A 57,466-nucleotide genomic window follows, 5' to 3' on the forward strand; every position below is an offset into this window, starting at 1 on the left:
TGGGTTTGCTCATATAATTACAGGGCGCGGACTTTCTTTTCGTATGTGAACAATATACCTATTTCCTCCTTGCGGCCTCTGCTTTGTCCAACTTTTCGTCCGCACCCCCGAGTCCTAACAGCAGCGAATAAAACTTGGCAGTTTCACCTAAATTTTCGGCAGCACTACCAAGTTTTGCTTTGTGATTTCAGTGATACTGCCAGATGCTCTGTGCTTGACATTAACCAATCCGTTGCGTTATAATTTTTATGCAAAGTTTATTAGCCGAATCGGGGGCGTAGCTCAGCTGGGAGAGCGTTTGACTGGCAGTCAAGAGGTCATGGGTTCGATCCCCACCGTCTCCACCATATTAGACAAAACCCGTGTATAACTTAAGTTATACACGGGTTTTGTCATTTTTGACACCAAAGAAGACCAATTAACCTTGCTGACTGTGCAGAATGACAGTACGAAAGAAAACAATATCTTCTATATTCCTATGTTTTGCCTCTCGGGTGAGGCGGCAGCATAGTAATTCTTATTTTTTAGGAGGGGCAAAACATGAGAATACCATATGGTTTTACTTTGACCAGTAGCGGGACACTTGAAATCAATAGGAGTGAAGCAAATGTTGTGCGTCTGATTTTTGATTTCTATATGGCAGGAGCAAGTTTGGGAAAGGTCGTGGATATGCTTCATGCAAAACAAATATCTTCTCCGATCGGAAAAGCAAAATGGACTCAGCTGCGGTAGATCATCTTCTTTCTAATGGTAAATACATAGCTGTTATTGGCATGGAGAAGTTCATGGATGCACAGTTTGAGAAGTCTGCCCGCTGCAATGTTGATTACGATAAGGAAGGAACACCAAGGAAAGGCACACGCTATGTTTCCCCTGCCGTGATTCAGATTTGATTTATCTTTCATATTTCTACAAGTTATGCTACAATAGCCTCAAGAGGTGAGGCGTGTGGCAAGGAAAATCAGCATGATAGATTTAGCTGGCATTGGAAATTTGTTGGAATACCTTGTGGGAGCGGATAATATCACCTGCGAGGAACGAGATCGAATTATACTGCGAATCACAAAGGAAAATGATATTGCTGAATATACGCTCTCCGCTCTCGCTGGCTATGGCAAGAGTAAGAGTGAGGTATTGGAAAGTGTTGCACGGAGAAAGAACTCGGTATCACAGGACAAGAAGCAAGATGAGAGTTATATTTCTCTTACCGAGATTGCTCGAGCACATAGTGAGGATGCTCCAGGATATGTGATTCAGAGTTGGTTGCGAAGTGGAAACACCTTAGCCTTCCTCAACCTGTGGGAACAGGAAAATAATCCTGATTACAGCGAAGCCGGTTATGAGGAGCTTTTAGAAAAGAAGAAAGCCGCTTCTTTTACATTGATACCAAAGCTGTGGATCGACCGAACAAAGGCAATCGGCATTGTTTCTAAGCAAGGTAAAGCCAGAGGAACATTTGCTCATCCGATGATTGCTTGCGAGTTTGCTTCATGGATTGCACCAGAGTTTAAGATGCTATTGATTAAGTTATCTTTGGGGAGGACGCACCTAAAGTAACAATTTGAATCATGTATAGAAATTGACGGATGATGCGCATAAGCCATTCAATTCATCAATAAAATATTCCTTAAAATTATAGAGAGGAAACTTGAATTATGAGTAACTCTATTCTTTATTATCCGACAATTGAGTTTCGCCACGAAGATTATCAATGGCTCTGGAATGCAGCTCTTTTTGCGGATAAAATATATAGAATTGTGCCCCCTGGATATGAATTGAATGAACCGCAAAATATTAGAGAGTTGTGTTCTACCGGCGAAATTGGAATCCCACTATCTCCTGTTCCGTATTCAAAAGAAGCGAGTGAAGAATTTTCGAAGTTTATGGATGAGAATCATAGAAAAGCAGCTGCGCTTTCGCTGATTGAGGATGATGAAACAGAATATATCCGAATTCATTCTTCAAAAATGGATGTCAAACTCTTGCAGGATATTTTCTTCAAGCTAAAACATATTGACGAGGATGAAAACTGGCTGTATGCAAGCCCCCACACTGTGAACTTCTATATGACCTTTTTAGCAAATCACATTGCAAAAAAGAATTCACTATCTTTGTGGACCAGAAATCAAGAGTTGTGGACAACATCAACCTACTTTTTATACGGAGGAGCTCTTCAGGATGATTATCGACCGGGGAAAGAATACATTGAACCGAGCACCGAAGCATTAGTATCGATTATGATTCCAGATATTTTTCCACAAGATCTTTTGCATGTTCCTCCCACAGATATTCTTCGTTTTCGTGAAAAGCGAAAAGATGAGCGCAATCAATTTTTGAATGCCATTAAAACTCTTCGCAATGAGCTGGCTCAAGCAGATGCTCCTGAAGTGATAGAGGCAATTATTAATGATGAAAAGAAAAAAATTGATTCTGCAGCGAATGAATATAGAAAAAGTATGGATATTTTAAGGGTTGCTAAGTTTGGTGGTATATTGACAACTGTAATTACTGTAGCTGCGGATGTATTGGGGTATTGTAGTAATTTCCATGATTTATATAAAGGCGCAATTGAGTCTTCCGGCTTGTGGGCCGGAATCTTGACTGGGATTTTTGAGAAAAGAGTAGGGAACATTAATAATCCATATACTTACTTAGCACAAATCAAGTCTATTTTTTCGTATTATCCAGGAGCCTCCAAACTCTTTGGAGGGCAACCGCAAATTGCAAAGTATAACTATACTTTATACCGCGGATTTGAGGAATTTATAAACGATTAGTTAATATGTCTGGAGTAACATAGAAATTCACATAAAGCTTGCTGTATGATATTTAAAACAGAACTTTTTTCTTCTTTTTAGCCAAGAGAAAACTCCGCACTATCTAAAGGTAGTGACCAGATGGAATTCATTGTTCGAGAATGTCCCAACAATGGTATACTTGGTGGACCGTTCGAGAAAACGATTACAGCCTATATAGGCCAACAACATAGTTTAGCAGAGATTTCCATAGAGCAATTTGGTGAACGTATCATTACGGTTCATACTGTAGAGGATGCCTCCATATACGACCTTCATCATTTATACTTTGATTTGAAGCGTCTAATAATGCTAATGGATGGGCAGTTTTATCCAATCACATCGGTTACTCGGGATGGAGTCGAAATCACCACAAGCATTCAGAAAAAGTTGCTTCCTAATTATTTTTCTGCTGATTTTATGATTGGAGAAAATAACCGTTTGATTAATTTTGATGAGGTGCTTTCCGAAACACTTTTTTCAAATTGGTGTCTGATTCAAGAGGAATTAGATATTGTTCACAATACGGCTTTATATTGCCTTTCCAGAGTTGAAATGCCTGTGGACATGAAATGTGCTTTCCTAATTGAAGCCTTTATTGGTGTGGGCGAGATTATTCAGAGCAAAAAGAGCGAATTTGTTTTGCCAAAAAGGAAGAGTCGTGAGGAGTCCCAATTAGGTTTGGATCTTAAATATATAATAAGCCATTATGGGCAAGAAATTTTTCGGGGTGAGTACCAAAAAGACTTGGAAGGTTTTGTGCAAATATTAGTAAATAGTAGGAATCGAATTGCTCACATTAAAAGTAAGCAGAATAGAAAATTCTTGAATGGTGATGAGAGTGTGCTTTACCTACACAAGCTTTCACTCATGTATAGAATTATTTTATTAGATTTGCTCGATATTCCACTAAACCGATACAAGGAGAGATTGTCTAATCGTATTGAAACTATAAATTGCTGGTGGGCAGATAGATGCGACCAATGATTTTCTCTGCAAATTGAGGTTTGGACCGATATCTATAGTGTTTCGCTATTACACGTCGGAGCAAGCTTTATATCGCTTGCTCCGACTTTTTTATCAAAAAAGTCAGAGCGCACTCATTCCGCTGCTCCTCCTTTTCAAGCCGCAAACGCTCCGCTGGTTTGCGGCTTGATGAGATGGGGCTTTGGATTGGTGCATCTTTTTCGTCAACATAGTTCATACAAAACAGGGACAAGAGATAAAACCTCTTGTCCCTGTTTTGCTTTATCTTACCCGGAAATACCAAACAGCTGTCTGCCGTTTTCGGTTGTAATCCGTTCAACCTCTGCGGCACTCATGCCCTTGATTTCCGCGATAGTCTCAGCCATGCGATGCACATACAGCGAGGAATTACGGCGGCCGCGAAACGGCTCGGGTGCCATGTAGGGCGAATCGGTCTCGATCATCAATCGCTCAATCGGCACTTCACGAATGACTTCCTTCGCTTTTTTAGCATTTTTGAACGTGATAACACCGGTGAATGACAGATAATACCCGAGTTTCAGCAGTTCGCGTGCCATTTCGACGTGACCGGCATAGCAATGGTACACGCCGATCACATCCGGATACCGACGAGTGATCTCCATGCTGTCGGCGTGCGCATCGCGGTCATGCACGATGACAGGGAGGTGCAGTGCACGCGCCAGCTCCATTTGGCGGGCAAATACAACCTGCTGCCGCGCACGCGCACGCTCGTCTTTTTCCCAGTAATAGTCAAGACCAATTTCACCGATGGCGCGGATCTTGCTTTCATTCTGTGCCAGTGCGCGGATGGTCTCCAGGTCAGCCTCCCAGCCGTCCTCGATGTTTTCCGGGTGAATACCGACCGCCGCATATACAAATGGATATTTATTCGCGTAGCTGACCGCTTTGCGCGAGCTTTCCACATCACAGCCGGGATTGAGAATCAGGCCGACATTGTTCTCGGGCATGGAAGCCAGCAGCGTATCGCGGTCCTCGTCGAACCGTTCATCGTCATAGTGTGCATGTGTATCAAAAAGCATAGTAAACCTTCCTCAAATCCAGCCGAAATGCCTGCAGGCGTTCCAAAGTCCGTCCTTATCTACGTCTGTCGTGATGTAATCCGCCTTCTCCTTGAGCGCGGCGCGGGCATTGCCCATCGCAATCGATAACCATCCCTGACCGAACATGCAGATGTCGTTCATGCCGTCGCCAAACACCACAATATCATCATCTGGAATGGATAAAAGCTGCTGAAAATAGCGAATACCTCGCTGCTTTTCCTTCGGCTCAACGAAAATCACATGGGGATTGTACCGCACAAGCGGCAGACCGCCTGCGTCAATATGATTCTCCTCATCAGGCGTGCAGACGTAGTAAACCTTGTACAGATGCTCCAGCCTGTGATAATCAAAATGCGGGTCCCACAGAACAGGGAAGTAGTTCTCCGGTGCATACGGAAGATAATTTTTATCCGTTGTTACGCATAGTTTCTCATTCTCCGGCGACACCGCCCACGGAATACCGGCCTGCTCGAGCCGCTCGATCAGCGCAATGCAGTCGGCCGCCGGCAGCGACTCCATCTCGACAATTTCGCCGTTGTGCGTTACGCTCCAGCCGCCGTCCGCTACAATGTCCGTGAAGCCGTAGCGCGCGGCAACGGCTGCTGCAGATGCCTGCAGCCGTCCGGTCGCAATGGCGGTAAAGTGGCCGTTCGCACGAAGCTGCGCCAGTGCCTTTACTGCGCTTTCCGGCATCATGGTGGTGAGACCGGTGGAAAGCGTGCCGTCAATATCAAAAAAGAAGTATTTTTTGTGCATGTAAAACCCTCAATAACAGAGTGAAGAGTGGAGGGTGCAGAGAACATAAATCTCCACTCTTCACTCTCCACTCTGTTCTTAAGGCAACACCGCACAATTAAAGCGGCGGCTCCTTGTGCAGGCTCCGATCGCACTGCCGCGGTGCTTTGCGGAAATTTTGTGTCCTGACTTTGGCTTCGGTTCCTTGCGCGAGTTCCGTCCGCGCTGCCGAAGTTTCACGGTAATACATCAAGTATTACCGCAAAACTGTGCCTCGTCAGTACGCAAAATTTACTCGCAAATCACTCTTGTTCAATTATGCGGTATTGCCTTAACTCTTTTGCTTAAAATATATCACAGAATCATAAACAGCGTGCCTGCCGCAATCAGAATGCCGCCGATCACACCCTTGACCGTCACGGTCTCGTGCAGGACAACAAACGCCAGAATCATCGTGATAACAACGCTCAGCTTGTCGATCGGAGCCACACGGCTGGCCTCGCCCATCTGCAGGGCCTTGTAGTAAAACAGCCACGAACCACCGGTCGCCAGTCCGGACAGGGTAAGAAATACCCAGCTTTTGGCGCCGATTGCGCTTACGCCGCCCTGTTTTCCCAGCAGGAAGACCATGCCCCATGCCATCACGAGCACCACAGCGGTTCGGATAGCAGTAGCAAGCGTGCTGTCCACGTTTTCCACGCCGATTTTGGCTAAAATCGTTGTCAGTGCGGCAAATACCGCAGAGAGCAACGCATAAATGATCCACATTGCATTTCGCCCTCTTGTCATAATTTTCGCTTCCTAAATTGTTGATTGTAGTGTGTGCGAAATTATACATGGGATAACACATCTGTTAACCCATTCGTAGGGCGGGCTGCCCTCAGCCCGCCGTTGCAACCGAGTGTTCCCGTTTATGTGCGGCGGGGTGAGGGCACCCCCCTGCGGAATCCGTTGTAAAGTGTGTTTATTTTAGCACAGCTTGGCGCCAGCCGGAATGCTGTCGTCCAGCATGAGCAGGTTGAGCTTTTCGTCCTTTTCGGCGGAGAGCAGCATGCCGTTGGACTCCTGACCCATCATCTTGCGCGGCGGCAGGTTGGTAACGGCAACGACCGTCTTGCCGACCAGCTCCTCCGGCTTGTAATACTTGGCAATACCGGACAGAATCTGACGCGGCGTGCCCGAGCCGTCATCCAGCTGGAACTTGAGCAGCTTATTGCTCTTCTTGACGTTCTCGCATGCGAGCACCTTGCAGACCGTCATATCGACCTTGCAGAAATCGTCAAACGGGATATCCGGCAGGAACTCAACTGCAGGCTTCTGCTCTGCCTCGGCAGCCTTCTTTTCCTCCTCGATCTCAGCGAGCTTCTTCGGAATGTCGATGCGCTCGAACAGGATGGAGGCTTCGCCGACCGGCTGACCCGGCTGCATGCCGTCAAACGAAGTCAGGCTCTCAACGCCCTTGTTTTCAACACCCAGCTGTGCGAAAATCTTGTCGGCGGTGTCCGGCAGATACGGCTTCAGCTCAACAGCGGCAAAGCGGATCGCTTCGAGCAGGTTGTACAGCACCGTGCCCAGACGCGCCTGCTTGCTCTCGTCCTTGGCGAGCGCCCACGGCATGGTCTCGTCGATATACTTGTTGGAGCGACGCAGCAGTGCAAATACCTCGTCGATGGCATCTGCAACGTGCAGGGTGTCCATCTTCTTCTCAACAGCCGCCGGCAGACCGAGTGCGACTGCCTTCAGCTCGTCATCAAGTGCTTCCGGTGCGGTCGGCGCCGGAACAATGCCGCCGAAATACTTCTTGGTCATGGCAATCGTGCGGTTGACCAGATTGCCGAGCACATTTGCCAGATCAGAGTTAATGCGCTCGCAGATCAGCTCGTAGGAGAGCACACCGTCATTTGCGAACGGCATCTCGTGCAGAACGTAGTAGCGGATGGCATCCACACCGAACAGGCGAACCAGATCGTCCGCATAGATAACGTTGCCGAGCGACTTGGACATCTTGCCGTCGCCGACCAGCAGCCACGGATGACCGAATACCTGCTTCGGCAGCGGCTCGCCGAGCGCCATCAGGAAGATCGGCCAGTAGATGGTGTGGAAGCGGATGATATCCTTGCCGATCAGGTGCACATCAGCCGGCCAGAACTTCTTGTAGTGCTCATCGTGGTTGCCGTCCGGATCGTAGCCGCAGAAGGTGATATAGTTGGTAAGTGCATCCAGCCAAACATAAACAACATGGCCCGGGTCAAAGTCTACCGGAATGCCCCAGCTGAACGAGGTGCGGGAAACGCACAGGTCCTGCAGACCCGGCTTGAGGAAGTTGTTTACCATCTCGTTCTTACGGCTCTCCGGCTGGATGAACTCGGGGTGCTCCTCGATGTGCTTCATCAGGCGGTCGGCGTACTTGCTCATGCGGAAGAAGTATGCTTCCTCCTCGGCGTCTACGCACGGGCGGCCGCAGTCCGGGCAGCAGCCGTCCTTCAGCTGGCTCTCGGTCCAGAAGGACTCACACGGCTTGCAGTATTTGCCCTTGTACGCGCCCTTGTAAATATCGCCCTGATCATACAGCTTTTTGAAGATCTTCTGCACCTTTTTCTCGTGCATCGGGTCGGTGGTGCGGATGAACTTGTCATAGGTGGTGTTCATCAGATCCCAGATGGTCTTAACCTCACCGGCAATCTTGTCAACGTGCTGCTGCGGCGTGATGCCGGCTGCCTCGGCCTTCTCCTGAATCTTCTGACCATGCTCGTCCGTGCCGGTCTGGAAATAAACGTCGTAACCGGTCATGCGCTTGTAGCGTGCGATAGCGTCGGCCAGCACGATCTCGTAGGTGTTGCCGATGTGCGGCTTCGCCGAGGTATAGGCAATCGCCGTTGAGATATAATAGGGTTTCTTGTCCATTCGTGTATTCTCTCCTTACATATATAAATATGTTTTATGCGTGACAGCAGGAAACAGGGAACAAAAAATCCTCCGTTCCTGCAATGGCCTGTATTTTGCCACTGCAAGGACGGAGGACAAACCTTCCGTGTTACCACCTTGCTTTACGCCTTCCTCGCGGAAAGGCGCCTCAGCGGGTAGGATGCTACCCATCGTCCTCGATAACGGCAGGACTTTGCCGCCGCAGCCTTGCATACTATTACAAAGTAAGCTCAGTGCGAAGCTCCAAGACCATGTTCGGCAGTGCCCTCCGCGTTCCGCTTTCACCGCCCGGAACTCGCTTTGACGTACTTCACTGCGTACTCTTCTCTTCACAGCTTTTAACAGATGTGCTCAGGAAAACAGCGTTTTCCTGTATACAGTGTTATTTTACTATATTGGAGAAGGTTTGTCAAATCTGTTTGCGGTGCAGTATGCCCGGCGCTGCCTTAAAAAAAGTCTTGACAACAGCGGCTCAGAGGTCTAATATAAAAACATATTGATAAAGGTGATGAACGGGTAAAGTAATTGTCACCCCTGTCCGCAGAGAGCTGCCGGTTGGTGTAAGGCAGCGTCAGGAAGCAGTGAAACTCGCCCGGGAGCTGTCCGCTGAAAGTCCTTCGGACCGGTAGGAGGGAACGGATACCCACCGTTACAGGGGAGCGCATTGTCAGATGTGCATAGAGGGGTCGCACCATACTGCGGCAACAAGAGTGGTACCGCGGAGCTTTCGCTTCGTCTCTTAATGATTGGATTAAGGGACGGAGCTTTTTTTGTCCCTGTAAACCCGGTAAAATTCTGAATAGGAGAGGACAAGATACCATGGGAAGAACAGTTAAGATTTTTGATACGACGCTGCGTGACGGTGAGCAGTCTCCCGGCTGCAGCATGAACCTGAATGAGAAGATCGAGGTTGCAAAGCAGCTCGAAGCCCTCAAGGTTGATATCATTGAAGCAGGCTTTGCGGCTGCTTCTCCCGGCGATGCTGCTGCCATCGCAGCAATCGCTGATACCGTGCGCGGCGCTACCATCTGCTCGCTGGCACGCTGCCGTGAGCAGGACATCGAGGCGGCATGGAACTCCATCCGCCGTGCAGAGTCTGCCCGCATTCACACCTTCCTGGCAACCAGCCCGGTACACATGGAGTACAAGCTGAAGATGACGCCGGATGAGGTGCTGGAATCCGTAGCGCACAACGTTGCGTTCGCCAAGAAGTTCTGTTCGGACATCGAGTTCTCCGCCGAGGACGCAACCCGCTCCGACCTCGACTTCCTGTGCCGCGTCGTTGAAACCGCCATCAAGGCCGGTGCTACTACCATCAACATTCCGGATACCGTCGGCTACATGATCCCGCAGGAGTACGCATCCCGCATCAAGTACCTGCGTGAGCACACCGAGGGTATCGAGAACGTAATCCTGTCCTGCCACATGCACAACGACCTCGGCATGGCAGTTGCAAACTCTCTGGCAGGCGTTGAAGCCGGTATTGACCAGATCGAGTGCACCATCAATGGCATCGGCGAGCGTGCCGGCAACGCCTCCATGGAGGAGTGCGTTATGGCGCTCAAGACCCGTGCCGATCACTTCGGTATCGGCTGCAACATCGAGACCACCCAGATCTACCGCGCAAGCCGCATGATCCAGACCATTACCGGCGTTGCTGTTGCACCGACCAAGCCGATCATCGGTGCAAATGCGTTCGCACACGAGGCGGGCATCCACCAGCACGGCGTAATGGCCAACAAGGAAACCTACGAGATCATGACTCCGGAATCCGTCGGTATCCCGAAGAACGCGATTGTGCTTGGCAAGCACTCCGGCCGTCACGCCTTCGAGGAGCGTCTGCATGAGCTGGGTTACACGCTCGACCATGAGAAGCTCGAAAAGGCATTCGAGAAGTTCAAGGTTCTGGCCGACAAAAAGAAGGTCATCAAGGACCGCGACCTCGAGGGTCTGATCGGTGCTGTTCCGGTTTCCGGTGAGGAGCGCTACACGCTCGACCGCTTTGTCATCAACTCTGGCAACACCATTACCTCTACCGCTGTTATCCGTGTCAAGAAGGGCGACGAGATGTTCGAGCGCGCTGCCGCTTCCGACGGCCCGATCAACGCATCGTTCCATGCGATCGACAAGATCATCGGCAAGAGCATCGAACTGGAAGATTACTCGCTGCGCGCACTGACCGACGGCGAGGATGCACAGAGCGAGGCTATCGTCAAGATCCGCGTAGACGGCAGCAACGAGGTTGTTACCGGCCGCGGCGTATCGGTTGACGTTATGGAAGCGTCCATCAAGGCGTACATCAACGGCATTAACAAGTATTTTAACGACTAATTCAGCAGGAGGAACGCTGTTATGGGTATGACAATGACGCAGAAGATCCTCGCAAAGCATGCGGGTCTGGAAAGCGTAACGGCAGGTCAGCTGATCGAGGCAAACGTAGATCTCACGCTGGCAAACGATATCACCGGTCCGGTTGCCATCCGAGAGATGGAGAAGGCGGGCTTCGATAAGGTGTTCGACAACACCAAGATCGCGCTCGTAATGGACCACTTTGCACCGAACAAGGATATTAAGTCCGCAGAGCAGTGCCTCGAATGCCGCGAGTTCTCCAAGAAGTACAACATCGTCAACTTCTTCGACGTTGGCGCAATGGGTATCGAGCACGCGCTGCTGCCGGAAAAAGGTCTGACCGCTCCCGGTGAGCTTATCATCGGCGCGGACAGCCACACCTGCACCTACGGTGCACTGGGCGCATTCTCGACCGGCGTCGGTTCTACCGATCTCGCCGCAGGCATGGCGACCGGCAAGGCGTGGTTCAAGGTGCCGAGCGCAATCAAGTTTGTGCTCACCGGCAAGCTGAACCCGTGGGTATCCGGCAAGGACGTCATCCTGCACATCATCGGCAAGATCGGCGTGGACGGCGCTCTGTACAAGTCGATGGAGTTCGTTGGCGAGGGCGCACACGCGCTGTCCATGGACGACCGCTTCACCATCTGCAACATGGCGATCGAGGCCGGTGCGAAGAACGGCATCTTCCCGGTAGACGACAAGACGATGGACTACATCAAGAGCCGCGTAAACCGCGAGGTTACCGCATTCGAGGCCGACGCTGACGCCGAGTACGAGCAGACCATCGAAATCGACCTGTCTGCACTTCGTCCGACCATTGCGTGCCCGCATCTGCCGGAGAACACCAAGACCATTGACGACCTCGGTCATATTGAGGTTCAGCAGTCGGTCATCGGTTCATGCACCAACGGCCGCATCGACGATATGCGCGTTGCAGCCGAAATTCTCAAGGGCCGCAAGGTAAATCCGAATGTGCGCACCATCATCATCCCCGCAACACAGGAAGTTTACCTGCAGTGCATCGAGGAGGGTCTGACCAAGATCTTCATTCAGGCTGGCGCTATCGTTTCCACACCGACCTGCGGCCCGTGCCTCGGCGGTCATATGGGTATCCTGGCGCACGGTGAGAAGGCGGTTTCCACCACCAACCGCAACTTTGTAGGCCGTATGGGTCATATCACCTCGGAAATTTATCTGGCAAGCCCGGCCGTCGCTGCCGCAAGTGCGGTAGCAGGCTATATCTGTGCACCGGACGACCTGAAGTAAGGGAGGAAACACATACCATGAACGCAAAAGGCAAGGTTTTCAAGTACGGCGATAATGTCGATACCGATGTTATCATCCCCGCACGTTATCTGAATATCGCAGACCCGAAGGAGCTGTCCACCCACGCAATGGAGGACATCGACGCGGATTTCGTCAAGAATATGCACCCGGGCGATATCGTTGTTGCGACCCGCAACTTCGGCTGCGGTTCTTCCCGTGAGCACGCGCCACTTGTTCTCCGCGAGAACGGCGTTTCCTGCGTGATCGCGTCCTCGTTCGCGCGTATCTTCTACCGCAACGCCATCAACATCGGCCTGCCCATCCTCGAGTGCGAGGCAGCGGCGAACGGCATCGACGCGGGCGACGAGGTAGAGGTAAACTTCGACACCGGCGTGATCACCGACGTTACCAAGGGCGAGAGCTGGCAGGCAGCTGCATTCCCACCGTTTATCCAGAACATCATCAAGGCAGGCGGCCTGCTCAAGTCGCTCAAGGAGAGAGAGGCATAATCCCATGGAATACAATATTGCTGTTGTCAAGGGCGATGGCATCGGTCCGGAAATCGTATCCGAGGCTATGCTCGTGCTCGATAAGGTCGGCGAGAAGTTCGGCCACAAGTTTGGTTTTCAGGAGGTCCTCGCGGGTGGCTGCTCGATCGACAAGAACGGCATCCCGCTGACCGATGAGACCATCGAGATCTGCAAGAACGCGGATTCCGTTCTGCTCGGTGCAGTCGGCGGCCCGAAGTGGGACGATGTGCCGAGTGCCAAGCGTCCGGAGAAGGCGCTGCTCGGTCTGCGCGCCGCACTGGGCCTGTTCGTCAACCTGCGCCCGGCGCAGATGCACAAGGCACTTGCGGATGCGTGCCCGATCAAGCCTGAGATTATTGGTGACGGCTTCGACATTCTCGTTTGCCGTGAGCTGACCGGCGACGTTTACTTCGGCAAGCACTATCGCCGCGAGAGCGACAAGGGCTGGGGCGAGACCGGCGCGGACGACATGAACTACTCGGTTTATGAAGTAGAGCGCATCGGCCGCCGTGCTTTTGAGATGGCGATGAAGCGCAATAAGAAGGTCTGCTCGGTAGACAAGGCAAACGTGCTCGAAACCAGCCGCGTATGGCGCGAAACCATGCACCGCATCAAGGACGAGTACCCGGAGGTCGAGTACACGGATATGTACGTTGACAACTGCGCGATGCAGCTTGTCCGCAATCCGGGTCAGTTCGATGTTATCGTAACCGGCAACCTGTTCGGCGATATTCTGTCCGATGAGGCTTCCATGATCACCGGCTCCATCGGTATGCTGCCGTCCGCCTCCATGAACGAGAGCGGCAAGGGTATGTACGAGCCTATCCACGGCTCCGCGCCGGACATCGCGGGCAAGGGCATTGCGAACCCGATCGCGACCATCCTGTCGTGCGCGATGATGCTGCGCTACTCGTTCGGCCTCAAGGACGAGGCAGACGCCATCGAAACCGCTGTTGAGAATGTCCTCAACGCAGGTCACCGCACCGCGGACATCGCCGCAAAGGGTGAGAAGGTACTGTCCACCTCCGAGATGGGTGCACTGATCCGCGAGCAGCTTTAATTGTGCGGTGTTGCCTTAAGAATAATCAGGAATGAGTAATCCGTAATTACTCCGTGAATTTTTCCTATCAAGAAACCCGGTTGCGATTAGGCTGCAACCGGGTTTTTCGATAGTCTCGCGGCTTCGGTTTTTCGAAGCCGTTTTTGTTATATGGAGAATCGGCTTTACGCGTTCTCACTGTTTCTCTCGCTCTTGGCATAGCTCTTGAACGAGTGGATAACGATCGTCAGACCGAGTACGATCAGCAGTACCGCAAGGATAAGCTGCAGACCGTTTGCGATGAATACCGCGCCCCAGGTGGTCTCACCGGCCGGAATAGCCGTTGAGGCGGCAGCAGAGATCGCCTTTACCATAGCGAGGAAACGCTGCACCAGCGCGGTGAAGGTAACACACAGCATGATGACCAGCGGCGGGAAGATCATCTTGTTGCTGCGGCCGGTAACCTTGAGGAATACGCAGAGCGTGATGAGCACCAGAGCGCTCAGCAGCTGGTTGGCCGAACCGAACAGCTGCCAGATATTGGCATAGCCAATCTTGGTGAGCAGGAAACCAAATGCCAGCGTGATAACCGTGGAGAAATATACGTTGCAGAACAGCTTGCGCCAGCCCTCGGCATGCTCCATGTCATCGACGGAGAACAGCTCCTGAAAGCTCATGCGGCCGATACGCGCAACTGCGTCCAGACTGGTCAGCGCCAGTGCGGAAACACACATGGTCATAAATGCAGTAGCAACATAAACCGGAACGCCGAACATCTCGAAGAAGCCTGCGACACCGCTGCTGAATACCTGAAACGGCGTGCCAGCTGCCGGCGTACCGTCAGCTGCTGCAGCAGCACCGGCAACGCACAGTGCCAGAACAGCCAGTAGGCTTTCCAGCACCATCGCGCCGTAGCCAACCTTGGGCATGTCCTTTTCGTTCGCAATGGTCTTGGAGGACGTACCCGAGGAAACCAGACTGTGGAAACCGGAAACCGCACCGCATGCAACGGTTACAAACAGGATCGGGAACATCGTGCCGAGCTTCTCATTGGTAAAACCGGTGAATACCGGCAGGTTCATAGTCGGATGTGCAACAACCAGACCGACGACTGCGCCTGCGATCATGCAGATGAACATGAAGGTGGTCATGTAGTCGCGCGGCTGCTTGAGCAGCCACATCGGAAGGACAGCGGCGAAGAAAATATAGATGAAGGTGATATAGCTCCATGCTGTCTTGCCGAAGATAAGCGGGCAGTTCATGCCGATTGCAAAGGAGGCAACGATGCACACAATGCCGACAACGGCTTCCTTCCAGCCGGTCAGGTTAAACTTTTTCTGGATAAGGCCGAGCACAACCGCGAATACCATAAACATGATGGAGATCATGCCTGCCGCACCGTTGGTGGTTGCGGCAGCAGCCAGCTCGGTAACGCCTGCGTCAGTGACAGTGTAGGCGTTGAATGTGCCCGCAACCATATCTGCGAATGCCGCAACAACGATGCAGCAGAAGATCCACGAGAAAATCAGGAACAGCTTGCGGCCGGTTTTGCCGATGTACTTCTCAATCAGCATACCCATCGACTTGCCCTTGTTCTTAACCGAAGCGTACAGCGCGCCGAAGTCGGCTACCGCGCCGAAGAATACGCCGCCGATCAGCACCCACAGCAGTACCGGCAGCCAGCCGAACGCCGCAGCTTGAATTGCACCGGTTACAGGGCCTGCGCCCGCGATGGAGGAGAACTGATGACTGAATACCGTCCAGCCGTTGGTCGGCACAAAGTCCTTGCCGTCATTAAATTCAACGGCAGGCGTCTTGGCTTTCGGGTCGATACCCCATTTGTTCGCCAGCCAGCGTCCGTAGAAAACGTACGCGCCGAACAGAACAACAGCCGCGATCAGCACAATTACAAGTGTGTTCATGTTTTTTCGTCTCTTTCTGGAAATGATTTGCGATTCCGCAGCCAAAGGTACGCAAAAAAGCCTTCGTCCATGCAGGAGGATCACGAAGATGATCCTGCAAAGACGAAGGCATATACTACATTGCTGTATTTACTTCCGCGTTACCACTTTGCTTGCCGACAGTACGCTGCCGACCTCTCATTGCCGCCCGGTACCGCATTCTTCCGGAGGGCTTTTCCTATTAACGGTGGATATCCGGCCTCGACTACTCGGCATTGCCTTTGATCGAAGCTGCTCGCAGGGGATAGCGAACCCGTGCCTTGCTGCCGTCTTGCACGACCGACGGCTTTCTGTGAGCGGTGATACGGATACGTCATGTCCTGTTCAAAGCATTTGGCTACTGAACGATTCGTATAATAGACCTCTTTTTGCCGTTTGTCAACCGGACAGGAGACGAAAAATGCAATTTTGGCAACACCTGCAAATCCGGCAGTATTGATAAATAAAAATTTGTTTATTTTTTAACGGCGTATCATATACAGCAAGATTCTATACTTGACAAATGTATTTTACACGGCTTATACTGATATTATGTAAAAGACAAGCAAGGGTGCTGTGATGAGCGGCTGAGAGGGCGAGAAACCCAACCTTTTGAACCTGTTGGTTAATGCCATTGTAGGGAAGCTGTCGCATTGCTGGGATTGAGTGCTTCGGTTTTGCCGCAGGGTGAAAACGAGGCGTTTTTTATTTTCCCGGCAGCGATGATAAAATTGGAGGGAACAGGAATGAAAACAGTGCTTACCATTGCCGGTTCGGACTGCTCCGGCGGTGCAGGTGTACAGGCCGATCTGAAAACCATGGCGGCACACGGCGTGTTCGGCATGAGCGTTATCGTATCAGTCGTAGCGGAAAACACCGCACGCGTGATCGACATTCAGGACATCAGTCCCCGGATGATCGAGGAGCAGATTGACGCGGTGTTTGAAGACATCGTGCCGGATGCGGTTAAAATCGGCATGCTGTCCTCGCCGGAGTGCATGAAGGCGGTAGCTGGCAAGCTGGCACAGTACAAGCCGGCGCACATCGTGATTGATCCGGTGATGTTCGCCAAAAACGGTGATCCGCTGATGGATCCGGCGTCTGTCGGCACACTTATTGAGACCGTGCTGCCGTTTGCTGAGGTGCTGACTCCGAACGTACCGGAGGCGCAGTATCTGGCAGATATGGAGATCCGCACGCCAGAGGACATGGAGGAGGCGGCACGCCGCATCTATGCCAAGGGCTGCAGGAACGTGCTCGTCAAGGGCGGCAAGAACATCGCAGGTGCGGTGGATGTACTGTTTGACGGCGAGACCTGTCACCGCATTGAGATTGAGCAGATCAACACCACCAGCACGCACGGCACGGGCTGCACGCTGTCCTCTGCGATCGCATCCAATCTGGCGCTTGGCCACAGCGTGCCCGAGGCGGTGAAGCTGGCTAAGGAGTATGTCACCGATGCCATCCGTCATGCACCCGGTCTGGGGCATGGCTGCGGTCCGCTGGGCCATTTTTGCCGTATTTTTTCGGAGGAGTGAAAGACAATGAAAAAGAATTCTATCCGTAAACTGACCATTGCAGGCGTTCTCGTCGCAGTTGCGGTCGTTGGCAGCCTGTTTTCCATACCGGTGCTCGGCGCGAAGTGCTCGCCGGTGCAGCATATGGTAAATGTGCTCGGCGCCGTTCTGCTGGGCCCGTGGTACGCGCTCGGCATGGGCTTTGCAGCAGCACTGATTCGCAATGTGCTCGGCTTGGGAAGTCTGCTGGCGTTCCCTGGCTCGATGATCGGTGCGCTGCTGTGCGGTCTGGCCTACAAGGCCTGCCCGAAGCTGCCGGTCGCTTACGTTGGTGAGGTATTCGGCACCGGCATTCTCGGCGGTCTGGCTTCCTACCCGATTGCCGCATTCGTGATGGGCAATACCAAGGCAGCTCTGTTCACCTTTGTGCCGTCCTTTCTCGTGTCCACTGCGGTAGGTGCGGCGATTTCGGTTCTGGTGCTGAGCGCCCTCAAGCGCACGCATGTTCTCAGCGCACTGGAAGGTGCTAAGCATTGATCGACACTATTAAAGCCGTTCTCGAAAACACGCAGAACCGCACACCGATGGTGCATTCCATCACCAATAATGTTACCATCAACGACTGCGCGAATATCATCCTTGCGGCAGGCGGCACGGCCATTATGGCGCAGGATGAGCGTGAGGTCGAGGAGATTACCTCGCACGCGCAGGCACTTGTAATCAACATGGGCGCTGTCCGCGCACAGGAGGCCATGCTGCGTGCAGCCAAGATTGCAAAGCGCAACGGCAATCCGGTCGTACTCGATCCGGTAGCCGCCGGTGCCAGCACGCTCCGGCGTGAAATGTGTTCCCGCCTGTTGAGCGAAAATCTTGTGTCGGTCATCCGCGGCAATGCATCCGAGGTGCGGGCGCTCGCCGCAGGAGCCGAGCAGGAGACCGGCGTGGAAGCCAGTGCGCTCGACAGCGTGACCGAGGACAATTTACAGGAATCCGCAGCGTGGCTGCGGTCGTTCAGCCGCCGGACCGGAGCTGTCGTCATGCTCACCGGCGCGATGGATGTAATTACCGATGGAACCCGTACCGCAGTGGTACGCGGCGGCAGTGCGTATTTGCGGCGGATCACCGGCGCAGGCTGTATGCTCACTTCACTGACCGGCGTGTACTGCGGTGCGAATCCAGATATATTGTTAGAAGCCGCAGTCACGGCATCGGAGGTGATGAAGCATTGCGGAGAAACAGCCGAGGCGCGTGTGCGTAAAGAGATGGAGGGCACCGCTTCCTTTCGTACGCGCCTGATCGACGCAGTAAGTCTGCTGAACGCGGACGAGCTGACGCCGAACCTCTGTTTGCAGATTCTGTAAGCAGAAAAATGCTGTCGGCAGAATTTTGCCGTCAGTCTTAGGAAAATCATCAACATACTTTCATTGGGGGTACCACCTTGAACAACAAAACCACCGAAAGACTGCTTGCCGCAACGCAGGACATCTGGGAAGGCTATCTGAACCATCCGTTTGTCCACGGTATTGCCGACGGCAGCCTCGACATTCAAAAATTTCGTTTTTATCTTCTGCAGGATTATGTTTACCTGTTTGATTACGCAAAGGTGTTCGCGCAGGGCGTTGTCAAGTCACGCGATCCCGAGATCATGCGCGTATTTGCTGGTTATGTGGCAAGCATCCTCGGCGGCGAGATGAATATTCACCGCAGCTACATGAGCCGTCTCGGCATCACCGAGGAGGACGCAGAGCGCGTCAAGCCGTCGCTGAATAACGAGTCTTACACATCCTACATGCGCGCTGTTGCAGCCGAGGAAGGTCCGGCGGAGATTATGGCGGCTGTGCTTTCGTGTGCACTCAGCTATGAATACATCGCCAAGTGGATCGTCGCCAACTACCCGAACGCCGATCAGCATGAGTTCTACGGTGAGTGGGTACAGGGCTACGCATCCGAGGACTATGCGGCAGAAAACCGCAAGCTGGTCGCTTATATGGAGCGCCTGAGTGAGGACTATACCGAGCCGCAGCTTGCGCGTCTGACCGATATTTTCGTCGCATGCTCGCGCTACGAGGGCATGTTCTGGGACATGGCCTGGAACGAGGCGATGTAAGCCATGCTGGAGTTTCGCAACGTCGTTTTTCAGTACGACAGTGAGGATTTTAATATCATAGACGGTCTATCCTTCCATCTCGAGAAGGGAGAATTCGTGTCGGTCATCGGGCCGTCCGGCTGCGGCAAATCCACGATTTTCCGCCTGACCAACCAGCTTCTGCCGCGCAGGAGCGGTGAAATTCTGGTGGACGGCAAGAGCATCGACGGACGGCGCGGCTACTGCGGTTACATGCCGCAGCGCGACCTGCTGTTTCCGTGGCGCACGGTGAACGAAAACCTGCGTCTGCCGATGGAGATTCGCGGCGGCTTTTCCCGCGCGGAGATGGACAAGCGTGTGGCGGAAACGCTTGAGCACGTTGGTCTGGCTGGCTGGGGCGACAAGCGCCCGGAGGAGCTTTCCGGCGGTATGCGTCAGCGTGCGGCATTCGCGCGTACGCTGCTGACCGGCTCGGAACTGCTGCTGCTCGATGAGCCGTTTTCCGCGCTCGACTTTCTCACGCGCATCACTATGCAGGAGTGGCTGCTCGACCAGTGGGAGCAGGACAGCAAGACCGTCCTGTTCATCACTCACGATGTAGAGGAGGCTATTTTCCTGTCCGGCCGTGTTCTGGTCGTGGAGGATACGCCGATCCGCAAGCTGCACTCGTTTGAAGTGCCTGCGCCGTATCCGCGCACGCGTGCGTGCCTGACCGACCCGAAGATGCTCGAGCTGAGAGAAAATCTGATTTCGCTGCTCAGAAAAGAGGTGCAGGCATGAAAAAGAATGCAAATCTGCCCGCACTGATCTTTATGTTCGCGCTGCTCATCGTCTGGCAGTGCATAGCCATGGGCATGGATGCGGCCTACATTCTGCCGTCGCCGACACAGGTGCTTGTGCGCCTGTGGGAGCTGCGCAAACCGCTGTTCACCGCACATCTGCCGGCTACCATGCTGTGTACCGGAGTCGGCCTTGCGATCTCGATCGCGCTCGGTCTGCTGCTCGCCATCGTAATGGACGCGAGTCCGTCGGCGGAGAAAATGCTGTACCCGCTCATCGTCGCTTCACAGACCATTCCGACAACCGCACTTGCGCCGCTGTTTGTGCTCTGGTTCGGCTACACGATCTGGAGCAAGGTGCTCGTCACCGTGCTCATCACGTTCTTCCCGATCGCGATGACTGTGTTTGACGGCTTCCGCTCGGCGAAGACCGATATGGTCGATATGCTCAAGACCTTCGGCGCAGGCAAGAAGGAAATTTTCCTCAAGCTGAAGATTCCGGCAGCGCTGCCGTACTTTTTCTCGGCGCTCAAAATGGCGATCCCGATGTCGATCATCGGCGCTGCGATCGGCGAGTGGCTGGGCGCACAGGCCGGTCTCGGCTATTTCAGCCGCCGCATGATGACGCAGCTGGACGGCGCTGGCGTGTTTGCACCGATCGTACTGCTGAGCGTGGTTGCGATGATCGCAGTAGGCATTGTAAGCTGGTTGGAAAAGAAAATTATCACCTGGCGCAGCAGCTTATAAACTTGATAACACAATTTTAAGAAAAAACGAAATTTTTGTTCTAACATAAGGAGAAAAACATATATGAAAAAGCGTATTCTTGCACTTCTGGCAGCAGGCACCATGCTGCTGACCGGCTGCGGCGCACAGAACGCCGCACAGTCTGATGCGGCAAACAGCGGCAGCGATGATCTGCAGCACCTGACCGTTGTGCTCGACTGGTATCCGAATGCTCTGCACGCATTCCTGTACGAAGCGCAGGAGAAAGGCTACTTCGCCGAGGAAGGTCTGGATGTGGATATCCAGTCCCCGGCAGGCGTAAACGATGCAATGAGCATGGTTGCCGCCGGCAAGGCAGACATTGGTCTGTATTATCAGCAGGATGTCATTCAGGCTCGTGCTGAGCAGGATGTGCCGATCAAGTCCATCGGTGCAGTGGTTCAGGGTCCGCTGAACATCATCCTGTCGCTCAAGGACAAGAACATCACCAAGCCGCAGGATCTCGAGGGCAAAACAGTCGGCTACGCGGGCACCGAGCTTTCCGAGGCACTGGTCCGCAGCATCATGCAGTCCAACGGTGCCGATCCGAACAGCGTGAACATGGTTGACGTTGGCTTCGACCTGATGAGCTCGATGACCACCGGCAATGTTGATGCAACCATCGGCTGTCTGGTCAACCACGAGGTACCGCAGATGGAGAAGGAAGGCTTCGAGGTCAATTACTTCTTCCCGGATGATTACGGTGTGCCGAAGTATTACGAAGGTATTTTCCTCGCAAGCGATGATATGATTGCGAACAATTCCGATACGCTGAAGGGCTTCCTGCGCGCTTGCAGCAAGGGCTTTGAGGACTTCAAGAGCAATACCGACGATGTTCTGCAGGTTCTGCTCGACAATCAGGACGAGGCAAACTTTGCACTCGACCCGGATGTAGAGAAGAAGTCCTGTGAGACGCTGCTGCCGCTCATGGAGACCGAGGATGCCAAGTTCCTCTCTCAGACCGAGCAGTGCTGGCAGGAGAACATTGACTGGATGTATGATCAGGGCCTGATCGCAGAGAAGCCGGATGTTTCCGACGTTATGGTAAACCTTGACTTCTAAAAATACGCATATAGAACAGGGGACAGAGCATTGGCTCTGTCCCTTTTGTGTTATCCGTCCAGCTTGTCGATCATCTCGCGCATTGTGTCCGCGGAACGCTGCAGCTGTGCCAGTTCTTCCTCGGAGAGCGGAATATCCAGCACGGCTTCCGCGCCGTTTCGTCCGACGATAGTCGGTACACCCAGACAAATACCGTCCACGCCGTAGTGTCCGTGAATCATAGAGGTGACCGGCAGCACGGAATGCTCATTGCGCACAATGGCCTCCGCGATACGCCGCACCGCCATGCCGATACCGTAATAGGTTGCGCCTTTGCTGTCGATAATCTGGTAAGCCGCATCGCGCACATGTTCGTAAATGCGGGAAAGTTCGTCTGCAGGCTCGGTGATGCCTGCAATGCGGCAGTAATCGTCCAGATCAGCACCAGAGATGTTAGCGCTCGACCATACCGCCAGCTCGCTGTCGCCGTGCTCGCCGATGATAAACGCATGCACGTTGCGGCTGTCCACGCCAAGCCGCTGTCCGAGCAGGTACTTGAGCCGCGCAGTATCCAGCACGGTACCGGAACCGAGCACACGTCCGGCAGGGAAGCCGCTCAACTGCTGCGCCAGACAGGTCAGCACATCGACCGGATTGGACACAACCAACAGGATCGCCTCACGATTGACTGCCGTAAGCTGTGCAATGATGGAGGACAGGATGCCTTTATTGCGTCCGAGCAGCTCCAAACGGCTTTCGCCCGGTTTCTGGTTTGCGCCTGCCGCAATGATGATAAGACCGCATTCGGCGAGGTCAGCATAGTCTCCTGCCATGACGCGGCACGGCTTGCTGAACGCCACACCATGATTGATGTCCGATGCCTCACCGATAGCCTTGGCGCGGTTCATATCCACGAGTACCAGATCGGAGAATAGTCCGGAAACCGCCAATGTGTACGCGCAGGTCGCGCCGACAAAGCCTACACCGATCACGCCGCATTTTTGAATATTCGTCATATTGGATACACTCCTTCTGCGAGTAGTATATCCGTTTTGTTGTTGGAAAACACATGACTTTGTGCTATACTTATACTGTATTTTTATCGGCAATATCAGTTCAGGAGGATAGGGCTATGAATAAATGGTTACGCGCTGTCTGTGTTGGCGCGGCTGCCGCTGCTATGCTGACCGCTTCGGCCTTTGCGGCAAATTATACGAATTGTGCGGATTCGCTGCACGAAATGGGTCTGTTTCAGGGCACGCAGAACGGCTACGATCTTGACCGCACGCCGACCAGAGCGGAAGCGGCTGTCATGCTGGTGCGGCTGCTCGGCAAGGAGGCTGAGGTCAAGACGCTGACGTATACTGCACCGTTTACCGATCTCAAGGGATGGGAAAAGCCGTATGTGCAGTATCTGTACAGCAACGGTCTGGCGAATGGCACGAGCCGGACGACCTTCAATCCGACCGGCAAGTGCACCGCGCAGATGTACGCGGTGTTCCTGCTGCGTGCGCTCGGCTACTCGGATACGGCGGATTTCAGCTATGCGAACGCGATAGAGACTGCTCGCGAGCAGGGTATTTACGACACCGGTATCATCAACACGCAGAATTTTCTGCGCGACGATGCTGCAGCGGCAAGCTACACGGCGCTGTCCGTTTCACCGAAGAACAGCGAAGGCACACTGCTGGACCAGCTTGTCAGCGAAAACGCGATAACCGAAGCGAACGCGAAATCGTATCAGAATCTGTTTTCGACCTACGCGCAGTACCGCGAGGCAACCGCCGGTATGGATGCTCTGCTGCATTACTCGGTCAACAGCGAATTTGCGTCTCCGGTGGCTGTAACTCATGACGGCAAGACCGTCATGCAGGTGCAGACGAGCGAGACCACCGTGTTCGACCGCGAGAAGAATGAACTGCTCACCGACCGTAAAATGACGCTTTCCGCGCCGAATACATCGGATAAGCAGCTGCTGACGCAGAGTTATCTGTCGGACGGTGCGCTATATCACAAATTGAACGGCTCATGGTCGGCAGAGCTGGTGACTGCCGCTGAGCAGGAGGGCCTTGCCGCGATGTATGGCCGCGTACCGCTGGTGTGTGTCGATTCGCTGAGTCAGCGTGCAGGCAGCTGGATCATTACCTGTGCCGATACGCCGAACGCGTACACCGAACTGCTCTGGTCGGTCGAAAGTGCACTGGGTGATTTAGACGAAGCCGTCCGCTGCAGCCGACCACGGTAACACAGTCGGTCAGCGGCGGCACGATTCGCAGGCAGAGCGTTTCCGCAGCCTTCACGCTGGACGGCATGACGGCAGCGCCTGCTATCATCAGCACACTGGACAAAACCGGCGCAGATGCTGTGCTGAACGCGCCCAAGTAAACGCATAAGTTCCGCCTTTTTCGCATATTTGTGTGATACGGAGGTGCGGAGATGGAGAGACGGCTGAAATGCGGCGTTTGCGCCGCGGCGGCACTGGCGCTGGTGCTGTGCTTTGGCATGGAGCAGAAAACCCGTGCAATGCAGACGGCAGGGAACACCGAAGTTACGCTCGTCATCGATGCCGGACACGGCGGCTTTGACGGCGGTGCGGTCGGCGCGGATGGAACCGCCGAGCAGGATATCAATCTGAGCATTGCAAAACGGGTGCAGGTGCTGGCGAATTTCTTCGGTGTGCCGACTGCTATGACGCGGCCGGATGAAAATGCACTTGATTACGACCCTTCCCGCACGGTGCGAGAGAACAAAATCGCGGATATCAAGGCGAGAGAAAAGCTGGTAAACAGCATTCCGTCACCGGTGTTTCTGAGCATTCACCTGAATAAATTCAGTGACGCACAGTACCACGGTGCACAGGTGTTTTACTCGACAGGGAATGTGCAGGGCAAGCCGCTGGCCGAGCAGATACAGCAGTGCCTGATTGACGGCTGCGACCCATTGAATCATCGCAAGGCTAAACAGGCAGACAGCGCCATCTATCTGATGAAAAAGCTGGACTGCCCGGCGGTTATCATCGAATGCGGCTTTCTGTCCAATCCGGCCGAAGAAGCGCGGCTGCGGGACGAAGCCTATCACAAACAACTTGCTGCCGCCGTGATCTGCGGATATTTACGCAGCCAGAGCGGTATGTAACGGAGGAAATATGAAGCAAAAGACAGTTTTTCTGTGCGGTGACTGTGGCTATGAAAGTCCGAAATGGTACGGCAAATGCCCGTCCTGCGGCGCATGGAACACCATGAGCGAATTCAAGGAGAAGCCGGTTTCGGCGGCACGCGGCACGAATACATTTCAGCGCGGCGAATCGCGGCCGACGCTGCTCAAGGATATTGATACCGGAGACGAAAGCCGGTTCCATTCTGGAATCGGTGAACTCGACCGCGTTCTCGGCGGCGGCGCTGTACACGGCTCGTTTGTGCTGGTCGGCGGTGAGCCGGGCATCGGCAAATCGACGCTTCTGCTGCAGATGTGTCAGGAAATGTGCAAAAACGCACGCGTGCTCTATGTTTCGGGCGAGGAATCGCTCAAGCAGATCAAAATTCGTGCGGCACGTCTGCACATTTCTTCACCCGAGTTGTACATCCTTGCCGAGACCGACATGGAGCAGATCATCAACGAAACCGAGCTGCTCGAGCCGGATATTCTAATCGTGGACTCTATCCAGACGGTCTATAAGCGCGATTTAACTGCCGCTCCCGGCGGTACAACGCAGATCAAGGAATGCGCGATGAGCCTGATGCAGTACGCGAAGAATCGCAACGTGACGATTTTTATTGTTGGTCATGTCAACAAAGAGGGTACGCTGGCAGGCCCGAAAATCCTTGAGCACATGGTGGACTGCGTGCTGTATTTCGAGGGGGAATCCGCAGGTCCGTTCCGCTGTCTGCGTGCGGCGAAAAACCGCTATGGCTCAACCAATGAAATCGGCGTGTTTGAAATGAGCGATCACGGTTTGCTCGAGGTGCAGAATCCGTCTGCGGCTATGCTGGCCGGTCATCCGCAGGGTGCGTCCGGCAACTGCATTGCCTGCGTGATGGAGGGCAGCCGTCCTCTGCTCGCCGAGGTGCAGGCGCTTGCTGCGAAAACGCAGTTTGGTGTGCCGCGCCGCACCGCTGCCGGCGTGGACTACAACCGCATGGTGCTGCTGCTCGCCATTCTGGAAAAACGCTGCGGGCTGTTTCTGTCATCGAGCGATGTGTACGTCAACGTTGTCGGCGGCATGCGGCTGGACGAGCCTGCTGTGGATTTGCCGATGGTGCTGGCAATCGCATCCAGCTTTCGGGACAAGCCGCTGCCGGAAGGCGTCATGAGCTTCGGCGAGGTCGGTCTGACCGGCGAGCTGCGCGCGGTATCCAATCCGGGACAGCGTATCAATGAAGCATATCGTCTTGGTTTCCACACCTGCATCATGCCTATGCAGGATGTGGACGAGGACCTGCTGCAGAAAATGAATATCGTGCGTGCGAAAACCGTCGGTGACGCGATTCGTGCCGTATTGTAAGCATAATTTTCACCTCCTCTCCGCAGACTAAACTCAGTTTGCGTCAGGGGAGGTTTTGCATTTGGAGAATAAGATCCGCGCGGTGCTGCTTACGACGGCAGGTGTGCTGACGGCAATGCTGTTCTGGTCGTGGAAACACCGTCCGCCGGAGGCGTTTTTGGTACGCACAGCGGCCGCCGAAACGCAGGATATCTACAATAGTGTGACGATTTTCGGTACGGTCGAGTCCGCAGAGAGCACAGCGGTTTGTCCGGCGAAAAATGGTGTAGTAAGTGCAGTGTATGCCGCAACAGGCGACACCGTGCAGAAGGGTGATATTCTGTGCACGCTGACTGATATCGGCAGATCGCAAACAGCTGCGGATTACTGGCAGACCGCACAGAGCGTGTTTGCAATTTCCGGCACGGTGAACACTGTCACCGCCGAGGACGCTCACGCGCTGTATGCGCCGATGGACGGTACTGTGCTGACCGTTCCGCAGGCGGGCGAGAGTGTATCGGTCGATATGCCGTGCATACAAATTGCGAATCCGGATAAGCTGCGCGTGCGTGCGCAGTCTCCCGAGCTATATGTAGGAGAGCTTGCTGTCGGGCAGCGCGCTAACATCACATTTTCGGCAGTGGACGGCACCTTTCACGCCGGATTAACCACAATTGCTCCTGCGGCTGTGAAAACCTTTAGTCTGACAAACGAAGATCCTGAAGCAACCGTTGAGGTGCTGCTCGATTTGAACGGCTCAACCAAAAATCTGCGCCCCGGCTATTCCGCGACCGTTAAGGTATTCACAGACCATCGGGACGATGCTGCGGTTGTACCGTATGAAGCAATTTGCCAGCGTGGAGAACAAGAGTTTGTATTCTGCGTGCAGGACGGCCATGCCGTGCAGTGCGCGGTACAGACCGGCTATCTGCTCGAGGATACGGTTGAAATTATAGACGGCTTGCCGACAGGTGTATCGGTCATTCTGTCGCCGCCCGATGAATTGACTGACGGTGATCCGGTGGAGGTACAGACATGAGACTGCGGGATATTCTATCACTGGCGGCACATAATCTGCGGGAAAGTCCGCTGCGGACGGCACTTTGCGCGCTTTCTGTTGCGGTTGGAAGCGGTGCACTGCTGCTTATCCTTTCCATTGGTCTGTATGGGCGAAAACAGGTGGACGTCGGTTTGCAGACACTCGGTGTCAGCGGTTTATCGGTGTACACGGAAAGCGGACACGCGGGAACGATACTCTCGGCAGCACTGGCGGATGAGATAGAGCAGGATGTGGACGCATTCGCGCGCTGATGCCGATCAAGGCGCAGAGCGGCACCGTGCGCGTCGGACACACAACTGAGCACGCGGTACTTCTCGGTGCAGACGAACGGCTCGGTGAAGTCATGCAAATGGAGATGCTGGCAGGCACACTGCCGAACGCATGGCAGTGTGCAAACGCTGAGCCGGTCGCCGTGGTCGGCGATGATCTGGCACAGACGCTGTACAGACGGACAAATATCACCGGACGGCAGATTCGGCTAAAGGTAAACGACACCGACCGGTATTTCACGGTATGCGGTGTTGTGCGGGCACAGACGGGGGCATTCGGCGGAATGCTGTCGGCGGTTGCACCGCATCTGGTCTATGTGCCGTATGCGTGTATCGCGTCGCAAACCGAACGCACGGATCAAGTGTTTGTGCAGTGCATTTCGCAGGCAGATACTGCTTCGGTCAGCTCTCAGATCGAAAAGTACCTGACCAATCGACAGCAGGTACGCGGCGTGCATGTACAGAATATGTCGGGTGCGGTGCAGACCGTACAGCAGCTTGCCGAAATGGGAATCGGCCTGTTTGCCGCCGTCGGTGCGGTGACACTGTTTGTCGCGCTCATCGGTGTGATGGGAAGCATGCTGGCTGCCGCTCACGAGAAAACAGGGGAGATCGGCATTCTGCTGGCGCTCGGCGCACAGCCGCATGATATTCGCCGGACATTTCTCCTGCAGGCTGTGCTGCTGTGCCTGTTCGGCGGAATCGTCGGTCTGGCAGCCGCAGGTGCGCTCCTGCACTTCGGAGCAGCACTGCTCCTGCCGGAAGGCCGCGTATTTGCCGGATTGCTGATACTTTCCACACTCAGCGGAGCCGCTGCCGGACTGCTCCCGGCGGTTCGTGCGGCCGCTCTCAATCCAATCGACGCAATATGCAAATAACTCTTTTCTTTCGCCTTCATTTGTGCTATCATTAACAGTGACAAATAACGAATAGGGCGACTGTACCGTAGAAAGGAATGGAGTTTGCATGCGCCATATTATTGATTTATGTGATTTAACGGAAAAAGAATTTTCCGATCTGTACAAGCTGGTCAGCAATATTATCGACCGACCGGAGGGTTATGTAGATGCCTGCCGCGGCAAGGTGCTGGGCAGCCTGTTTTATGAACCTTCTACCCGTACCAACCTGTCGTTTTCCACCGCAATGATGAGACTGGGCGGCAGTGTTGTCGGTTTTTCCGATCCGAACGCCACTTCTGCGTCTAAGGGCGAAACACTCAAGGATACTATCAACATGGTATCCAGCTATGCGGATATGATCGTCATGCGCAACCCGCGAGAGGGCGCAGCCAAGGTAGCGTCAATGTACTCGTCTGTGCCTGTCATCAATGCCGGCGACGGCGGTCATCTGCACCCGACCCAGACGCTTGCCGATATGATTACCATTTTGCGTATGCGCGGCTCTGCTGACGATATGAAGATTGGTCTGTGCGGTGATTTGAAGTACGGCCGTACCGTGCATTCTCTGCTGCATTTCCTGCAGCGGTATCATAATGTACAGTTTTATCTGATCGCACCTGATGCACTCAAGCTGCCAGACTATATGGTAAAATTCCTGAAAGACAACAATATGCCGTTCTGCGAGGTAGACAGCATTGATGAAGTTCTGCCCGAGCTGGATGTGCTGTACATGACTCGCATTCAGCGCGAGCGCTTTGTCACGGCAGAGGAGTACGCAAACCTTGAAGGCAATTATCAGCTGACTGCTGAGAAGATGAAGCGCGCCAAGAAGGACATGCTGGTGCTTCATCCGCTGCCGCGTGTTGATGAGATTGCACAGGACGTGGATGATGATCCGCGTGCGGTCTACTTCCGTCAGGCGCGGTTCGGCATGTTCGGCCGTATGGCACTGTTGCTGACGCTGTCCAAGCTGCCGTTCGAGCGTGCCGGTCATCATGAAATCGGTGCAGATCCCGGCATTCGCTGCTCCAACCACAAGTGCATTACGCGAAGCGAGCTGTATGTACCGCTGCACGGCAAGGTCGGTGACCGCTGTCCGTACTGTGATGCCGCGCTGGAGATGCAGCTGTAATAAAAAAAGAGTCTGTTGCAGAACAGGTCCGCAAAGAACGCAGGGACGAAAGGTCGCATAAGGCATTTCGTCCCTGCGTTTGTTTTCGAAAATGGGTGGTTTGATCTTGTTTCACACCTAATCATAAAGCAAAAAGACGAGTAAGCAATCCCTTTCGGGGAAACTTACCCGTCTTTTCTTACGCACTATTTTGCAGCGCGCCCTTTTATGTTACTTATCGCTGTTTTTTGGCTGTTTTACAGGCACACGCTCACCGTTCGGCCGGATTTCCGCCAGCGGATTCCTTGCCGCAGCTTCGCGCATGTTTTCATTCTCGATGTGGGTGTAGATCATGGTCGTATCCACACTCGAGTGACCAAGAATGCTTTGCAGTGTGCGGATATCCACGCCGTTCTGGTACATGAGCGTTGCCGCTGTGTGACGCAGCTTGTGCGCAGAGTATTTTTTGGGGTCGAGTCCGGCTTGACCGATATATTTCTTTACCAGCCACTTGACCGTCTGTACGTTAATACGGTTGCGCTTTTTGCTGACAAACAGCGCGTCCGTGTCCTGCTCGTTCGGCTCCAGGCGTTTGGGCAGATACTGCTCGAGTGCGGCAAGACACGCATCGTTGAGAAATACCGTCCTCTGCTTGCCGCCCTTACCGAGCACGCGCACGGTATCGTCCTTGAAGTCGGTCAGATTCAGTCCGACCAGTTCGGAAACACGCATGCCGCAGTTAAGGAAAAACGTCAGGATGCAGTAATCTCGCTCGGCATACGGGCCGGTGACGGATTCCAGAAGCCGCACGCTGTCGTCCGTTGTAAGATAAGTCGGCAGAGATTTACGGACAGTCGGCGCTTCCAGTCCGCTGACCGGATTGACCTCTAAAACATGCTGTTTATCGGTTAAATACCGAAAAAACGCGCGTATCGCAGAGACCTTGCGTGCACGCGAGTTGACACTCAATCCGTAATTGGTGTGGTTGCTGTTCTGCTGAGTTGGGCGGCTCTGCGCCATGTATTCCAGATAATCATAGGTGTCCGACAGCGTGATATCACGGATAAAATCCAGATCAATGTCGCTGATGTCGATCTCATCAAGCGGAAGATTTTTATCGACTGCGCCTTTGTTGTGCTTGAGTACGCGAAAAAACAGCCGCAGATCAAGATAATACTCGTGTGCGGTTTTTGCGGATTTGCCGCGTATTGTGGAAATATAGGTTAAAAAATCCCGCAAAACGCGCGGTGCGTCTGCGGCGTATTCGTTCATCGGCTTGTCCATTGCTGCGCTCTCCTCGCCTGCTGTGATACTGTATTTATTATAACGCATTCTGCAATTTGCGTCAAACTTGCAATTTTCGGAAAAACAACGTATAATAAAGCCAACAACTTAATGGAAGGGGCATGGCTGATGAGCCGAATTTCTATTCAGCGCGGAGATATTACTCAATGCACGACCGATGCGATTGTAAACGCTGCCAACACGTCCCTGCTGGGCGGCGGCGGTGTGGACGGTGCCATTCATCGAGCGGCAGGACCGGAGTTGCTGGCGGAATGCCGTACGCTCGGCGGCTGTCGGACCGGCGAAGCCAAAGCAACACGAGCATATCGTCTGCCATGTCGGTATGTCATTCATACGCCGGGACCGATCTGGCGCGGTGGACATGCGGGTGAGGCGGTACTGCTGGCAGGCTGCTATCAAAACTGCCTGCGCATTGCATCTGAATTAAATTGCAAAACCGTGGCGTTTCCGTCCATCAGCACTGGTGTGTATCGCTTTCCGCTGAATCGTGCCGCTGAAATCGCTATCCGTACGATTGAGGAATATCTTTCAACTCATGCAGAAATTGAGCAGGTAAGCATGATCTGCTTTGATGGAACCACGCTTTCGGCGTATCAAAACGCGCTTTCTGAACGGGAGGCTAACCATGTCTAAAAATCCGAATCAAAAGCTGAAGCTGCTGTATTTATACCAAATCCTGCTGCAGCGAACGGATGAGAACCATAAACTCACCACAGATGAACTGCGTGCGGCACTCGAGCGCTGCGGCATTACCGCTGAACGCAAAAGCATTTATTCGGACATCGAAGCACTCCAGAATTTTGGTCTGGATGTAATTTGTCAGAGAGGTACCGGCGGCGGCTATTACGTCGCGTCACGCGAATTTGAACTGCCCGAGCTCAAGCTGCTCGTGGATGCAATCCAGTGCTCCCGCTTTATCACCGAGAAAAAATCCAACGAGCTCATCGGCAAAATCGAGCACCTCACCAGTGACCATGAAGCACATACGCTCCAGCGTCAGGTGTATGTTTCCGAACGTGTGAAAACGCTTAATGAGCAGATTTACTACAATATTGATGCGCTGCATGCGGCCATATCCAACGATGTCCAGATTACGTTTCGCTATTTCAACTGGGTGCTGAATTTCTCTGCCAGTCCGCGCATTCAAAAGCAGTACCGCCGAGATGGTGCGCGCTACCGCGTCAGTCCGTGGGCACTAACGTGGGACAATGAAAATTACTATCTGATTGCCTTCGATCACGATGCCGGTGAAATCCGCCACTACCGCGTAGATAAGATGGATTCACTTGTGCAGACCGACCTGCCTCGTGAGGGTAAACAGCTGTTCGACGATCGGTTTGACGCGGCAGCCTACTCCCGTAAGGTGTTCGGCATGTTCTCCGGCGAGGAGAAAACCGTGAAACTGAAATGCCTGAACCGCTTTATCGGTGTCATGCTCGATCGCTTCGGCAGCAGTCTGCGTCTATTTCCGGCGGATAACGAACATTTTTATCTGGATGTGGATGTTGTTGTCAGTCCGCAGTTTTTTTCCTGGGTGTTCAGTCTGGAAGGAGATGTGCGCATTGTAAACCCGCCGGAGGTCTGCGAAGCGTTTGAAAAGCAGATTCACAAATTCATAGACTAAGTACCGTTTAACGTACTTTCCTTTTGTTATACTATGTACAACAAAAGGAAAGGGGATGCGCAAGATGAACTGCACTCTCGAATATGTAAACGGACACATTGAAGTATATGACGGAACCGGCGCGTTTCTTTTCTCTGCCGACACCAAGCAGGAGGCGCTCGAAGAACTCGAAGACGCCGCTTAATTTCATAAAAAAGAGACTGTATCGGTGATACAGTCTCTTTTTCTTATCTTATACGCCAAATACGGAATCCGCATAATGCACGGTTGCCATAGCGTCCTTCGCGTAGCAGTCCGCGCCGATGGAATCTGCGTATTCCTGTGTGAGCACAGCACCGCCGACAACGACCTTGGTGCCCGGCTTTTTCTCACGCAGCTGTTTAATGGTCTCTTCCATGCTGACAACTGTTGTCGTCATCAGCGCACTCAGGCCGACCACAGGAACATCTTCCTTGATAGCGGTATCAACGATCACCTCGGGCGGAACGTCCTTGCCGAGGTCGAGTACCTGATAGGCGTAGTTTTCCAGCAGAACCTTGACAATATTCTTGCCGATATCGTGAATATCTCCCTTGACGGTCGCAAGAATAATTTTGCCCTTGATCTGCTGGCTTTCGCCCTTCATCGCGTCCTTTACGACCTCGAAAGCCGCCTTGGCCGCTTCTGCGCTCATGAGCAGCTGCGGCAGGAACACGGTGCCCTTCTCGAAGCCCTTGCCGACGCGGTCAAGCGCCGGAATCAGCTCGTTGTTGACAACCTCGAGCGGCGGAACCGTCTGCAGCATTTCCTTTGCCGCGTCGATCGCACGTTCACGCAGGCCGCGTTCAATGCTCTCCGCAAGCGGCATCGCCGTGCCGCCTGCTGCCGCAGGAGCCGCTGCCGGCTGGTTGCCGTAGGCCGCAATATAGCCTGCGCACTGCTCATCCAGGTTGGCCAGCGCCAGATAGGAACGATACGATTTCATCATCGCCTCGTTATTCGGGTTGATGATCGCGCAGGACAGACCGCTCTGCATCGCCATCGTGAAGAAGTTCGAGTTGACAATCTCACGCTGCGGCAGACCAAACGAAATGTTCGATACGCCGAGAATCGAGTGACCGTGCAGCTCATCACGAATGCGGCGCAGCGTTTCGAGCGTTACGAGAGCCGAACCGCTGTCCGACGAAATGGTCATTGCCAGACCGTCAATCACGATATCCTCATGCGGAATACCGTATTTCTCCGCTGTATCGTAAATCTTCTTTGCAATCCGGATGCGGCCCTCTGCCGTGGACGGAATGCCGTTTTCATCCAGTGCCAGACCAACAACAACACCGCCGTACTTGCGTACAAGCGGGAACACGGCTTCCATGCTTTCCATCTTGCCGCTGACCGAATTGATCATCGGCTTGCCGTTGTACAGACGCATGCCGCGCTCCATTGCGATGGTATCCGAGGTGTCAATCTGCAGCGGCAGCGCGATAACACTCTGCAGGCGCGTAACAACGCGCTCCATCATCACGGGTTCGTCGATTTCAGGCAGACCGACGTTGACATCAAGGATATGTGCGCCGCTGTCCTCCTGCGCCATGCCTTCACCGAGGATGTACTCGATGTTATTCTCGCGCAGAGCTGCCTTGAATTTGCTCTTGCCAGTCGGGTTGATACGCTCGCCGATGATAACCGGCTTCGGCCCGATCTCCACGGCCTGCGAGAACGAGGAGACCACCGTGCGGCGCTTGGCTACCGGCGGTCGGAACGGTACCTTACGGCACTTTTCGATGGTCAGCCGCAGATGCTCCGGCGTAGTGCCGCAGCAGCCGCCAAGTGCCTGCACGCCCATGCCTGCGATTTCTTCCATCAGGTCGGAAAACTCAGCAGGCGCGATATCGAATACCGTCTTGCCGTTTTCGCTGCGCGGCAGACCGGCATTGGGGTTGACGATAATCGGCAGCGAGCTGACCTGCGTCAGACGCTCGATGATCGGGTGCATCTGCTTCGGACCAAGACCGCAGTTAACGCCGAGCGCGTCTACGCGCAAGCCCTCGAGCATGGCAACCGTGGAATCCACCGTGCCGCCTGTCAGCAGCTTGCCTTTTTCATCGAAAATCAGCGTTACGAGCACAGGCAGGTCGCAGTTTTCCTTGGCAGCCAGCACAGCCGCCTTGGCCTCGTAGCTGTCGCTCATAGTTTCGATGAGCACGAGGTCTGCGCCCGCCGCCGCACCGATGCGAATGGTTTCTCCGAACAGCTCGACCGCCCGTTCAAACGGCAGGTCGCCCATCGGCTGGAGCAGCTTGCCGGTCGGGCCGATGTCAAGCGCAATATAGGCATCCTCTCGGCCTGCCTGCTGACGCGCAGTTTTTGCATGCGAAACTGCAGCTTGTACGATTTCCTGCAGGTTATCCGGATATTTGAGGGCATTTGCACCAAAAGTGTTGGTGTTCACCACATCACAGCCGGCTTCAAAGTAGCTGCGGTTCAGCGCAATAATCTCATCCGGATGGGACAGGTTCCACGTTTCCGGCAGTTCACCGGCTTTTAAGCCGTGCTCCTGCAGGATGGTGCCCATGCCGCCATCGAAAAATATCCATTCTTTTCCCAGTCGTTCGGTCAGTTTCATTCTTTTCATCTCCTGTAAGCGCAATCCGTCTTGCCGCATTCCTCACAGCCCTTGCGGTGACACGGCTGCGGTGTTTCAGACAGACCAATTACCGCCGTTACCGACTTGATAGGTGCCAGAAGACAACTTTCGGTCACGGTCAAGCCAATCTTGCGCGGCGTATCCAGCAGGCGGCTGAAATCCCGCTGGTGTGCGATCGGAAAATCGCCGTAGCCGGGACTGAACCGCGGCCGACAGTACATGCCGCGCTGCGCTGCGTCCTGCCGGATGCGTTCGTTGACCTCATCGCAATAGGTCTCGACCATGGCCGCTGCCGCCGCCTGATAGATCACCGCGTCGCTCATCCGGACTGCAGACGCGCGGGCAATCAGGCGATCCGGTCCGATGCCGAGCGTTGCTGCCATCAGACAGACCTCGCTGCAACCCTGCAGATTACGTGCCAGATTTTTGCTGTGAATTTGTACATCTGCGATCTCGAACGTTTGCGCATCAATATGCTGCAGCGGAAACACGCGGTAGATCGACCTGGGTTCTGCCGCCTGCTGCAGTGCTTCACCGCATCGTGTCAGGCTGGCCTGTACTGCCTCATCCGGCTGCGTGCGTGATAGCCCATGTAGCGAATGGCTTCCGATCTATCCAGTTCAATCACTTGAGAATCTCCGACAGGCTGGACTGAATGCCTGCGGCAATTTCCGGCTTGTTCATCGAGTAAACATGGATATGGTTGACGCCGTTTGCAATCAGGTCGATGATCTGCTCGGTCGCGTAGATAACGCCTGCCTGCTTCATAGCCGCCGGATTGTCGCCGAAACGGTCAACGATGGCCTTGAAGCGTTCGGGCAGGTAGGTGCCGGACATGGAAGTGATACGCTTGATCTGCTTGACATTCGTCACCGGCATAATGCCCGCAACAACCGGAACCGTAATACCCTTTTCTCGAATGCGGTACAGGAAGTTGTACATGATGTTGTTATCAAAGAACATCTGCGTAGTCAGAAACTCACAGCCTGCGTCTACTTTCTCCTTGAGGTGCAGAATATCCTCGGTTTTATTGGCTGCCTCAACGTGACCCTCCGGGTAGCAGGCGCCGCCGACGCAGAAATCGCCCTGCGACTTGATATCGCGTACCAGCTCAGCGGCATAGTGGTAGTCAGAATGCGGAGCACCGCCCTCCGGAATATCACCACGCAGTGCAAGAATGTTCTCGATACCGGCATCCTTATACTTTTTTACCATCGCTGCAACGTGCTCACGGGTAGAGGAAACACAGGTCAGATGGGTCAGAACGGTAACATCATACTTTTTCTTGAGATCTGCTGCGATGTTAACAGTGTGTTCGCTTGTGCCGCCGCCTGCACCGTATGTAACGCTCATAAAGTCCGGACGCAGCGCCGCAATCTCCTGTGTTGCGTGTGCGACAGACTCATAGCTGCTGCTGGTCTTGGGCGGGAATACCTCAAAAGAAAGGGTTACTTTATCCTGATTCAAAAGTTGGGAAACCTTCATGTTGCATCTCCTATGTTTCTACTCGTATTTCTGTTTAATAAAAAAGACACGATTTTGATCCGCGTGAAAATTCTATACGTTCCAAAGCCGTAGTGTTTATTATATCACATTTCCCTACTTTATTTCCAGACAAAAATACGATATAATATAACGTATCGGAGGGATTATTTTGACCGATATGCTTAAGAACTGTCAGCTGTGTCCGCGCGCCTGTGGCGCAGACCGCACAAAAAGTCGCGGAGCCTGCGGTGCAGGCATCGAAATCGAGCTGCACGCGCATCGCTTCATATGTGGGAGGAGCCGCCGATTTCGGGTACAAATGGCTCGGGCACGGTGTTTTTCTCTCATTGCTCGCTCGGCTGTGTGTTCTGCCAAAACCGAAAGATCAGCCGCAGAGAGGCCGAGGGACAGAACATTACGGCAGATGCACTGGCGAAAACCTTTCTCTCTCTGGAGAAAAAAGGTGCGCATAACATCAACCTTGTTACCGGCGCCCATTATGTGCCGCAAATTATCGAAGCGCTGCAAATTGCCCGAAAACAGGGGCTTTCGCTTCCTGTTGTATACAATTCCAGCGGATATGAGCAGGTGGAAACGCTGCAGCTGCTCGATGGTCACATTGACATCTATCTGCCGGATTACAAGTATTACAGCAGCTACTATGCAGGTCTGTACTCGCATGCGGAGGATTACCGTGAGTTCGCTGTTCCGGCTATTGATGAAATGGTGCGCCAGACAGGTGCACCGCAGTTTGATAAAAATGGTCTGCTGAAGCGCGGCACCGTCATCCGGCATTTGATGCTGCCCGGACTGGCCGGCGACACCGCGCAGGTGCTTCGGGATATTGCCTCTCGATGGGGCGACAGCGTACTTGTCAGCCTTATGCGGCAGTACACGCCGTTTGATATGCAGGATTATCCCGAGCTTGACCGCACCATCACCGCAGAGGAGTACGCAGATGCCTGTACGCTGTTCGGTGAGCTTGGACTCGGCGGCTTTTTTCAGCAAGATGAATCCATCAGCGAGAGCTTTATTCCCGCCTTTGACGGCACAGGATTGGAGGAAAATTAACATGAAAACCGTTCTCAGCATTGCAGGCACCGACCCGACAGGCGGCGCAGGTATTCAGACCGACCTGAAAACCTTTGAAGCCTTCGGAGTGTATGGCATGGCCGTTATCACTGTCGTGTGTGCACAAAATACCACTGGTGTATTCGGTATGCAGCCGGTTTCCGCTGAACTGGTTGGCAAACAGATTGACTGTGTGTTTGACGATATTTTTCCGGATGCCGTCAAGGTCGGCATGCTGTATGACGCAGAGATTATTCACACAGTAGCGGAGCGCTTGAAGGCGTACCACGCCAAGAATATCGTACTCGACCCGGTAATGATGTCCTCAAGCGGTACCGCGCTGCTGCATCACGATGCGGCAAAGGTTCTGCAGGAGGAGCTGTTCCCACTGTGCACTCTGGTAACGCCTAATCTGCATGAGGCAGCCGCTGTCTGCAGCCATACCATCACCAATCGTGAAGATATGGAGCAGGCGGCACGCGAAATCGTCGGCAAGACCGGCGGCGCCGTTCTGGTCAAGGGTGGTCATCTGGCAGACTGCGCAGATGATCTGCTGTTTGACGGCACAGAAATGCACTGGCTTCCCGCGCCGCGTATTGACAACCCGAACACGCACGGTACCGGCTGCACGCTATCCAGTGCAATCGCATGCGGACTGGCACATGGCGTGTCGCTCGTCGGCAGCGTCAAGCGGGCCAAGCGGTATCTGACCGCCTGTATTGACTTCAAGCTGGATCTTGGTCACGGTTCCGGTCCGCTGCAGCACCGCATTGCGGATTGGGAGCACTGGCATGCGTGAACTGCGGTGCATTCCCGACGCAGACCAAGCATTTCAATTTTTCAAAATGTAAGCAAGAAAAAGTGCAAAGAATACAGGGGCAAAAGGCTGAAGAAGGCTTCTTGTCCCTGCACTCATTTACACTGCACCGGTGTTGTTTCACACCTTAATCTAAAGCAAAAAGACGAGTAAACAAACCCCATTCGGAGAAACTTACTCGTCTTTTCTTGCGCGCTGTTTTCAGCGCGCCCCATGTTTTATCCGTTTGCGGTGCTGCTCCATGCCTGATGCAGATCAGGGAACAGAGCAAGCGCACGATCGAGAATGCCGTGCATATGAGCGATGGCAATGCCATAGTTGGTCATCGGCACATTCCGCTCGGCGCTGTGCCGCAGACGATACTGCATTTCCCGCTCGTTCAGCATGCAGCCGCCGCAGTGCACGACAAGTGCGTACTTGCTCACGTCCTCAGGAAACTCATTGCCCACGGTAAACGAGAACTGCACATCCTTGCCGGTAAATCTGCGAATCCAGTTCGGCAGTTTTTCCGTGCCAATATCGCCGCACTGGCGGTGATGCGTGCAGCCTTCGGAGATGAGCACAGTATCGCCATCCTGCAAAGAATTCAGCTGTGCAGCACCGAGAATCGCCTGCCGCAGATTGCCTTTGTATCGGGCAAACAGGATGGAGAACGAGGTCAGCTGGACATTTTTCGGCACCAGCTTGTCCACAATGCCGAACGCCTGTGAGTCCGTGATAACCAGCCGCGGCGGCTCACGCAGGGATTCCAGCGTGCGGGTCAGCTCGGTTTCGCGGGTGACAAGCGAAATTGCGCCTGCTTCCAGAATATCGCGGATGGTCTGCTGCTGCGGCAGGATCAGCCGGCCTTTCGGTGCGGCTGAGTCGATCGGCACGACCAGTACGACTGTGTCATTCGGCGCAAGCAGGTCAGCAACCAGACGTTTTTCCGGCTCGGTCGGCTTGACGGCTCGTGCGATCAGTTCCTTGAGTTCACGGATATTGCTGTCGGCTGCTGCGCTGACGTAAATCTCGTTTTCCGGCATGGCGGCAGGAACCGAAGTCAAATCCGCCTTGTTGTGCGCGATGACAAACGGAATCTCCCGCTTGCGGAACAGCTCGATAAGCTCCTGCTCGGCAGGCTGCAAACCGCGCGTGCTGTCCGTGACAAGAACCGCAATATCCGTCTTTTCCAGCACGCGGAGCGCCCGGCGGACACGTTCCTCACCGAGCGTGCCCTCATCATCAATGCCCGGCGTGTCGATGATAACCACCGGACCGATAGGGAGCAGTTCCATCGCCTTCTGCACCGGATCGGTGGTCGTGCCCTTGACATCGGAAACAATGGACAGTGTTTGTCCGGTCACGCGGTTTACCACGCTGGATTTGCCCGCATTGCGCAGGCCGAAAAAGCCGATGTGTACGCGCTCGCCGGAGGGCTGTGCGTTCAGTCCCATAGGAAACCCTCCTTAGAAGCGGAAATCACGGCGGTTGGAGCTGCAGATATCCTTGATATGCTCGGCTGCAATTTCGCGTACCTTATCGCGCGGGATTTTTTTAAGTTCCTCCTGAATCAGCTCCATGCCGACGCGCTTGGTGTCCTCGCTTGCGTAATCGACCAGATACTCCGCGAGTGTCATCAATGCGTTCGGGTGGCAGCAGTTGAGGATCTGGCCGTTCTTGCACAGGCTCATGAAACGGTCGCCGGTGCGCCCCTCACGGTAGCAGGCGGTGCAGAACGACGGAATAAACCCAAGCTGCATGAGCCAGTGAACAACCTCATCGAGCGAGCGCTGATCGGATACATCAAACTGCTCAGAGTCGTGCGGACGCTCCTCTTCCTCATAGCCACCGACCGAGGTACGGGAAGCACCGCTGATCTGCGAAATGCCCAGACCAAGTGCCTTCTCACGCACCTGCTGGCTCTCGCGGGTGGAGATGATCATGCCGGTGTACGGCACGGCAATGCGGATGCACGCGATAACCTTTGCGAACAGCTCGTCGCTCAGGCCGTTGTCGAATACGTTCGGATCGATATCGTCCGCGCGCTTGATACGCGGTACGCTGATAGTATGCGGGCCAACGCCGTGTACAGCCTCCAGATGCTCGGCGTGCATGAGCAGACCGGCGAACTCGTACTTGTACATTTCCAGACCGAACAGAACACCCAGACCAACGTCGTCGATACCGCCGTCCATCGCGCGATCCATTGCTTCGGTGTGGTAGTCGTAATCGTGCTTCGGACCTGCCGGATGCAGCTTGAGGTAGCTCTGCTTGTGGTAGGTCTCCTGGAACAGAATGTAAGTGCCGATGCCGGCGTCCTTCAGCTTGCGGTAATTCTCGACCGTTGTCGCCGCAATGTTGACGTTGACACGTCGAATCGCACCGTTTTTATGCTTGATGGAGTAAATGGTGTTGATGCACTCGAGAATGTACTCGATCGGGTTGTTGACCGGGTCCTCACCGGCCTCGATGGCAAGGCGCTTGTGACCCATATCCTGCAGTGCGATAACCTCGCGGGCAACCTCTTCCTGCGTCAGCTTTTTGCGAGTGATATGGCGGTTTTTTGCGTGATACGGACAGTAAACACAGCCGTTCACGCAGTAATTCGACAGATACAGCGGTGCAAACATAACAATACGGTTGCCGTAGAACGCCAGCTTGATCTCCTCGGCCAGCTGATACATCTCCTCGATCTTCTCGGGGATATCACAGGCCAGCAGCACGGAGGCTTCGCGATGCGTCAGACCGGCACAGTGTACGCCGGTAGCTGTTTTCTGCGGACGGGCCTTTTCCAGAATGCTGTCGATCAGCTCGATGTTGTGCTTGTTCTCCTCGGCGTATTTCAGCGTTTCAAGGATTTCCTCATGGTTGATAAACTCCTCTGCATGGAGTGATTTCGGGTTGTACTGAGCCATTTTTTTGTTTTCCTTTCTTATCTTGCGGTCAGAGGATTACTCTTTCCGTCAGAGTCCCTTAAAATGTATCACTTATCGGATAATATCTCCGCGTGCGGTAACAATCCGGCAGCCGACCGACGCCACACGGCGCGACAGGCAGCCGATGCACTGTGCAGCCTCCTCACCGGTACATAGTTTGCCGTCGTACAGTGCATATTTTTTTCGCACCCCAAGCGGAGACAGATTGGGCATCACTACGTTTGCACCAGCCTGCAGTCCGCGCTCGCGGCCGTCCGGCCGGATGGTGCCGAGCGCCGTTGTAGCGGGCAGCAGCAAATTCGGTTGGATCAGCCGCAGCAGTGACAGCAGATACACTGTCTGCTCACACGTTCCGGCCGGAAAATCGCGGAACGGTGTGTCCTTCTGCGGAATAAACGGGCCGATACCGCACATCTCCGGCCGAAATTTTTCGATGAACTTTAAGTCCTCAGCGAGTGTTCGTGCCGTCTGATACGGCGAGCCGACCATAAAGCCGCAGCCGGTCTGGTAGCCGATGTCTTTCAAATCACGAAGGCAGCGCATACGGTTGTCAAACGACATCTGCGCCGGATGCAGCTTTTCATAATGTGCCTGATCGGCGGTTTCGTGACGGAGCAGATAACGGTCCGCGCCAGCATCGAACATCGCCTGATAGGCTTCACGAGGGAACTCTCCGAGCGACAGCGTTACTGCACAGTCCGGAAACTCGGCTTTGATCTGTCGTACCAGATGGCAAACCACATCGGCCGAGAATGCGCTGTCCTCGCCGCCCTGCATAACAAAGGTGCGGAAACCGAGTGCGTAGCCTTCCCGGGCACAGTCCAGTATCTGCGCCTCGGTCAGTCGGTAGCGGTCACACGCAGGATTGGAACGCCGGATACCGCAGTAATAGCAGTCGTTGCGGCAGATATTGCCGATTTCGATCAGTCCTCGAATGTACACATTCGTACCGTATACCTGTTTTCGTAAGGCAACCGCTTTCTCTGCGGCATAGGCTGCCAGTTCATCGCTCTGGTTTTCGATTAGATATTCGTATTCCTCTATTGACAGGCTGTGCTGCGCTTCCAGCCGGTCAATGAGCTGCTTCTCCTTATTCATCGCTCTGCACATTGGAGTACGCGGTCTTGACGCTGATGCCGTCCAGATTGCCGATTTTGCCGGACAAAGCTGAAATCACATCCTGCGGCGCATCAATGGCGATGGACACAATGTTGATATTGCGCGCTCGATAGGGAATACCCATGCGCCCGATGATATAGCTGCCGTACTCATGCAGCAGGGTATTGAGCCGTTCCACAGAATCCGTGTTCTCTACCACGATTCCCATGACGGCAACTCTTGTTTGCATAAAAACACCTCGGAATAAAAATAACTGCGTCCTCTGAAAGACGCAGTCCGATACAGATATAAACGGCGCTTCCGTGCAAGAAACGCTGCAATACGATATGGACGGCTCCTTTCATGCAGAATCTGCGGACGCAGAGGCTTACTGTCAGGATCGCTACATCTATTATAGAGGATAGTCGGCAGACCCGCAAGCAAAACCGACGATTTTGTGCAAAGAATTATTTTCGCAAAAATATGTATGATATTTTTGTCGAATTTTATCCTTCCAAATCTATATCTTGTATGGTACAATGCAATAGCGGCACATGATATATGGGTATGCACTTTTACGCTTTGCCTGTAAACAGCAGTGCTTTTTTGTTCGCTTTTTATCGGACAATATGATATAATGATGAACGTATGAAATTTAGAGAGGAAGAACAACACATGGTTCGAGTTGTCAAAAAGGATCACACCAAAGAACCGTTTAACATCCAGAAGGTTGTTATCGCCGTCAATAAGTCGGCAAACCGTGTCCTCTACAACTTTACAGAGGATGAGTTGAAGTCGATCTGCAATCATGTCGAGGGTTATATCCGTGACCATCACATGACCGAGATTCAGATCTGGCAAATGCACAACATCGTTGAGTCTGCACTTGAGTCGGTGCAGCCGGAGGTTGCCAAAAGCTACCGCGACTACCGCAACTATAAGCAGGATTTTGTCGGCATGCTGGACAGCGTATACCAGAAAAGCCAGTCTATCATGTATATCGGCGATAAGGAAAATTCCAACACGGATTCCGCGCTGGTCTCCACTAAGCGCAGCCTGATCTTCAATCAGCTCAACAAGGAGCTGTACCAGAAGTTCTTTATGAACACCGAGGAACTGCAGGCCTGTCGGGACGGCTACATTTACGTCCACGATATGTCGGCACGCCGCGATACCATGAACTGCTGCCTGTTTGATGTAGCGAGTGTCCTCAAGGACGGCTTTGAGATGGGCAATCTGTGGTACAACGAGCCGAAAACACTTAATGTTGCATTTGACGTGATCGGTGATATCGTGCTTTCCGCTGCAAGCCAGCAGTACGGCGGCTTTACCGTGCCGTCGGTCGATCTGCTGCTCGAGCCCTATGCCGAGCGCAGCTACAAAATGCTGACCGAGAAGTATACTCGTCTGGGACTGGATGCTGATACGGTCGAGAAGGAAGTTATGGCGGACATTCTCAACGACTTTGAGCAGGGCTTCCAGGGCTGGGAGTACAAGTTCAACACGGTAGCATCCAGCCGCGGCGACTATCCGTTCATCACCATGACAATGGGAACCGGCACCGGTCGTTTTGCCAAGCTGGCCTCCATTACCATGCTGAATGTACGCCGCAAGGGACAGGGCAAAAAAGGCCAGAAAAAGCCGGTCCTGTTCCCGAAGATCGTATTCCTGTACGATGAGAACTTGCACGGTCCCGGCAAACTGCTTGAGGATGTATTTGAAGCCGGTATCCTGTGCTCGTCCCGTGCGATGTATCCGGACTGGCTGTCGCTGACCGGTGAAGGCTATGTGCCGAGCATGTATAAAAAGTACGGCGCGATCATCAGTCCGATGGGCTGCCGCGCGTTCCTGTCTCCGTGGTACGAGCGCGGAGGCATGAAGCCCGCTGATGAGAGCGACAAGCCGGTATTTGTCGGCCGCTGGAACATTGGCGCGGTATCGCTGCACCTGCCGATGATCTACGCTAAGGCACAGCAGGAGAGCCGTCCGTTCTGCGAGGTGCTGGACTACTATCTGGAGCTTATCCGCAAGCTGCACATCCGCACCTATGCATACCTGGGGGAGATGCGTGCATCCACCAATCCGTTGGCGTACTGCGAGGGCGGCTTCTACGGCGGACATCTCAAGCCGTCGGACAAGATCAAGCCGATTATGAAAACCGCTACTGCGTCGTTCGGCATTACTGCACTCAACGAGCTGCAGGAACTGTACAACGGTAAATCGCTTGCCGAGGACGGTCAGTTTGCCCTCGAAACACTGCAGTATATCAACGATAAGGTCGAGCAGTTCAAGAACGAGGACGGCAATCTGTATGCTATCTACGGTACACCGGCAGAGAGTCTGTGCGGTTTGCAGGTCGAGCAGTTCCGCAAGAAATACGGCATCATCGAGGGCGTTTCCGATCGTCCGTATGTCTCCAACAGCTTCCACTGCCATGTTACCGAGGACCTGACACCGATTCAGAAGCAGGATCTTGAGGGTCGTTTCTGGAATCTGTGCAACGGCGGTAAGATTCAGTACGTCAAGTATCCGATTGACTACAACCATGAGGCGATTCGCTCTCTGGTGCGCCGCGCCATGGCAAAGGGCTTCTATGAGGGTGTCAATCTTTCACTCGCGTACTGCGATGACTGCGGTCATGAGGAACTGTCTATGGATGTCTGCCCGAAGTGCGGCAGCCGCAACCTTACCAAAATCGAGAGAATGAACGGCTATCTTTCCTACTCTCGCGTTAAGGGCGATACGCGCCTGAACGATGCCAAGATGGCCGAAATTGCTGAAAGAAAGAGTATGTAACACGAATGCAGTATCACAATATAACCAAGGACGATATGCTCAACGGCGACGGCCTGCGTGTTGTGCTGTGGGTGGCCGGCTGCGGACACGCCTGTCCCGGCTGTCACAACCCCATCACATGGGATGCGGAAGGCGGTCTGCTGTTTGATCAGGCAGCAAAGAATGAGCTGTTCACCGAGCTCGGCAAGGACTATATCTCCGGCATCACGTTTTCCGGCGGCGATCCGCTTTTCCCCGGCAACCGTGAGGAGGTCAGCGAGCTGTGCCGCGAGATTCGGCAGAAGTTTCCGGACAAGACCATCTGGCTGTACACCGGCTATCGCTGGGAGGAAATCAAGTGGCTGCCGTTTCTCGATCAGATTGACGTGCTGATCGACGGTCGTTTTGTACAGGCGCAGGCCGATCCGCAGCTTCACTGGCGCGGCAGTGCCAACCAGCGCGTGATCGATGTTCCGCGCACGCTTGCGGCTAACAATATCGTCCTGCATGACGATAAGTAAAAAGGAGTTCTGAATTATGCAACAGATCGCACAGTTTTTCAAGGTATCCGAGGAACAGTTTGTCCGTGACTGGTGCGCGGCTACCCGCCGCAGCGCGGATGAGGCCAAGAAGGTCTATCAGAACATCCGGCTGCCGCGCCGCGCGACCAAAGGCTCTGCCGGCTATGATTTTTTTGCGCCGGAAAGCTTTACGCTTGTTCCGCATGAGACCATCCTTATTCCGACCGGTATCCGCGTTATGATCGAGGACGGCTGGGTGCTGAGCCTGTACCCGCGTTCCGGTCTGGGCTTCCGTCACCGTCTGCAGCTTGACAATACGGTCGGCATTATCGACAGCGACTACTTTGAGGCTAAAAATGAAGGACACATTCTCATTAAGATGACCAGCGACGATCATAAGGGCAAAACCCTTTCGGTTGCCGCAGGCGACGGCTTTGCACAAGGTATTTTCCTGCCGTTCGGTATCACCGTGGACGATGAGGCTGACGGTGAACGCACCGGCGGCTTCGGTAGCACGACTGAAAAGAAGTAACGATTTTATAAACAGCCAAAAGCGCATTCACAGAGATTTATCTGCGAATGCGCTTTTTCTTATGCCCTGTTTACATGAAACAGGCAGCACAGGATCCCGCGTAAGCACTTGGGACTTTTCCATACAACAACCTTCATATGCCTTACCCTCCTTCAGCACTGCAGCAGGAACAGCCCTGCCGCGATCACTGCCAGTGCAATCAGCCACACCGGCAGACAGGATGGGAGCAGACTGCCTAGCAGCAAGCCTGTTCCAAACATAAATACGGCAAGACCGATCGCCTGACCACGGCAGAACATAGCGCATCACGCTCCTGTTACCAGTATAAGCAGCTCGGATAGAAAATGTGACAGCAACGCGAAACCGATCTGCTCATATTTTACGCAAGCGCTTCATATGGTAATGCAGGAGCAGCGGTGAAACCAAAGGAGGCAGCATCAATGGAACTGAATCAAACAAGCATCTGCTACTACGAAAAGAAATTAGCGCATATCTCTGCGGCGACAGAGAGTGCGGATTCGATTGTGCCGGACACGTTTCCGGATATCGGACGAATCGTGTGCGCGTATGGTACGGCGGTCATCAAGGACCAGACTCCACAGAATGACCGCCTGCTGGTATCCGGCACCGTGCAGACGACCGTACTGTACGAACCGGAAAACGGTGGTAAGCTGCGTCGGCTCTCCGTGCCGGTCACGTTTGCGCATATTGAGGAATGTGAGGGTTTAACGGCAGAATCCATCTGCAGCACCGTGTGCCGCATTGCTGCAGTAGATGCCGAAGCTATGAACAGCCGCAAGGTGAGCGTCAGCGTTCAGCTTTGCTTTTTAACCGAAGGCTACTGCAAAGCTGAGTGCGACGTGACGGAATCGGTCGAACTGGACGGCATAGAATGCCTGAGCCATTTGCAGAGCATAACGCTGCTGGAGCAGGTACGCAGTTATCCGGTGACAATACTGGACGACGTACAGCTTGCGGATGCAGCGGAGCTGTCCCTTCTGCACACCGACTGCACGATGCAGGTATCCGAGTGCCGCGCCATGCATGGCAGAATCATCATGAAAGGTGAAGCTGTGCTGCACTGCCTTGCCATGCAGGAGGATGATGCTGTGCGCGTACTGAACAGCAGCACGCCGTTCACGCAGATTCTCGAGCTGCCGGAAGCAGAAGAAGACGCCCTGACTGCAGTCCGGATGACCGTATCTGAGGCAGACTGCCGATTGGAATCCGATGGCATGTTGTCCTGCACCATCAGCGCGCAGGCAATAGTACTGCTGCGGCAGGAGCGCAGGCTGCGCTGCATCGAGGATATGTATCTGCCCGGCAAGGAGCTTGCTGCGCAGGCAGAGCATCTTGTATTGCAGAATATGCCATCCGCGCAGCCGTTTACCTCCGAAGGCAGTGAGACTTTGCAGACCGCACAGCATGTATCTCATGTGATTGCCGCGCAGGCGGTCTGCTGCGGCGCAAAGCGTGTATCGGAGAGCGAGCTGCAAATCAAAGCTGGTGTTCGCGTGCTGTATTTGAGTGATGAACAGCAGCTTTGCGCGGTACAGCGTATTGTACCGCTGACCATGCCGTACAGCGAAGCCGGAGAGCCGGAAGAGCTTACGCTTTCGGCACGCGCCACAGCGGCAGGTGAGCGAGGATTGCTTTTGACTATCACCGCAAACGGTGCTGCTGCAACACAGGAGCGTGTGACATTCTGCCATATCTCTGCGTTGGAGATCAAGCCAAAGGAGAGCAGTCATAACGGCGTAACACTGGTTCTCAAGCAGATCAACGGCGAAGAACGGCTGTGGGACATTGCCAAAAACTGCGGTACGACCGAGCAGGCCATCCGCTGTGCAAATGACTTGCCGGCAGAGGCAGAGTGTGTGCAGAATGCCATGCTGCTGATTCCGATTCAGGACTGAAAGGCGGGAAGAGAATGGAAAACCAGATTTACGATCAAATCAGCAGCCGTACCGGCGGTGATATTTATATTGGTGTTGTCGGTCCGGTTCGTACGGGAAAATCCACATTTATCAAGCGGTTTATGGAGACTATGGTGCTGCCCGATATGGAGAATCCCTACAAGCGGGAGCGCGCACGGGATGAATTGCCGCAGTCCGGCACCGGACGGACAATTATGACTGCCGAACCGAAATTTGTGCCGGAAGAAGCGGCGGAGATCGCTCTGCCGGAAGGCGGCGCATGCCGGGTACGGCTGGTGGACTGCGTAGGCTATCTGGTAGAGGGCGCACTCGGCGGCATGGAGGGAGATACACCGCGCATGGTATCTACACCGTGGCAGGAGGAACCCATGACACTGGCCGAAGCGGCAGAGATCGGCACACACAAGGTTATCGGCGAGCACTCTACCATCGGACTGGTGGTGACGACCGACGGCAGCTTTACCGAGCTGCCGCGTGAAGCCTATATACCGGCAGAAAAACGCGTAATTGAGGAACTGCAGTCACTCGGCAAGCCGTTTCTCGTACTGGTAAACTCGTCAGAACCGAACGGCGAAGCGGCACAGCGTGTATGCGACGAGCTGCAGTCGCAGTACGGGATTGCACCGATTGCGGTGAACTGTCTTGAACTGGATGAGAGCGGCATTGCGGATATTCTGCAGCAGGTTCTGTATGAATTTCCGGTCTGCGAGATTGGTTTTGTCCTTCCGCGTTATATCGGTACTCTGCCGCTGCATCATCCGGTGCAGAACAGCATTTACCAGTGCATTCGCACAGCCGCCGCCGACGGAGAGAAAATGCGTGATGTACAGAAGCTATGCCGTACCCTCGAAGAGAACGAATACGTCGAGCGGGCGAGCGTGGACAATATGGCGCTCGGCAGCGGCTCGGCGGTCGTGCATGTGGACGTACCGGAAACCGTATTCTACGGCATTGTCGGCGAGCAGACCGGCATTCAGGTGCGGGATGACGCAGATTTGATTCGTGTGCTTGAGGATTTCGCTGCAGTGAAACAGCAGTATGAACGGCTGCATGGTGCGCTCGATCAGGTATATCAGACCGGTTACGGCATTGTGATGCCGTCGGTGGAGGAGCTTTCGCTCGAGGAACCGGAAATCGTTCGGCAGGGAGGGCGGTATGGTGTGCGTCTGCGGGCTTCTGCACCATCCATCCATATGATGCGGGCCAACATCAAAGCCGAGGTCAATCCGATCGTCGGCACGGAAAAGCAGTCGGAAGAACTGGTACACTATCTGCTCAGCGAGTTTGAGGAACAGCCGGAGAAGATTTGGGAAACCAATATTTTCGGAAAGTCGCTCAATGAACTCGTGCGTGAGGAACTGTCGCACAAATTGAGCCGTATGCCGGATGATGCCCGTAGTAAAATCCGTGAAACACTGGAAAAGATCATCAATGAAAGCGCAGGAGGACTCATTTGCATCATCCTGTGAAATCGGGCGTGCCTGCCAAAAACAGGCACGCTTTTTTAACAGAATTGTAAAGACTGTCCGCTTGTAAAGGTCGATTTGCTGTGCTAAAATGTATAGTGTATAGAAATGCGCATTTGAAGGAGACTTTTACTTGACCAAACAAGTGTTTATCATAAACGGCAGCGGCGGTGTCGGCAAGGATACCGTATGCAGTGCTGCCGCGCAAAGCTGGAAGGTGCAGAACATTTCGTCCATCACACCCATTTTGCAGGTAGCCAAAGCCGCAGGATGGGACGGCACCAAAACACCGGCGGCACGTCGTTTTCTTTCGCAGCTGAAGGCAGACTGCACGGAATTCAACGACCTTCCGTTCCGCTACTGCACAGAACAGCTGCAGATATTTGCTGAAAATGATGCGGAACTGTTGTTCGTCCATATCCGGGAACCGGAGGAGATCGAGCGGTTTCGTCAGACAGCAGGCGTAAACTGCAAGACCATTCTCGTGCGTCGACCGACACTTGAGCAGGCACGCGGACAGCTGGGCAACCGCTCAGACGACGGCGTTGCAGCGTACGCCTATGATGCGGAATTCCTCAACGACGGTTCGCTGGAGGAACTGCCCGCAAAAGTACACGACTTTTTACAGGCTCTGATCAAGAGATAACTTCCAAGATCAGGCACGGCTCTGTTTCACAGGAACAGCGCATAGAAAGGAACATCAAAATATGAGCCAGAACAAGAAGAAGTTCTTCGGCAAACGCAAGAATGAACAGGAGCTTGAGCAGACACAGACGCTTCCGCCGATGCCAGAAAACAACTCTGACAAGACCGTTCAGACGGAGGAAAATACTGCACCGGAAGAAGCATCCGAAAAAGCTGATGTTGACGAAAAAAACGAGAAGGCAGAGCAGTCTACTGAATCCTTTTGCAAAAGATTTAATCAAAGTAAATGCGTCCGCGTTATCATTGCAGCCGGATTGATTATTCTGCTGGTCGGCGGTTCGGTATTTGCTGTCATTCGCTCGCGCAATACCGGCACGGAGGACACACTTCCGACGACTGCAGTCGTTACCTATGGCGATATTGGCACTTATATCGAGGGCAGCGGTGAAACGGCTGCGCGCAATACGGAAGAACTTGGCTTGGGAATTGAGGGCAAAATCTCTCAGGTGCTGGTTTCCGAGGGAGATGAGGTGCATGCCGGTGATCCGCTGGTCGTTGTCGATCCAACCGGAATCCGCGAACAGCTGACAGCGGCACAGGCAGAATTCACTGCCGCGCAGAGTGAGCTGACCAACGCACAGGCAGCGATTACGCAGGCACAGAGCCGCATTGCCTCGGCACAAAGCCAGTACACCCACGGCAGCGCTACGGCACCGTTCAGCGGCAAGTTTATCGCATCAAGCACATTTGCAGTAGGGCAGAAGGTAAGTGCAGGACAGACCATCGGCCGTATGGTCAACGACAGCCAGATGCAGCTTGCTGTACAGTTTAGTTCGGAATATGCCAAAGATATCAAGGCCGGTCAGACGGCTACGATCTCTACCTCTGTCGGACAGGTTTCCGCTGTGGTTTCGTCGATTGATTCCGCTTCCGGCAAAGGTACTTTCCTTGTTGTATTGACCGTACAGAATTCTTCCGGTGCACTGGCGCAGGGAACGAGTGCTACCGCAACGATCAACAGCGACAGTGCCGGCACGATTTTCTCTTCCGGGTCGGGCACGCTGGACTACATCAAGGAGCAGGTTATCACGGCACCGATCGGCGGTGAAATCACGGCCTATAACGGCTCGAACCACACATACAGCAGCGGTGCAGTCATTATGTCGATCTCCAATGTTACAGCGCCGGATACTTCGGACGCGCGAAGCAGCCTCACGGCTGCACAGAGTACGGCTGCAGCCGCACAGGCCAAGGTGAGTGAGATTCAGACGCGCATTCTCAAGCTGCAGCAGGAGATTCTGGATGCCACGATGACGGCTTCGATCGACGGCGTTGTCACCTCACTGAACGCGGAAGAAGGGGAGGAGACCGATGGTACCGAGCCTCTGGTTGTTGTTTCCGACCTAAGCGATACCGTTGTTACGGCCGAGCTGATGACAGATGAAGTGCAGTCTGTAGAGCCTGGTCAGACGGTGACAATGAACATGTACACAATGGATGGTTCCGAGCTGCCGCTCACCGGTGTGGTTGACTCGGTTTCGCCGGAGCCGAGTCAGAACACGGGCAGTCAGGGCAGTCTGACGACTTTTAAGGCAATTATCACGGTTGATTCTATCGAAGGTCAGGCGATTTCCAGCGGCATGATGGTCGATTACAAAATTGCAGTTGCCGAATCGGACAGCTGCCTGATGGTACCGACTTCCGCTATCGTTCACACGGCGGATGGCAGTACGGGTGTATTCACCAAAACGCTCATTGACAAGGACGGCAACGAAATTCCATTCGATGATACACTGCCGATTCCAGACGGCATGGAAGCACCCGAAGGCTATCAGCTGGTAGCGGTGGAAACCGGCGTTTCAGATGCGAACAATACCGAAATTTTCTGGGGCGTCGATGAAGGTGCAACGGTTTATCTGAATGCCACACCAAATACATCAAACGCGGTAACTGATGAGGAAAATACAGCATATAACAGCTGATAAGCAGTATAAAGCACGGCTTTTGTTTTAGAACAGAAACCGTGCTTTTCTTTATCTCTTGCAAACTGGCATTATAAAATAATTGCAATCTGAGTATTTCAACATATTCAGATTGGGCGTATAATGCGTTCATATACCAAACAACAAAGGAGTCTGAACGACATGAGCGTACAGTATAAGCTGAACAAGGAGCTGGCCCAGATGCTGAAGGGCGGCGTCATTATGGACGTAACCACACCGGAGCAGGCGAAGATTGCCGAAGCAGCAGGCGCATGTGCAGTTATGGCGCTGGAGCGCATTCCGGCTGACATCCGTGCAGCAGGCGGCGTTTCCCGCATGAGCGACCCGAAGATGATTCGCGGTATTCAGGAAGCAGTTTCCATTCCGGTTATGGCGAAGTGCCGTATCGGTCACTTTGTTGAGGCACAGGTTCTGGAAGCAATCGAGATCGACTATATTGACGAGAGTGAAGTGCTGTCTCCGGCGGACGATGTATACCACATTGATAAGACACAGTTCAAGGTTCCGTTTGTATGCGGTGCGCGTGATCTGGGTGAAGCTCTGCGCCGCATCGCTGAAGGCGCAGCAATGATCCGTACCAAAGGTGAGCCGGGCACAGGTGATGTTGTGCAGGCAGTTCGTCACATGCGCGCTATGAACGCAGAAATTCGCCGTGTGCAGAATCTGCGTGAGGATGAGCTGTTTGAGACCGCAAAGCAACTGCAGGTTCCGGTTGAACTGCTCCGAAGTGTGCATGAAAATGGCCGACTGCCGGTCGTAAACTTTGCAGCAGGCGGCGTTGCAACTCCGGCTGACGCAGCACTGATGATGCAGCTTGGCGCAGAAGGCGTATTCGTTGGTTCGGGCATCTTCAAGTCTGGCGATCCGGCAAAGCGTGCTGCAGCAATCGTAAAGGCGGTTACTAACTACACCGATGCAAAGCTGATTGCAGAACTGTCTACCGATCTGGGTGAAGCAATGGTTGGCATTAACGAGAACGAAATCGCATTGCTGATGGCAGAGCGAGGCAAGTAAAATGGCAGTTGGAATTCTGGCGCTGCAAGGCGCCTTCGCAGAGCATGCCGCAGTGCTGGATAAACTCGGCGTACCGCACTTCGAAATTCGCCAGAAGCGCGATCTGGATCAGCCGATGAATGGTTTGATTATTCCGGGTGGCGAAAGCACAGTAATGAATAAACTCTTGCGCGAGCTGGATTTGTATGATACGCTACGTGAGCGGATTCAAAGCGGACTTCCTGTATTCGGAACCTGTGCCGGTCTGATTCTGCTGGCTAAGCAGATTGATGGTGGCATACCATGCTTCAGTGTGATGGATATCCGCGTAAAGCGTAATGCCTATGGCAGACAGCTTGGCAGTTTTTTCACGGATGATCGGTTTGGCGGTAGCGAGAGAATACCGATGACATTCATTCGCGCACCATATATTGAGAGCGTAGGAAATAATGTCGAGGTGCTATCCGTTGTTGACAGTAATATTGTTGCTGCACAGCAGGATAATATGCTCGTGACCGCATTTCATCCGGAATTAGATATGGATTTGACGGTGCATCAGCATTTTATTCGGATGGTTGAGCAGTTTCGGTTGAAGAATGCGGGATAACTAAAATAAGCGGCTCTGTAAGAGCCGCTTACAGTCTGTCGAAAAACCCAGTTGCCATTAAGCGGCAACTGGGTTTCTATCACATATACAACAGAAAATAGACAGGTCCTTAGGGCTCCTTTGCTACTGCAATGTGTGACGGAAATGTGTGACGGAAATGTGTGACGGAGCCGGATCCGATGCTGAGTATGCTGGAATGACTGTGCATAGAGCTCATGGAGGTCGAGGTGGACCAGCAGCTAGGAGCAGAGAAAAGTCAGCGCATTGTCAGCATGGTGGTACTTATCGTGTGCGGTGTGGATGAAAACGGTCATAGGGATATCATTGCCGTTGAATCTATGGCCGAAGAATCCGGGAGCTCCTATGGAGTGCTGTTTCAGAATCTGGAGGACCGTGGTCTGTCCACGCCCAGGCTTATCATTTCAGATGCACACGCCGGACTGGTTTCGGCAATTCGTGAATCCTTTCCCGACGCCTCATGGCAGCGCTGCAAGGTGCATTTCATGCGGAATATTCTGGCCTATGTGCCGCAGAAAGAGAAGAAATCCTAATCGTATTCGTGAAGCAAGGCGACGTTCCGGTGTTTCGACGCTTAAAATTGCTTCGGCGCTCGGTATCTGCCGCGATACGGTCTATCGCTGGGAACGTGGCGAAACATTATTGTCGTCCAGCGTCCTGTTGAATCTGGGGTACATTTTTGGTGTAACTTGTGATTGGCTGGTATGTCGTAGCGATGACCCGTATAAAACAGTTGACGGGGTAGATATTCGTAGTGTAGAATCTAATTTAGACATAGGAATCTAATTATACAAAATAAAGATTTTGTATAATTAGCAAACCATCTATCTATTAACAATTAACTGTTTTCATCCTATTAACAATTAACTGTTTTCATCCTATTTTCTCCAGATACTCTATCATATCAGCCACCGCACGATCATTATTAGAACTTACCATCACATTTACATTTCGCAGCACTTCCGGCTCTGCATTGGCCGGTGCAAACGAAATCTGAGCTTCTTGCAGCATGGATTCATCATTGTAGCTGTCGCCAATAGCAAATACACGTTCAACGTCCGGTAAGTATTCAACAATACTTCGTAGAGCCGAACCCTTATTCACACCTGCGGCTGTGATTTCACAGAATGTCGGCATGCTGGATGTCACATCAAATACATGCGGATACCGAATCAGTAAATCCTGCGTCAGTGCGGTGATTGGTGCCGGTTCACCGGTAAAATTGACCGTACACCAATCCGCAGTTGCGCTTTTTGCAAACTGCTCATTAGAAAGCATCTGATAATCTAAATGCAGCTTGCGCATGTGCTGCAGCGTGTGATCGCTCATTTGCCGAATCAGCGCTGTTTCGGCGGTAAAAACCTCACATCCAAATTGTGAATTATTTAACAATACATGCTCAATCATTTCTTTCGTCTCGTACGGCATACCGGAACAATGCAAAATCTGGCGATTTTCATCGCAAATCAATGAACCATTCATCACACTGTATGGCGCATTGACCGGCAACTGAGCTATATATGTGCCAATAGCATGAGGAGAACGGCCGGTCGCAAGCGACAGCCGTCCTCCCTGTTTCGTAAAATATTGTAATGCGCGCAAATTTTCTGCCGGAATTTGCTTTGAATCATCGAGCAGCGTACCATCCATATCGCAGGCCAGCAGCATACCCTTAAACTTTTTCATTGCATACGCTCCAATTTATCAAGAACTTCAGTAAAATATTGTGGCAGCGATGCCGAAAACTCCATCCGCTCCCCTGTTTTCGGGTGCGTGAGCGTCAGCTTCGCTGCATGCAGACATTGACCGCCGATATTGGAAAACCGGTCTTTTTTCAGTCCGTACACCGGATCACCGATAATCGGATGACCAATAGATGCCATATGTACGCGAATCTGGTGTGTACGTCCGGTCTCGAGCTGAAATGCCATATATGTGTAGCCGTTATATCGTTTGATGACAGTATAATGCGTGATTGCTTCACGTCCGCCCTCCACGATTGCCATTTTTTTTCGATCCGTCTTGTGACGGGCAATCGGCTTATCCACCGTTCCGGTATCATCCTTGACAGAACCAACCACAATCGCTTCATAGCCGCGATACGCCGTATGCGCCGCAATCTGAGCTGCCAAGCTCTGATGTGCGGCGTCATTTTTCGCCACAACGAGCAGACCGCTGGTATCCTTATCAATACGATGCACAATGCCCGGTCGATGTTCACCGTTAATGCCAGAAAGACTGTCACCACAGTGGTACATCAATGCATTTACCAACGTGCCGTCCCAGTTGCCGGCCGCCGGATGCACAACCATGCCGCGTGGCTTGTTGACCACCACAATATCTGCATCCTCATAAACGATGTCCAGCGGAATATTCTCTGGCTTGAGATCAACTTCCTTTAACTCCGGAAGCTGAATCGTAACCGCCTCGCCGCCGACCAGCTTGTAATTTTTCTTGAGCGGCTGACCGTTACAGCTTACTGCCTGCTCTGACAGCAGATTCTGCGCCGCAGAGCGGGTCAGTCCTTCAATCTGCTCTGCCAGCCAGCTGTCGATACGCTTGCCGGATTGCTCTGCCGGAACCGTAAATTGCAATTCACTCATGGTTACTTCTCCGCTTCGCTTGTTTCCTTGTGCTGAAACATAAAATATAGCACAAACAGTACACCACCTGCACAAATGAAGATATCTGCCACATTAAATACCGGAAAATGAATCAGACGGAAGTCAAACATATCGACAACAAAACCGTGTGCTACACGATCAATGGCGTTGCCGAGTGCGCCTGCCGCTACCAGAATCAGCGACCAGCAGCCAAGCTGAGTCTGCAGCATATTCTTATAAATCGCTGTGAAAATGGCAACTGTAATCACAATGGCCAGTACAACGAAAATCCAGCGTGAATCAAACTGCGCGAACAGGCTGAATGCTGCACCGCGATTCTCGATATAAGTCAAGTGAAACACACCATTGATCAGCGGAATGGTCTGCTGTGCCTGCAGAGACGTAAACGCCCAGTATTTCACTGCCTGATCTGCCGCGATCATCAGCAAGATTGCACAAATATAAATCGGCATCTTCTACCTCCAAAACAAAAAGGAGGAACAGAATTGCTCTGCTCCCCCTTGGATTCTTCTTTTAGCCTACAACCTTGGCACAGCGAGCACACAGACCCGGATGCTTTGCATCAGAACCAACGGTCTTAGCCTGCTTCCAGCAACGCAGGCACTTCTCACCTGCTGCGCGGGCAACAGCAATCTTCAGACCCGGCAGATTCTCGCTTGCAACGCCCTCACCGTCACCGGCAACGACATCAAGTTCGGAAACAATGCACAGATCGGCCAGATCCTGACCACAGCCGTTCAGGAATGCAGCCTGTTCAGCGTCAGCGTAAA

Annotated in this window: 55 protein-coding genes, 1 tRNA gene, 2 pseudogenes and 1 other annotated feature (1 of these 59 cut by a window edge); of the genes and pseudogenes, 39 read left to right on the forward strand and 19 right to left on the reverse strand. The window is 53.3% G+C overall.

Going from position 1 to position 57,466, the window contains the following annotated elements; all coding sequences use genetic code 11:
* Nucleotides 1-271: 271 nt before the first annotated feature.
* From DXB00_RS05815 to DXB00_RS05840, 6 genes are all read left to right on the forward strand, one after another.
* A tRNA-Ala gene (locus tag DXB00_RS05815) sits at nt 272-347 on the forward strand.
* Between the two features lie 289 nt (nt 348-636).
* On the forward strand, nt 637-732 hold the full coding sequence (locus tag DXB00_RS18130) for a hypothetical protein (protein WP_442861361.1): 96 nt from the start codon (nt 637-639) through the stop codon (nt 730-732).
* Nucleotides 714-893, forward strand: coding sequence for a hypothetical protein (locus tag DXB00_RS16290; protein ID WP_118729882.1), 180 nt, complete (start codon nt 714-716; stop codon nt 891-893). Before DXB00_RS18130 ends, DXB00_RS16290 begins: the two co-directional genes overlap by 19 nt.
* A gap of 55 nt (nt 894-948) precedes the next feature.
* Complete coding sequence (locus DXB00_RS05830; RefSeq protein WP_243022709.1) at nt 949-1,557, forward strand: KilA-N domain-containing protein; 609 nt, start codon at nt 949-951, stop codon at nt 1,555-1,557.
* A 98-nt stretch (nt 1,558-1,655) separates the two neighbouring features.
* Nucleotides 1,656-2,777: a hypothetical protein gene (locus tag DXB00_RS05835; RefSeq protein ID WP_118729881.1), complete on the forward strand. Its 1,122-nt coding sequence runs from the start codon at nt 1,656-1,658 to the stop codon at nt 2,775-2,777.
* A 120-nt stretch (nt 2,778-2,897) separates the two neighbouring features.
* On the forward strand, nt 2,898-3,782 hold the full coding sequence (locus tag DXB00_RS05840; RefSeq protein ID WP_118729880.1) for a HEPN domain-containing protein: 885 nt from the start codon (nt 2,898-2,900) through the stop codon (nt 3,780-3,782).
* Between the two features lie 266 nt (nt 3,783-4,048).
* Here DXB00_RS05840 and DXB00_RS05845 read toward each other — a convergent pair whose 3' ends face one another.
* The 4 genes from DXB00_RS05845 to metG all read right to left on the reverse strand — a co-directional run bounded on the left by DXB00_RS05845 (nt 4,049) and on the right by metG (nt 8,482).
* The gene (locus DXB00_RS05845; RefSeq protein WP_118729879.1) at nt 4,049-4,822 is read right to left on the reverse strand and encodes a TatD family hydrolase; all 774 of its coding nucleotides are present in this window, start codon (nt 4,820-4,822) and stop codon (nt 4,049-4,051) included.
* A gap of 12 nt (nt 4,823-4,834) precedes the next feature.
* A complete protein-coding gene (locus DXB00_RS05850; protein ID WP_118729878.1) occupies nt 4,835-5,599 on the reverse strand; it encodes an HAD hydrolase family protein in 765 nt (254 codons plus the stop codon).
* A gap of 333 nt (nt 5,600-5,932) precedes the next feature.
* Nucleotides 5,933-6,346: an EamA family transporter gene (locus tag DXB00_RS05855; protein WP_117488099.1), complete on the reverse strand. Its 414-nt coding sequence runs from the start codon at nt 6,344-6,346 to the stop codon at nt 5,933-5,935.
* Between the two features lie 201 nt (nt 6,347-6,547).
* Complete coding sequence (gene metG, locus DXB00_RS05860) at nt 6,548-8,482, reverse strand: methionine--tRNA ligase (protein WP_116704918.1); 1,935 nt, start codon at nt 8,480-8,482, stop codon at nt 6,548-6,550.
* 520 nt (nt 8,483-9,002) lie between these two features.
* Nucleotides 9,003-9,246, forward strand: a binding site (T-box leader).
* Nucleotides 9,247-9,322: 76 nt separating this feature from the next.
* On the opposite strand from metG, the gene DXB00_RS05865 reads away from it, so the two are divergent.
* From DXB00_RS05865 to leuB, 4 genes are read left to right on the forward strand one after another with little or no spacing between them, the layout of a single operon-like run.
* Entirely contained in the window at nt 9,323-10,834 is a 1,512-nt protein-coding gene (locus tag DXB00_RS05865) for a 2-isopropylmalate synthase (RefSeq protein ID WP_118729877.1), read from the forward strand.
* Nucleotides 10,835-10,855: 21 nt separating this feature from the next.
* Entirely contained in the window at nt 10,856-12,118 is a 1,263-nt protein-coding gene (leuC, locus tag DXB00_RS05870; RefSeq protein WP_199677298.1) for a 3-isopropylmalate dehydratase large subunit, read from the forward strand.
* Nucleotides 12,119-12,135: 17 nt separating this feature from the next.
* A complete protein-coding gene (locus DXB00_RS05875) occupies nt 12,136-12,627 on the forward strand; it encodes a 3-isopropylmalate dehydratase small subunit (RefSeq protein ID WP_117488093.1) in 492 nt (163 codons plus the stop codon).
* 4 nt (nt 12,628-12,631) lie between these two features.
* The gene (leuB, locus tag DXB00_RS05880; protein WP_118285757.1) at nt 12,632-13,708 is read left to right on the forward strand and encodes a 3-isopropylmalate dehydrogenase; all 1,077 of its coding nucleotides are present in this window, start codon (nt 12,632-12,634) and stop codon (nt 13,706-13,708) included.
* 164 nt (nt 13,709-13,872) lie between these two features.
* Here the strand turns inward: leuB and DXB00_RS05885 are convergent, their stop codons facing one another.
* Complete coding sequence (locus tag DXB00_RS05885; RefSeq protein WP_119214617.1) at nt 13,873-15,609, reverse strand: carbon starvation CstA family protein; 1,737 nt, start codon at nt 15,607-15,609, stop codon at nt 13,873-13,875.
* A gap of 764 nt (nt 15,610-16,373) precedes the next feature.
* On the opposite strand from DXB00_RS05885, the gene thiD (DXB00_RS05890) reads away from it, so the two are divergent.
* From thiD (DXB00_RS05890) to DXB00_RS05920, 7 genes are all read left to right on the forward strand, one after another.
* Entirely contained in the window at nt 16,374-17,165 is a 792-nt protein-coding gene (thiD, locus tag DXB00_RS05890; protein ID WP_119214618.1) for a bifunctional hydroxymethylpyrimidine kinase/phosphomethylpyrimidine kinase, read from the forward strand.
* Nucleotides 17,166-17,171: 6 nt separating this feature from the next.
* Nucleotides 17,172-17,681, forward strand: a complete 510-nt coding sequence (gene thiW, locus DXB00_RS05895; RefSeq protein ID WP_116704920.1) for an energy coupling factor transporter S component ThiW — start codon at nt 17,172-17,174, stop codon at nt 17,679-17,681.
* Nucleotides 17,678-18,505: a hydroxyethylthiazole kinase gene (thiM, locus tag DXB00_RS05900; RefSeq protein ID WP_243022708.1), complete on the forward strand. Its 828-nt coding sequence runs from the start codon at nt 17,678-17,680 to the stop codon at nt 18,503-18,505. Before thiW ends, thiM begins: the two co-directional genes overlap by 4 nt.
* A 77-nt stretch (nt 18,506-18,582) precedes the next feature.
* On the forward strand, nt 18,583-19,251 hold the full coding sequence (tenA, locus tag DXB00_RS05905; RefSeq protein WP_118729876.1) for a thiaminase II: 669 nt from the start codon (nt 18,583-18,585) through the stop codon (nt 19,249-19,251).
* A 3-nt stretch (nt 19,252-19,254) separates the two neighbouring features.
* Nucleotides 19,255-20,010, forward strand: coding sequence for an ABC transporter ATP-binding protein (locus DXB00_RS05910; RefSeq protein WP_118729875.1), 756 nt, complete (start codon nt 19,255-19,257; stop codon nt 20,008-20,010).
* A complete protein-coding gene (locus DXB00_RS05915) occupies nt 20,007-20,756 on the forward strand; it encodes an ABC transporter permease (RefSeq protein ID WP_118729874.1) in 750 nt (249 codons plus the stop codon). Before DXB00_RS05910 ends, DXB00_RS05915 begins: the two co-directional genes overlap by 4 nt.
* Nucleotides 20,757-20,819: 63 nt before the next feature.
* Nucleotides 20,820-21,836, forward strand: a complete 1,017-nt coding sequence (locus DXB00_RS05920) for an ABC transporter substrate-binding protein (protein WP_118645489.1) — start codon at nt 20,820-20,822, stop codon at nt 21,834-21,836.
* A 50-nt stretch (nt 21,837-21,886) separates the two neighbouring features.
* Here DXB00_RS05920 and DXB00_RS05925 read toward each other — a convergent pair whose 3' ends face one another.
* Nucleotides 21,887-22,831, reverse strand: coding sequence for an L-lactate dehydrogenase (locus tag DXB00_RS05925; RefSeq protein ID WP_118729873.1), 945 nt, complete (start codon nt 22,829-22,831; stop codon nt 21,887-21,889).
* A 116-nt stretch (nt 22,832-22,947) separates the two neighbouring features.
* Here DXB00_RS05925 and DXB00_RS05930 point away from each other — a divergent pair, with 116 nt between their 5' ends.
* The 7 genes from DXB00_RS05930 (at nt 22,948) to pyrB (ending at nt 29,655) form a co-directional block, all read left to right on the forward strand.
* On the forward strand, nt 22,948-24,060 hold the full coding sequence (locus DXB00_RS05930; RefSeq protein WP_158581261.1) for an S-layer homology domain-containing protein: 1,113 nt from the start codon (nt 22,948-22,950) through the stop codon (nt 24,058-24,060).
* 191 nt (nt 24,061-24,251) lie between these two features.
* Nucleotides 24,252-24,950: an N-acetylmuramoyl-L-alanine amidase gene (locus DXB00_RS05935; protein WP_118729871.1), complete on the forward strand. Its 699-nt coding sequence runs from the start codon at nt 24,252-24,254 to the stop codon at nt 24,948-24,950.
* 10 nt (nt 24,951-24,960) lie between these two features.
* A complete protein-coding gene (gene radA, locus DXB00_RS05940; RefSeq protein WP_110436803.1) occupies nt 24,961-26,316 on the forward strand; it encodes a DNA repair protein RadA in 1,356 nt (451 codons plus the stop codon).
* Nucleotides 26,317-26,377: 61 nt separating this feature from the next.
* Nucleotides 26,378-27,334, forward strand: a complete 957-nt coding sequence (locus DXB00_RS05945; RefSeq protein ID WP_118729870.1) for an efflux RND transporter periplasmic adaptor subunit — start codon at nt 26,378-26,380, stop codon at nt 27,332-27,334.
* Nucleotides 27,331-27,606: a hypothetical protein gene (locus DXB00_RS05950; RefSeq protein WP_119214620.1), complete on the forward strand. Its 276-nt coding sequence runs from the start codon at nt 27,331-27,333 to the stop codon at nt 27,604-27,606. The genes DXB00_RS05945 and DXB00_RS05950 overlap by 4 nt, the downstream gene beginning before the upstream one ends.
* Nucleotides 27,606-28,502 carry an ABC transporter permease gene (locus DXB00_RS05955; RefSeq protein ID WP_119214621.1) on the forward strand — a complete coding sequence of 299 codons (897 nt, stop codon included), beginning with the start codon at nt 27,606-27,608 and terminating at the stop codon, nt 28,500-28,502. Before DXB00_RS05950 ends, DXB00_RS05955 begins: the two co-directional genes overlap by 1 nt.
* An 88-nt stretch (nt 28,503-28,590) precedes the next feature.
* Nucleotides 28,591-29,655, forward strand: a complete 1,065-nt coding sequence (gene pyrB, locus DXB00_RS05960; RefSeq protein ID WP_117488072.1) for an aspartate carbamoyltransferase — start codon at nt 28,591-28,593, stop codon at nt 29,653-29,655.
* Between the two features lie 210 nt (nt 29,656-29,865).
* Here pyrB and DXB00_RS05965 read toward each other — a convergent pair whose 3' ends face one another.
* Nucleotides 29,866-30,918, reverse strand: a complete 1,053-nt coding sequence (locus DXB00_RS05965; RefSeq protein WP_118729868.1) for a tyrosine recombinase XerC — start codon at nt 30,916-30,918, stop codon at nt 29,866-29,868.
* A 129-nt stretch (nt 30,919-31,047) separates the two neighbouring features.
* On the opposite strand from DXB00_RS05965, the gene DXB00_RS05970 reads away from it, so the two are divergent.
* Both DXB00_RS05970 and DXB00_RS05975 read left to right on the forward strand, forming a co-directional pair.
* A complete protein-coding gene (locus DXB00_RS05970) occupies nt 31,048-31,572 on the forward strand; it encodes an O-acetyl-ADP-ribose deacetylase (RefSeq protein ID WP_116704923.1) in 525 nt (174 codons plus the stop codon).
* On the forward strand, nt 31,565-32,563 hold the full coding sequence (locus tag DXB00_RS05975; protein WP_118729867.1) for a helix-turn-helix transcriptional regulator: 999 nt from the start codon (nt 31,565-31,567) through the stop codon (nt 32,561-32,563). The genes DXB00_RS05970 and DXB00_RS05975 overlap by 8 nt, the downstream gene beginning before the upstream one ends.
* A gap of 232 nt (nt 32,564-32,795) precedes the next feature.
* On the opposite strand, the gene DXB00_RS05980 is transcribed toward DXB00_RS05975, so the two are convergent.
* The 3 genes from DXB00_RS05980 to metF all read right to left on the reverse strand — a co-directional run bounded on the left by DXB00_RS05980 (nt 32,796) and on the right by metF (nt 36,671).
* Complete coding sequence (locus DXB00_RS05980) at nt 32,796-35,165, reverse strand: homocysteine S-methyltransferase family protein (protein ID WP_110436796.1); 2,370 nt, start codon at nt 35,163-35,165, stop codon at nt 32,796-32,798.
* A gap of 5 nt (nt 35,166-35,170) precedes the next feature.
* A complete protein-coding gene (locus tag DXB00_RS05985; RefSeq protein WP_147359190.1) occupies nt 35,171-35,569 on the reverse strand; it encodes a vitamin B12 dependent-methionine synthase activation domain-containing protein in 399 nt (132 codons plus the stop codon).
* 241 nt (nt 35,570-35,810) lie between these two features.
* On the reverse strand, nt 35,811-36,671 hold the full coding sequence (metF, locus tag DXB00_RS05990) for a methylenetetrahydrofolate reductase [NAD(P)H] (protein ID WP_110436794.1): 861 nt from the start codon (nt 36,669-36,671) through the stop codon (nt 35,811-35,813).
* Between the two features lie 288 nt (nt 36,672-36,959).
* Between metF and DXB00_RS05995 the strand changes: the two genes are divergently transcribed.
* Nucleotides 36,960-37,742: a radical SAM protein gene (locus DXB00_RS05995; protein WP_330427918.1), complete on the forward strand. Its 783-nt coding sequence runs from the start codon at nt 36,960-36,962 to the stop codon at nt 37,740-37,742.
* A 1-nt stretch (nt 37,743) separates the two neighbouring features.
* A complete protein-coding gene (gene thiD / locus DXB00_RS06000; protein WP_118729865.1) occupies nt 37,744-38,541 on the forward strand; it encodes a bifunctional hydroxymethylpyrimidine kinase/phosphomethylpyrimidine kinase in 798 nt (265 codons plus the stop codon).
* 236 nt (nt 38,542-38,777) lie between these two features.
* Here thiD (DXB00_RS06000) and hydF read toward each other — a convergent pair whose 3' ends face one another.
* The 4 genes from hydF to DXB00_RS06020 form a co-directional block, all read right to left on the reverse strand.
* Nucleotides 38,778-39,995 carry a [FeFe] hydrogenase H-cluster maturation GTPase HydF gene (hydF, locus tag DXB00_RS06005; protein WP_118729864.1) on the reverse strand — a complete coding sequence of 406 codons (1,218 nt, stop codon included), beginning with the start codon at nt 39,993-39,995 and terminating at the stop codon, nt 38,778-38,780.
* Nucleotides 39,996-40,007: 12 nt separating this feature from the next.
* Nucleotides 40,008-41,456, reverse strand: a complete 1,449-nt coding sequence (gene hydG / locus DXB00_RS06010; RefSeq protein WP_118729863.1) for a [FeFe] hydrogenase H-cluster radical SAM maturase HydG — start codon at nt 41,454-41,456, stop codon at nt 40,008-40,010.
* A 72-nt stretch (nt 41,457-41,528) separates the two neighbouring features.
* Nucleotides 41,529-42,575, reverse strand: a complete 1,047-nt coding sequence (gene hydE, locus DXB00_RS06015; RefSeq protein ID WP_118729862.1) for a [FeFe] hydrogenase H-cluster radical SAM maturase HydE — start codon at nt 42,573-42,575, stop codon at nt 41,529-41,531.
* A complete protein-coding gene (locus tag DXB00_RS06020; protein ID WP_110436788.1) occupies nt 42,568-42,825 on the reverse strand; it encodes a TM1266 family iron-only hydrogenase system putative regulator in 258 nt (85 codons plus the stop codon). The genes hydE and DXB00_RS06020 overlap by 8 nt, the downstream gene beginning before the upstream one ends.
* A 425-nt stretch (nt 42,826-43,250) precedes the next feature.
* Between DXB00_RS06020 and nrdD the strand changes: the two genes are divergently transcribed.
* The 3 genes from nrdD to DXB00_RS06035 are packed head-to-tail and all read left to right on the forward strand — an operon-like array spanning nt 43,251 to nt 46,403.
* Complete coding sequence (gene nrdD, locus DXB00_RS06025) at nt 43,251-45,371, forward strand: anaerobic ribonucleoside-triphosphate reductase (protein WP_118729861.1); 2,121 nt, start codon at nt 43,251-43,253, stop codon at nt 45,369-45,371.
* 5 nt (nt 45,372-45,376) lie between these two features.
* Nucleotides 45,377-45,871, forward strand: a complete 495-nt coding sequence (nrdG, locus tag DXB00_RS06030; protein WP_118729860.1) for an anaerobic ribonucleoside-triphosphate reductase activating protein — start codon at nt 45,377-45,379, stop codon at nt 45,869-45,871.
* 16 nt (nt 45,872-45,887) lie between these two features.
* On the forward strand, nt 45,888-46,403 hold the full coding sequence (locus DXB00_RS06035) for a deoxyuridine 5'-triphosphate nucleotidohydrolase (RefSeq protein ID WP_118285774.1): 516 nt from the start codon (nt 45,888-45,890) through the stop codon (nt 46,401-46,403).
* A gap of 152 nt (nt 46,404-46,555) precedes the next feature.
* Here the strand turns inward: DXB00_RS06035 and DXB00_RS16295 are convergent, their stop codons facing one another.
* Nucleotides 46,556-46,702, reverse strand: coding sequence for a hypothetical protein (locus DXB00_RS16295; RefSeq protein WP_158557213.1), 147 nt, complete (start codon nt 46,700-46,702; stop codon nt 46,556-46,558).
* Nucleotides 46,703-46,843: 141 nt separating this feature from the next.
* Between DXB00_RS16295 and DXB00_RS06040 the strand changes: the two genes are divergently transcribed.
* The 8 genes and pseudogenes from DXB00_RS06040 (at nt 46,844) to DXB00_RS18135 (ending at nt 54,858) form a co-directional block, all read left to right on the forward strand.
* A complete protein-coding gene (locus tag DXB00_RS06040) occupies nt 46,844-48,319 on the forward strand; it encodes a DUF3794 domain-containing protein (protein ID WP_118667859.1) in 1,476 nt (491 codons plus the stop codon).
* Nucleotides 48,320-48,333: 14 nt separating this feature from the next.
* Complete coding sequence (spoIVA, locus tag DXB00_RS06045; RefSeq protein WP_117750797.1) at nt 48,334-49,809, forward strand: stage IV sporulation protein A; 1,476 nt, start codon at nt 48,334-48,336, stop codon at nt 49,807-49,809.
* Between the two features lie 130 nt (nt 49,810-49,939).
* Nucleotides 49,940-50,452 carry a hypothetical protein gene (locus tag DXB00_RS06050; RefSeq protein WP_110436782.1) on the forward strand — a complete coding sequence of 171 codons (513 nt, stop codon included), beginning with the start codon at nt 49,940-49,942 and terminating at the stop codon, nt 50,450-50,452.
* A 61-nt stretch (nt 50,453-50,513) separates the two neighbouring features.
* Nucleotides 50,514-52,433: an HlyD family secretion protein gene (locus DXB00_RS06055; protein ID WP_119214623.1), complete on the forward strand. Its 1,920-nt coding sequence runs from the start codon at nt 50,514-50,516 to the stop codon at nt 52,431-52,433.
* A gap of 162 nt (nt 52,434-52,595) precedes the next feature.
* Complete coding sequence (pdxS, locus tag DXB00_RS06060) at nt 52,596-53,468, forward strand: pyridoxal 5'-phosphate synthase lyase subunit PdxS (protein WP_117750799.1); 873 nt, start codon at nt 52,596-52,598, stop codon at nt 53,466-53,468.
* A gap of 1 nt (nt 53,469) precedes the next feature.
* Nucleotides 53,470-54,054 carry a pyridoxal 5'-phosphate synthase glutaminase subunit PdxT gene (gene pdxT, locus DXB00_RS06065; protein ID WP_117750800.1) on the forward strand — a complete coding sequence of 195 codons (585 nt, stop codon included), beginning with the start codon at nt 53,470-53,472 and terminating at the stop codon, nt 54,052-54,054.
* Nucleotides 54,055-54,314: 260 nt separating this feature from the next.
* Nucleotides 54,315-54,602, forward strand: a pseudogene (locus DXB00_RS06070) (transposase); the annotation flags it as partial.
* Nucleotides 54,577-54,858, forward strand: a complete 282-nt coding sequence (locus DXB00_RS18135) for a helix-turn-helix domain-containing protein (RefSeq protein WP_158578346.1) — start codon at nt 54,577-54,579, stop codon at nt 54,856-54,858. The pseudogene DXB00_RS06070 and the gene DXB00_RS18135, both read left to right, overlap by 26 nt.
* Before the next feature lie 87 nt (nt 54,859-54,945).
* Here DXB00_RS18135 and DXB00_RS06080 read toward each other — a convergent pair whose 3' ends face one another.
* From DXB00_RS06080 to ileS, 4 genes and pseudogenes are all read right to left on the reverse strand, one after another.
* Nucleotides 54,946-55,758 (reverse strand): Cof-type HAD-IIB family hydrolase, encoded by an 813-nt coding sequence (locus DXB00_RS06080; protein WP_118729853.1) that lies wholly within the window; start codon nt 55,756-55,758, stop codon nt 54,946-54,948.
* Nucleotides 55,755-56,675 (reverse strand): RluA family pseudouridine synthase, encoded by a 921-nt coding sequence (locus DXB00_RS06085; protein WP_118729852.1) that lies wholly within the window; start codon nt 56,673-56,675, stop codon nt 55,755-55,757. Before DXB00_RS06085 ends, DXB00_RS06080 begins: the two co-directional genes overlap by 4 nt.
* Before the next feature lie 2 nt (nt 56,676-56,677).
* Nucleotides 56,678-57,148, reverse strand: a complete 471-nt coding sequence (gene lspA / locus DXB00_RS06090) for a signal peptidase II (RefSeq protein ID WP_110436776.1) — start codon at nt 57,146-57,148, stop codon at nt 56,678-56,680.
* Between the two features lie 61 nt (nt 57,149-57,209).
* Nucleotides 57,210-57,466: pseudogene (ileS, locus tag DXB00_RS06095) on the reverse strand (isoleucine--tRNA ligase); it runs 2,532 nt beyond the window's last position.

The sequence above is a fragment of the Butyricicoccus sp. OF10-2 genome (genome assembly GCF_003481925.1).
GTDB lineage: Bacteria > Bacillota > Clostridia > Oscillospirales > Butyricicoccaceae > Agathobaculum > Agathobaculum butyriciproducens.

Coding starts and splice junctions, on each gene's coding strand:
- DXB00_RS06035 (WP_118285774.1), top strand. CDS start 45,888: ATGCAACAGATCGCACAGTTTTTCAAGGTATCCGAGGAACAGTTTGTC.
- DXB00_RS05845 (WP_118729879.1), bottom strand. CDS start 4,822: ATGCTTTTTGATACACATGCACACTATGACGATGAACGGTTCGACGAG.
- DXB00_RS05850 (WP_118729878.1), bottom strand. CDS start 5,599: ATGCACAAAAAATACTTCTTTTTTGATATTGACGGCACGCTTTCCACC.
- nrdG (WP_118729860.1), top strand. CDS start 45,377: ATGCAGTATCACAATATAACCAAGGACGATATGCTCAACGGCGACGGC.
- DXB00_RS05950 (WP_119214620.1), top strand. CDS start 27,331: ATGAGACTGCGGGATATTCTATCACTGGCGGCACATAATCTGCGGGAA.
- thiD (WP_118729865.1), top strand. CDS start 37,744: ATGAAAACCGTTCTCAGCATTGCAGGCACCGACCCGACAGGCGGCGCA.
- leuB (WP_118285757.1), top strand. CDS start 12,632: ATGGAATACAATATTGCTGTTGTCAAGGGCGATGGCATCGGTCCGGAA.
- pdxS (WP_117750799.1), top strand. CDS start 52,596: ATGAGCGTACAGTATAAGCTGAACAAGGAGCTGGCCCAGATGCTGAAG.
- DXB00_RS05955 (WP_119214621.1), top strand. CDS start 27,606: ATGCCGATCAAGGCGCAGAGCGGCACCGTGCGCGTCGGACACACAACT.
- radA (WP_110436803.1), top strand. CDS start 24,961: ATGAAGCAAAAGACAGTTTTTCTGTGCGGTGACTGTGGCTATGAAAGT.
- DXB00_RS05995 (WP_330427918.1), top strand. CDS start 36,960: ATGTGGGAGGAGCCGCCGATTTCGGGTACAAATGGCTCGGGCACGGTG.
- DXB00_RS05840 (WP_118729880.1), top strand. CDS start 2,898: ATGGAATTCATTGTTCGAGAATGTCCCAACAATGGTATACTTGGTGGA.
- DXB00_RS05875 (WP_117488093.1), top strand. CDS start 12,136: ATGAACGCAAAAGGCAAGGTTTTCAAGTACGGCGATAATGTCGATACC.
- DXB00_RS18130 (WP_442861361.1), top strand. CDS start 637: ATGGCAGGAGCAAGTTTGGGAAAGGTCGTGGATATGCTTCATGCAAAA.
- metF (WP_110436794.1), bottom strand. CDS start 36,671: ATGAAGGTTTCCCAACTTTTGAATCAGGATAAAGTAACCCTTTCTTTT.
- DXB00_RS05965 (WP_118729868.1), bottom strand. CDS start 30,918: ATGGACAAGCCGATGAACGAATACGCCGCAGACGCACCGCGCGTTTTG.
- DXB00_RS05865 (WP_118729877.1), top strand. CDS start 9,323: ATGGGAAGAACAGTTAAGATTTTTGATACGACGCTGCGTGACGGTGAG.
- hydG (WP_118729863.1), bottom strand. CDS start 41,456: ATGGCTCAGTACAACCCGAAATCACTCCATGCAGAGGAGTTTATCAAC.
- pdxT (WP_117750800.1), top strand. CDS start 53,470: ATGGCAGTTGGAATTCTGGCGCTGCAAGGCGCCTTCGCAGAGCATGCC.
- thiD (WP_119214618.1), top strand. CDS start 16,374: ATGAAAACAGTGCTTACCATTGCCGGTTCGGACTGCTCCGGCGGTGCA.
- DXB00_RS16290 (WP_118729882.1), top strand. CDS start 714: ATGGACTCAGCTGCGGTAGATCATCTTCTTTCTAATGGTAAATACATA.
- DXB00_RS06080 (WP_118729853.1), bottom strand. CDS start 55,758: ATGAAAAAGTTTAAGGGTATGCTGCTGGCCTGCGATATGGATGGTACG.
- DXB00_RS05930 (WP_158581261.1), top strand. CDS start 22,948: ATGAATAAATGGTTACGCGCTGTCTGTGTTGGCGCGGCTGCCGCTGCT.
- DXB00_RS05980 (WP_110436796.1), bottom strand. CDS start 35,165: ATGAAACTGACCGAACGACTGGGAAAAGAATGGATATTTTTCGATGGC.
- lspA (WP_110436776.1), bottom strand. CDS start 57,148: ATGCCGATTTATATTTGTGCAATCTTGCTGATGATCGCGGCAGATCAG.
- leuC (WP_199677298.1), top strand. CDS start 10,856: ATGGGTATGACAATGACGCAGAAGATCCTCGCAAAGCATGCGGGTCTG.
- spoIVA (WP_117750797.1), top strand. CDS start 48,334: ATGGAAAACCAGATTTACGATCAAATCAGCAGCCGTACCGGCGGTGAT.
- DXB00_RS05855 (WP_117488099.1), bottom strand. CDS start 6,346: ATGTGGATCATTTATGCGTTGCTCTCTGCGGTATTTGCCGCACTGACA.
- DXB00_RS05975 (WP_118729867.1), top strand. CDS start 31,565: ATGTCTAAAAATCCGAATCAAAAGCTGAAGCTGCTGTATTTATACCAA.
- pyrB (WP_117488072.1), top strand. CDS start 28,591: ATGCGCCATATTATTGATTTATGTGATTTAACGGAAAAAGAATTTTCC.
- hydF (WP_118729864.1), bottom strand. CDS start 39,995: ATGGGACTGAACGCACAGCCCTCCGGCGAGCGCGTACACATCGGCTTT.
- DXB00_RS06040 (WP_118667859.1), top strand. CDS start 46,844: ATGGAACTGAATCAAACAAGCATCTGCTACTACGAAAAGAAATTAGCG.
- DXB00_RS06020 (WP_110436788.1), bottom strand. CDS start 42,825: ATGCAAACAAGAGTTGCCGTCATGGGAATCGTGGTAGAGAACACGGAT.
- DXB00_RS05925 (WP_118729873.1), bottom strand. CDS start 22,831: ATGACGAATATTCAAAAATGCGGCGTGATCGGTGTAGGCTTTGTCGGC.
- metG (WP_116704918.1), bottom strand. CDS start 8,482: ATGGACAAGAAACCCTATTATATCTCAACGGCGATTGCCTATACCTCG.
- DXB00_RS16295 (WP_158557213.1), bottom strand. CDS start 46,702: ATGTTCTGCCGTGGTCAGGCGATCGGTCTTGCCGTATTTATGTTTGGA.
- nrdD (WP_118729861.1), top strand. CDS start 43,251: ATGGTTCGAGTTGTCAAAAAGGATCACACCAAAGAACCGTTTAACATC.
- DXB00_RS06055 (WP_119214623.1), top strand. CDS start 50,514: ATGAGCCAGAACAAGAAGAAGTTCTTCGGCAAACGCAAGAATGAACAG.
- DXB00_RS05935 (WP_118729871.1), top strand. CDS start 24,252: ATGGAGAGACGGCTGAAATGCGGCGTTTGCGCCGCGGCGGCACTGGCG.
- DXB00_RS05970 (WP_116704923.1), top strand. CDS start 31,048: ATGAGCCGAATTTCTATTCAGCGCGGAGATATTACTCAATGCACGACC.
- DXB00_RS05915 (WP_118729874.1), top strand. CDS start 20,007: ATGAAAAAGAATGCAAATCTGCCCGCACTGATCTTTATGTTCGCGCTG.
- DXB00_RS05835 (WP_118729881.1), top strand. CDS start 1,656: ATGAGTAACTCTATTCTTTATTATCCGACAATTGAGTTTCGCCACGAA.
- hydE (WP_118729862.1), bottom strand. CDS start 42,575: ATGAATAAGGAGAAGCAGCTCATTGACCGGCTGGAAGCGCAGCACAGC.
- thiW (WP_116704920.1), top strand. CDS start 17,172: ATGAAAAAGAATTCTATCCGTAAACTGACCATTGCAGGCGTTCTCGTC.
- DXB00_RS05910 (WP_118729875.1), top strand. CDS start 19,255: ATGCTGGAGTTTCGCAACGTCGTTTTTCAGTACGACAGTGAGGATTTT.
- DXB00_RS05920 (WP_118645489.1), top strand. CDS start 20,820: ATGAAAAAGCGTATTCTTGCACTTCTGGCAGCAGGCACCATGCTGCTG.
- DXB00_RS06085 (WP_118729852.1), bottom strand. CDS start 56,675: ATGAGTGAATTGCAATTTACGGTTCCGGCAGAGCAATCCGGCAAGCGT.
- DXB00_RS18135 (WP_158578346.1), top strand. CDS start 54,577: ATGTGCCGCAGAAAGAGAAGAAATCCTAATCGTATTCGTGAAGCAAGG.
- DXB00_RS05885 (WP_119214617.1), bottom strand. CDS start 15,609: ATGAACACACTTGTAATTGTGCTGATCGCGGCTGTTGTTCTGTTCGGC.
- DXB00_RS05985 (WP_147359190.1), bottom strand. CDS start 35,569: ATGGCAGCAACGCTCGGCATCGGACCGGATCGCCTGATTGCCCGCGCG.